This is a genomic window from Erwinia sp. 009765445 (assembly GCF_058137865.1).
This window is the reverse complement of record NZ_JBYUWC010000013.1, coordinates 1-57,671: the sequence shown is the minus strand read 5'-3', so window position 1 is coordinate 57,671 and position 57,671 is coordinate 1. Positions and strand designations below refer to the sequence as shown.

Genomic DNA, 57,671 nt, shown 5'->3' with positions numbered 1-57,671 from the left:
TACTTCAGATACCATTCTGCCGTTCCTGCTGAACCGTGTGACCTCGGTCTATCCAAAGCTGGCTATAGATGTGCGCGTGAAGCGTAATCCGTTCATGATGGAAATGTTAAACCAGGGCGAAGTTGACCTGGTGGTAACAACCTCCAGCCCGATGAACTTTACCTGGCAGGTTTTACGCACTTCTCCAACGCTGTGGTACTGCGCTGCGGACTATATTTTCCAGCGCGGGGAAGCTATTCCTCTGGTGTTGCTGGATGAGCCAAGTCCGTACCGTGACATGGCCATTGACCACCTCAATGAGGCGGGTATTCCATGGCGTATCTCGTATGTTGCTTCCACGCTGGCAGCCGTGCGTGCCGCGGTGAAAGCAGGCCTGGGTGTGACCGCCCGTCCGGTAGAAATGATGAGCCCGGAGCTGCGTGTAATGGGCGCAGCAGAAGGCTTGCCGGTTCTGCCTGATACGGAATACCTGCTGTGCCGCAATCCGGAAAGCGACAATGAGCTGGCGCTGGCCATCTTTAATGCCATGGAGTCGAGTAATGACCCCTACAACCTGACGGTTAACGCTCAGGATGGCACCTCCTTCTCGGATGAAGATGAGTGATTGTTTGCTGAAAACTGTTTGTATTAGTTGTTATATTTCAACTAATAATGAATGAATAGTCTCTGATAAAAAGCCTTTCAACGTTTTCTGCGTTGAGAGGCTTTTTTATTAAGCAACAGAGGCCATTTTCTGCGCCAGATTTTCCTCTTTTATATTCCCATTGTGGTAAAAATCACCACCTACTCTCAGCGGGCAACTTTACCGTGTTTATCGTCCCGCCCTTACGCACGTTGAATTGATTTTGCTCAACCCCTGCTGCTCATTTTTGTCTCATAAAAGACAAAAGTGTGTTCTGGATCAAAAAAATAACCCTGATAAGGGGCAGGAAAAGGGGGCAAATCCTGCGAGAATAGACATTGTTAAAACCGCGATCCATACAGGGAAATACCCGCTACACTTTATTCACAGGGTGAAACTGACTCGATTTAGCTCACTTTCTGCGCATCATATGTTAAATAAATGCTGCGGGTGTAAATTAATGTGTGGATAATTTTGTCAAAGTTGACAAAAGGTTATTGAAAGGAGTAAAAAACCCCATAAAATTGCTGCTTAATCAATAAAGACAGCAAAATTTATAAGGTTTTTTATTTTTCCCTTGAATCGTGTGGTGGGTAACCTGCCGGCTATCAGAGCAGGACGCCAGGCACCACGTTTTGAATTAAGCAGAGTGTATGTCAACAACTACCGAAGTCGTCGCTCATCACTGGGCGTTTGCCGTATTTCTGATCGTCGCCATGGGTCTGTGCTGCGCAATGTTGGCCGGAGCGTGGTTTTTGGGCGGAAAAGCCCGCGGACGTTATACAAATACACCTTTTGAATCGGGTGCCGCTCCTGTCGGGACCGCCAAGCTACGCATGTCTGCGAAGTTTTACCTGGTCGCAATGTTCTTCGTCATCTTCGACGTGGAAGCCCTCTACTTATACGCATGGTCGACCGCAATCCGTGAAAGCGGATGGATCGGTTTTGTCGAAGCCACAATCTTCATTTTGGTACTGCTTGCTGGTCTGGTTTATCTGGTGCGTATCCGCGCTCTGGATTGGGCACCTGCGCCTCGTCGCATTGTGGTCAAGCCAACCACTATTTCGCATTCCAAACGTCATACGCAGTAACAGCGAGGCATAAAGATGGACTATACACTCACCCGCGCAGACCCGAACGGTGAGAATGACCGTTACCCGTTGCAGAAACAGGAGATCGTCACCGATCCTCTGGAAAAGCACGTTAACCAGACCGTATACATGGGCAAGCTCGAACATGCCCTGCACGACATGGTGAACTGGGGACGTAAAAACTCTCTGTGGCCGTTTAACTTCGGTCTTTCCTGTTGTTATGTCGAGATGACCACGTCATTCACTTCGGTGCATGACGTGGCTCGTTTTGGTTCGGAAGTTATCCGTGCCTCGCCGCGTCAGGCTGACTTTATGGTGGTTGCCGGAACCTGCTTTACCAAAATGGCCCCGGTGGTTCAGCGTCTTTATGACCAGATGCTGGAGCCGAAATGGGTGATTTCAATGGGGGCATGTGCGAACTCCGGTGGCATGTACGACATTTATTCCGTGGTGCAGGGTGTGGACAAGTTCCTGCCTGTTGACGTCTATATCCCCGGTTGTCCGCCTCGTCCTGAAGCTTATATGCAGGCGTTGTTGTTGCTGCAGGAATCGATCGGTAAAGAGCGCCGTCCGCTGTCGTGGGTGGTGGGCGATCAGGGCGTCTATCGCGCCAATATGCAATCAGAGCGTGAGAGAAAGCAGGGTGAACGCATTGCCGTCACCAACTTACGCACACCTGACGAAATTTAAAGCTTGTTAATGGATGCGGCCTGACCGAGCCGGCGCATAAAAAACACAACACGCGCCCGGCCCATCCTGACGGCAATACTGAGTCACACACATGGTGAACGACTTATGACAGATTTAACCACGCAAGATCTCGCTCAGCCAGAATGGCAAACCCGTGATCACCAGGATGACCCGGTGATCGGCGAGCTGCGTAACCGTTTTGGGCCAGATGCCTTTACCGTTCAGCCAACCCGTACCGGCGTGCCGGTAGTCTGGGTTAAACGCGAACAGTTACTGGAAATTGTTGAGTTTCTGCGCAAGCTGCCGAAACCGTATGTGATGCTCTACGACCTCCATGGGATGGACGAGCGTCTGCGTACTCACCGCGCCGGGTTACCTGCCGCGGATTTTTCCGTTTTCTACCATTTCATTTCCATTGAACGCAATCGCGACATCATGCTCAAGGTGGCACTGTCTGAAAAAGACCTGCATGTGCCAACCCTGACCAATATGTTCCCAAACTCGAACTGGTACGAGCGCGAAACCTGGGAAATGTTCGGTATTACCTTCGATGGTCACCCACACCTGACGCGCATCATGATGCCGCAGACCTGGGAAGGGCACCCGCTGCGTAAGGACTATCCTGCGCGCGCCACTGAATTCGACCCGTTCGAGCTGACCAAACAGACCGAAGATCTGGCGATGGAGCAGATGACCTTCAAGCCGGAAGAGTGGGGCATGAAGCGCGGCACCGCCAATGAGGACTTTATGTTCCTCAACCTCGGGCCTAACCACCCCTCTGCGCACGGTGCTTTCCGTATCGTTCTGCAGCTGGATGGCGAAGAGATTGTCGACTGCGTGCCGGATGTGGGTTACCACCATCGTGGCGCGGAGAAGATGGGCGAGCGTCAGTCCTGGCACAGCTACATTCCGTACACCGACCGTATCGAATATCTCGGCGGCTGCGTTAACGAAATGCCGTACGTGCTGGCCGTTGAGAAGCTGGCCGGGATCAAAGTCCCTGAGCGCGTTGATGTGATCCGCGTGATGCTTTCAGAGCTGTTCCGTATAAACAGCCACCTGCTGTACATCTCTACTTTTATTCAGGACGTCGGTGCCATGTCTCCGGTGTTCTTTGCCTTTACCGATCGCCAGAAAATTTACGACGTGGTGGAAGCTATCACCGGCTTCCGTATGCATCCGGCCTGGTTCCGCATCGGCGGTGTGGCGCATGACCTGCCGAAAGGCTGGGATCGCCTGCTGCGCGAGTTCCTTGACTGGATGCCAAAACGTCTGAAGGCTTACGAACAAACCGCGCTGAAAAACTCCGTGCTGATTGGTCGTGCCAGGGGCGTTTCCGCTTACGGCATGGACGAAGCACTGGCGTGGGGAACCACCGGTGCCGGCCTGCGTGCCACCGGTCTGGACTTCGACGTGCGTAAATGGCGTCCGTATTCCGGCTATGAAAACTTCGACTTTGAAGTGCCGATTGGCGACGGCGTCAGCTGCGCGTATACCCGCGTGATGCTGAAGATGGAAGAGATGCGTCAGAGTATGCGTATCCTTGAACAGTGCCTGAAGAACATGCCGGAAGGCCCGTTTAAGGCCGACCATCCGCTGACCACGCCGCCGCCGAAAGAGCGCACGCTGCAGCATATCGAAACCCTGATCACTCACTTCCTGCAGGTTTCCTGGGGCCCGGTAATGCCGGCCAACGAATCCTTCCAGATGATTGAGGCGACCAAAGGGATTAACAGCTACTACCTGACCAGCGACGGCAGCACCATGAGCTATCGCACCCGCGTGCGCACGCCAAGCTTCCCGCACCTGCAGCAGATCCCTTCGGTGATCAACGGCAGCCTGGTATCCGATCTAATCGTGTACCTCGGTAGTATCGATTTTGTTATGTCAGACGTGGACCGCTAATTATGCACGATCAAAGAATTGCGATCGAAACGATCGAAGACAACGCGACTTTTGTGCTTAGTACGTTTGAACATGACGCCATTGAGCATGAAAAGCACCATTACGAAGATGCCCGTGCGGCGTCGATCGAAGCGCTGAAAATCGTCCAGAAGCAGCGCGGTTGGGTGCCGGATGGCGCCATCAACGCCATCGCTGAAGTGCTGGGTATCCCGGCCAGCGACGTGGAAGGCGTGGCTACATTCTACAGCCAGATCTTCCGTCAGCCGGTGGGTCGCCATGTGATCCGTTACTGTGACAGCGTGGTGTGCCACATCACCGGTTTCCAGGGCATTCAGGCCGCGCTGGAAGAGAACCTGAAGATCAAACCAGGCCAGACCACGGCAGATGGCCGCTTTACGCTGCTGCCAACCTGCTGCCTCGGTAACTGTGACAAAGGCCCGACGATGATGGTGGATGAAGACACTCATGTACATCTGACGCCGGAAAACATCGTCAATTTACTGGAGCAGTATCAATGACATTCAAACAGATCATTCGTACTGCGGAGATGCATCCGCTGACCTGGCGTCTGCGTGATGACAAACAGCCGGTATTCTTCGACGAATATCGCAGTAAAAACGGCTATGCCGGTGCCGACAAAGCCCTGAAGACCATGTCGCAGGATGAAATCGTGGCGGCGGTGAAAGATTCCGGTCTGAAAGGCCGCGGTGGTGCGGGTTTCTCCACCGGCCTGAAGTGGAGTCTGATGCCGAAAGACGAATCCATGAACATCCGTTACCTGCTGTGTAACGCCGATGAGATGGAGCCGGGCACCTATAAAGACCGTCTGCTGATGGAACAGATGCCGCATCAGCTGGTGGAAGGGATGCTGATCAGCGCCTTTGCCCTGAAAGCTTACCGTGGCTACATCTTCCTGCGTGGCGAATACATTGAAGCCGCCGTTAACCTGCGTCGTGCTATTGCTGAAGCCACTGAAGCGGGCTACCTGGGCAAAAACATCCTCGGAACCGGTTTTGACTTCGAGCTGATTGTTCACACCGGTGCCGGTCGCTATATCTGTGGTGAAGAGACCGCGCTGATCAATTCACTGGAAGGCCGTCGTGCTAACCCTCGTTCCAAGCCGCCATTCCCGGCTTCTGCTGGCGCATGGGGCAAGCCGACCTGCGTGAATAACGTGGAAACCCTGTCGAATGTTCCGGCGATCCTCGCCAACGGCGTTGACTGGTACAAAGGCATCTCCACCAGTGATGACACCGGCACCAAAATGATGGGCTTCTCTGGCCGGGTGAAAAATCCGGGCGTCTGGGAGCTGCCATTTGGCACTACCGCCCGGGAAATTCTGGAAGATTATGCCGGTGGCATGCGTGATGGCCTGAAATTCAAAGCCTGGCAGCCGGGCGGAGCAGGGACCGACTTTCTGACTGAATCGCATCTGGACCTGCCGATGGAGTTCGCCAGCATAGGCAAAGCAGGCAGCCGTCTGGGTACCGCGCTGGCGATGGCGGTTGACCACGAAATCAACATGGTTTCACTGGTGCGCAATCTGGAAGAGTTCTTTGCCCGCGAATCCTGCGGCTGGTGTACGCCATGCCGTGACGGTCTGCCGTGGAGCGTGAAAATCCTGCGTGCGCTGGAGCGTAAAGAGGGCCAGCCGGGCGATATCGAAACCCTGCTGCAGCTGTGCCGTCAACTCGGCCCGGGCAAAACCTTCTGTGCGCACGCGCCAGGTGCAGTAGAGCCACTGCAAAGCGCGATTAAATATTTCCGCGAAGAGTTTGAAGCAGGCATCGCGCCGCAGGTCTACAGCAACGCCCATGCCATTGCTGGTATCCAGGCAAACCTGCTGAAAGCCCGCTGGTAAAAAAAGCTCACGCGCAACAGAAGTGCGAAATAACCGAGCCGGTTATTTAAGAATTGTGTTTAACGCCCGGTTAATCCCGGGCCTTACGGAAGCATGTTCACTATGGCTACAATTCATGTAGACGGTAAAGAATATGACGTCGATGGGGCGGACAACCTGCTACAGGCTTGCCTCTCACTTGGCCTCGATATTCCTTATTTTTGCTGGCATCCGGCGCTCGGTAGCGTCGGTGCCTGCCGCCAGTGTGCGGTAAAGCAATTCCAGAATGCCGAAGATACCCGTGGCCGCCTGGTGATGTCCTGTATGACTCCGGCATCAGACGGCACCTTCATCTCTATTGATGACGGCGAAGCGAAAGAGTTCCGCGAAAGCGTGGTTGAGTGGCTGATGACCAACCACCCCCACGACTGCCCGGTGTGTGAAGAGGGCGGTAACTGTCATCTGCAGGATATGACGGTGATGACTGGCCACAGCTTCCGCCGCTACCGCTTTACCAAGCGTACCCACCGCAATCAGGATCTCGGTCCGTTTATCTCCCATGAGATGAACCGCTGTATCGCCTGTTATCGCTGCGTGCGTTACTACAAAGATTATGCTGACGGCACCGACCTGGGTGTGTACGGCGCGCACGACAACGTCTACTTCGGCCGTCCGGAAGACGGCACGCTGGAAAGCGAGTTCTCCGGTAACCTGGTCGAAATCTGTCCGACCGGCGTGTTCACCGATAAAACGCACTCCGAGCGCTACAACCGTAAGTGGGATATGCAGTATGCCCCGAGCATCTGTCAGCAGTGCAGCATCGGCTGTAACACCAGCCCGGGCGAGCGCTATGGCGAACTGCGTCGTATCGAAAACCGCTACAACGGGACCGTTAACCAGTACTTCCTCTGCGACCGTGGCCGCTTTGGTTATGGTTATGTGAATCTGAAAGATCGTCCACGCCAGCCCATGCAGCGCCGTGGCAACGACTGGATCGCGCTGAATGCCGAACAGGCGATGCAGGGCGCGGCGGATGTGCTGCGTCAGGCGAAGAAAGTGATCGGTATCGGTTCACCACGTGCCAGCGTTGAGAGCAACTTTGCCCTACGCGAACTGGTCGGGGCTGAGAACTTCTCCACCGGTATTGCTGCTGGTGAGCAGGCGCGTCTGGAACTGATGCTGAAAGTGCTGCGTGACAGCGGCGTTCACACGCCTGCGCTGCGTGAAATTGAAAGCTACGATGCGGTGCTGGTGCTGGGTGAAGACCTGACGCAGGTTGGTGCCCGCGTAGCGCTATCCGTGCGTCAGGCAGTAAAAGGTAAAGCGCGCGAAATGGCCGCTGCCCAGAAAGTGGCAGACTGGCAGATCGCCGCGATCATGAACATCGGCCAGCACGCCAAACACCCGCTGTTTGTCACCAATGTTGATGCTACCCGTCTGGATGATATCGCAGCGTGGAGCTATCGCGCCCCGGTGGAAGACCAGGCCCGTGTCGGCTTCGCCATCGCTAACGCGCTGGATGAGACTGCTCCGGCGGTGGAAGGTCTCGATCGTGACCTGAGCAACAAAATTGACGTGGTGGTTCAGGCACTGGCCGGTGCGAAAAAACCGCTGATTATTTCCGGTGTTCACGCCGGGAGCGAAGCGATGATCCAGGCGGCTGCTAACGTTGCCAAAGCGCTGAAAGGACGCGGTGCTGATGTGGGGATCACCCTGCTGGCAGGCAGCTCAAACAGCGTGGGTCTTGGCATGATCGGCGGTCAGCCTCTTGAAGCAGCCCTGAGCGAGTTGGAGAGCGGTTCGGCAGATGCGGTGATCATCATGGAAAACGATCTCTACCGCCATGCGCCGAAGGCCAAAGTCGATGCGGCACTGAGCAACACGCCGAACGTGATCGTTATCGATCACCAGCGCACCGCCACCAGCGAGAAAGCCGGTCTGATCCTCTCCACCGCCAGCTTCGCCGAAAGCGATGGTACGGTGGTGAACCAGGAAGGCCGCGCCCAGCGCTTCTTCCAGGTCTATGACCCGGCTTACTACGACAATCGTGTTGAGATGCTGGAAAGCTGGCGCTGGCTGCACTCGCTGCAGAGCACTATCGACAGCCGTGAAGTTGACTGGACGCAGCTGGACCACGTGATTGACGCCTGCGTGGCGGCGCTGCCGCAGCTGGCCGGGATCAAAGATGCCGCGCCGGATGCGAGCTTCCGTATTCGCGGTCAGAAACTGGCCCGTTCGCCAGCCCGTTCCAGTGGTCGTACTGCAATGCGTGCCAATATCAGCGTGCACGAACCACGTCAGCCGCAGGATACAGACACCATGTTCGCCTTCTCGATGGAAGGGAACAACCAGCCATCTGCGGCCCGTTCGCAGATCCCATTTGCATGGGCACCGGGCTGGAACTCCCCACAGGCCTGGAACAAATTCCAGGACGAAGTGGGCGGGAAACTGCGCAATGGTGACCCGGGCGTGCGTCTGTTTGAAGCAGGTGACTGCCAGCTTGACTGGTTCGATGCGGTTCCCGCTGCATTTACAGGTCAGGAAAACAGCTGGCGCGTGGCACCTTACTTCCAGCTGTTCGGCAGCGAAGAGATGACCCAGCGTTCTCCGGTGATCCAGCAGCGTATGCCTGAGCCATACGTGATGGTCAATCCGGTTGATGCCGCGAAACTGGGCGTCAACGCAGGGACATCGGTTGAGTTCAGCTGTGAAGGTGAAACCCTTCGTCTGCCGGTACGTTTCTCTGAAACGCTGCAGGTGGGGCAGGTGGGTCTGCCGCTGGGGATGCCGGGCATTCCACCGTTCCTGCTGGGTGCCAGTATTGACAATCTGCGGGAGGCGGCACAATGAGCTGGCTGACACCGGAAGTTATCGACGTCATTATTGCCGTCGTTAAAGCCTTAGTGATCCTGTTTGTGGTGGTAGGCTGTGGCGCGTTTATGAGCTTCGGCGAACGTCGCCTGCTCGGCCTGTTCCAGAACCGTTACGGACCAAACCGTGTCGGCTGGGGCGGTTCGCTGCAACTGGTGGCGGACATGATCAAAATGTTCTTCAAAGAGGACTGGACGCCACCGTTTACCGACCGTGTCATCTTCACCCTCGCACCGATGATCGCTTTCACCTCGCTGCTGCTGGCGATGGCCATCGTGCCGGTTACATCCACCTGGATGGGCGCGGATCTGAATATCGGTCTGCTGTTCTTCCTGATGATGGCCGGTCTGGCGGTGTATGCGGTGCTGTTCGCTGGCTGGTCCAGTAACAACAAATACTCCCTGTTAGGGGCGATGCGTGCGTCTGCTCAGACCCTGAGCTACGAAGTGTTCCTCGGTCTGTCGCTGATGGGCGTAGTGGCGCAGGCCGGCTCGTTCAATATGGTCGATATCGTCAACAGCCAGCAGCATATGTGGAATATCATTCCGCAGTTCTTTGGCTTTGTGACCTTCGCCATTGCGGGCGTGGCAGTCTGCCACCGTCATCCTTTTGACCAGCCGGAAGCGGAGCAGGAACTGGCCGACGGTTACCACATTGAATATGCCGGGATGAAGTTCGGTCTGTTCTTTGTCGGTGAATACGTGGGTATCGTTACTGTGTCTTCGCTGATCGTGACGCTGTTCTTCGGCGGCTGGAACGGCCCGTGGCTGCCACCGATCTTCTGGTTCGCCATCAAAACGGCGTTCTTCATGATGATGTTCATTCTGATTCGTGCTGCGTTACCGCGCCCGCGCTATGACCAGGTGATGTCGTTCGGCTGGAAAGTTTGTCTGCCGTTGACGTTGTTGAACCTGCTGGCGACTGCCGCAGTGATTCTGTACAACGCGCAGTAAGGGGTTATAGATCATGACATTAAAAGACATTCTGGTGGGATTTGGCACCACAATACGCAGTATCGTATTGATTGGCTCCAATGCTTTCGCCAAGCGTGAAACCATGATGTACCCGGAGGAGCCGGTTTACCTGCCGCCTCGTTACCGTGGCCGCATCGTGTTAACGCGAGATCCCGACGGTCAGGAGCGCTGCGTTGCCTGTAACCTTTGCGCGGTAGCCTGTCCCGTCGGCTGTATTTCGCTGCAGAAAGCGGAAATGGCGGATGGACGCTGGTACCCCGAGTTCTTCCGTATCAACTTCTCGCGCTGCATTTTCTGTGGCCTGTGTGAAGAGGCTTGCCCGACCACTGCGATTCAGCTTACCCCAGATTTCGAACTGGGTGAGTTCAAGCGTCAGGATCTGGTGTACGAAAAAGAAAACCTGCTGATCTCCGGTCCGGGCAAATACCCGGAATATAACTTCTACCGGATGGCGGGTATGGCGATCGACGGGAAAGACAAGGGCGAAGCTGCTAACGAAGCCAAACCTATCGACGTCAAGGGCTTGTTACCTTAAGGAGCCAGGCATGGAATTTGCGTTTTATCTTTGCGGACTGGTAGCGGTACTCACGACTTTGCGCGTGATCACCCACACCAACCCGGTCCACGCACTGTTATATCTGATCATCTCCCTGCTGGCCGTTGCCGGAGTGTTTTTCTCGCTGGGGGCGTACTTCGCCGGCGCGCTGGAAATCATCGTTTATGCCGGGGCGATCATGGTGCTGTTCGTGTTTGTGGTGATGATGCTGAACCTGGGCGACACCGTTCAGGCGCAGGAGCGTGAGTGGCTGAAGCCGACCGTCTGGCTGGGGCCAGGCCTCTGCTCTCTGGTGCTGCTGGTGGTGATGGTGTATGCCATTCTCTCCGTCAACGATCAGGGCATCGACGGCAACATGATCGACGCGAAAGCGGTGGGCATCAGCCTGTTTGGCCCTTACGTCCTTGCGGTGGAGCTGGCTTCCATGCTGCTGCTCGCCGGTCTGGTCGTGGCTTATCATATCGGCCGCGAACAGCGTCCGGGTGAAGTCTTAAGCAACCGTCCTGCGGATGCAGTGAAAAGCACGAAGGAGGAACACGCATGATCCCTTTGCAACATGGCCTCATTCTGGCGGCCATTCTGTTTGTTCTCGGACTGACAGGCGTGATAATCCGTCGCAACCTGCTGTTTATGTTGATTAGCCTCGAAATCATGATTAACGCCGCTGCACTGGCGTTCGTGGTGGCCGGGAGCTACTGGGGCCAGGCCGACGGACAGGTGATGTATATCCTCGCCATCAGCCTTGCCGCAGCAGAAGCCAGTATTGGCCTGGCGCTGCTGCTGCAGCTGCATCGTCGCAGCCAGAACCTCAACATTGACAAAGTGAGTGAGATGCGCGGATGAACCTTCTCTATTTAACCATTTTGTTCCCGCTGATTGGCTTTGTGCTGCTGGCATTTTCCCGCGGCCGCTGGTCAGAGAATCTGGCCGCCACAGTGGGAATGGGCTCCGTCGGACTGGCGGCACTGACCACTATTTATGTCGGCCTCGACTTCTTTAGTCAGGGCCAGGCAGTCTTTAACCAGGCGCTGTGGACCTGGATGCACGTCGGCAACTTCGACATTAAAGTGAACCTGACGCTGGACGGCCTGTCGCTGACCATGCTGTCAGTAGTCACCGGTGTGGGCTTCTTTATCCACATGTTTGCCTCCTGGTACATGCGTGGAGAAGAGGGCTACTCCCGCTTCTTCGCTTATACCAACCTGTTTATCGCCAGCATGGTCGTTCTGGTACTGGCCGATAACCTGATGCTGATGTATCTGGGCTGGGAAGGCGTGGGTCTCTGCTCCTATCTGCTGATTGGCTTCTATTACACCGATCCGAAAAACGGCGCGGCGGCCATGAAAGCCTTTATCATCACCCGTGTCGGTGACGTGTTCCTGGCGTTTGCGTTGTTCATCCTTTACAACGAGCTGGGTACGCTGAACTTCCGCGAGATGGTCGAACTGGCTCCGGCACACTTTGCCGCTGACAACCATATGCTGCAGTGGGCAACGCTGATGCTGCTGGGTGGTGCGGTCGGTAAATCTGCACAGCTGCCGCTGCAAACGTGGCTGGCCGATGCAATGGCTGGCCCGACGCCGGTTTCTGCGCTGATCCACGCTGCGACCATGGTAACGGCGGGTGTCTACCTGATTGCCCGCAGCCATGGCCTGTTCCTGCTGACGCCGGAAGTGCTGCATCTGGTAGGTATTATTGGTGCGATTACTCTGGTGCTGGCAGGCTTTGCCGCGCTGGTGCAGGCCGACATCAAACGTGTGCTCGCTTACTCAACCATGAGCCAGATTGGGTACATGTTCCTCGCTCTGGGCGTTCAGGCCTGGGACGCGGCCATTTTCCACCTGATGACCCATGCATTCTTTAAAGCGTTGCTGTTCCTCTCTTCCGGTTCGGTGATCCTTGCCTGCCACCATGAGCAGAACATCTTCAAGATGGGTGGCCTGCGTAAGAGCATCCCGCTGGTGTATGTCTGCTTCCTGGTGGGCGGTGCGGCGCTGTCAGCCTTGCCGCTGATTACCGCAGGCTTCTTCAGTAAGGATGAGATCCTTGCCGGTGCGCTGGCAAATGGTCACATCAACCTGATGGTTGCTGGTCTGGTCGGGGCGTTTATGACCTCGCTGTATACCTTCAGGATGATTTTCATCACTTTCCATGGCGAAGAGAAAATTCACGCCCATGCCGGTAAGGGGATTACCCATCATCTTCCGCTGGTTGTGCTGCTGATCCTCTCAACCTTTATTGGCGCAATGATTGTTCCCCCATTGAAAGGTGTTCTGCCGGATACCGCCGAGCTGGCGCACGGTAGCGTGCTGACGTTGGAAATCACCTCTGGCGTGGTCGCCATTGTGGGTATCCTGCTGGCGGCGGCTCTGTGGCTGGGTAAACGCACGCTGGTGACCAGCATTGCCAAAAGCGCGCCGGGTCGCTTCTTCTCGACCTGGTGGTTCGCCGCCTGGGGCTTCGACTGGCTGTACGACAAAGTTTTCGTCAAACCTTATCTGTTCGTCGCCTGGCTGCTGAAAAGCGATCCGCTGAATGCCCTGATGAACATCCCGGCTCTGTTCTCCCGCCTGGCGAACAAAGGGCTGGTGGTCAGCGAAAATGGCTATCTGCGCTGGTATGTTGCTTCCATGAGTGTGGGTGCCGTGGTGGTACTGGCCCTGCTGATGGTGGTTTAAAGTTGAGTTGGCGGGGTGGGGCCAGTTTCCTACCCTCCGATAAAAGATGTTAAAAATTACCTGATGTCGGGCTTCATCGGCCCGCTCAGGTTCAGAAAAGGGAAGCAAATCGCCATGTTATTACCTTGGCTTATCTTAATCCCGTTCATCGGTGGCCTGCTTTGCTGGCAGTTTGAGCGCTTCGGTGCAAAAGTGCCGCGCTGGATTGCGTTAATCGCAATGGGTCTGACGCTGGCGCTGTCACTGCAGCTTTGGTTGCAGGGAGGCTACTCACTGACCCAGGCTGCGGGCGGTCCGAAGTGGCAGTCTGATTTCCTTGTGTCCTGGATCCCGCGTTTTGGGATTAACGTACACCTTGCGCTGGACGGACTGTCGCTGCTGATGGTAGTGCTGACCGGCCTGCTCGGCGTGATGGCGATCCTCTGTTCGTGGAATGAAATTGAAAAGTGGCAGGGTTTCTTCCACCTGAACCTGCTGTGGATCCTCGGTGGCGTAATCGGCGTGTTCCTTGCCATCGACATGTTCCTGTTCTTCTTCTTCTGGGAAATGATGCTGGTGCCGATGTACTTCCTGATCGCGCTCTGGGGTCATAAAGCATCGGACGGCAAAACCCGTATCACCGCAGCGACCAAGTTCTTCATCTATACCCAGGCCAGCGGTCTGATAATGCTGATTGCGATTCTGGCGCTGGTCTTCGTGCACTATAACGCCACCGGCGTGTGGACCTTCAATTACGAAGACCTGCTGAAAACGCCGATGTCGCACACGGTTGAATACCTGCTGATGCTGGGCTTCTTCATTGCCTTCGCGGTAAAAATGCCGGTTGTGCCGCTGCACGGCTGGCTGCCGGACGCGCACAGTCAGGCACCTACTGCTGGTTCCGTTGACCTGGCGGGGATCCTGCTGAAAACGGCAGCCTACGGTCTGCTGCGTTTTGCGCTGCCGCTGTTCCCGAATGCGTCTGCAGAGTTTGCGCCCATCGCGATGTGGCTGGGTATCATCGGTATCTTCTACGGCGCGTGGATGGCTTTCTCGCAGTACGATATCAAGCGTCTGATTGCTTACACCTCTATCTCGCACATGGGCTTTGTGCTGATTGCCATCTACACCGGCAGCCAGCTGGCGTTCCAGGGCGCGGTGGTGCAGATGATTGCTCACGGTCTTTCCGCTGCAGCGCTGTTCATCCTGTGTGGTCAGCTGTATGAGCGTCTGCATACCCGCGATATGCGCCAGATGGGCGGCCTGTGGTCACGCATCAAATGGCTGCCGGGTCTGTCGCTGTTCTTTGCGGTGGCTAACCTCGGGATGCCGGGTACCGGTAACTTCGTTGGCGAATTTATGATCCTGACCGGCAGTTTCCAGACGGTCCCGGTGATCATCGTCATTGCCACATTTGGCCTGGTGTTCGCTTCTGTTTACTCGCTGATCATGATGCAACGTGCTTATTACGGCGCACCAAAATCTGAAACGCCTCTGCGCGGCATGAATGCCCGTGAGTTCCTGATGATTATGGTGCTGGTGGTTCTGCTGCTGCTGCTGGGCTTCTATCCACAGCCGATTCTGGACACCTCACATGCTGCAATGAGCAATATTCAGCAGTGGTATACCGCTTCAATTTCAACTACAAGGCTGTAATTCGCCATGACAATAACTCCTCAACACTTGATCGCGCTTCTGCCGATGCTGATCGTCGGATTGACGGTGGTAGTTGTGATGCTGTCCATTGCGTGGCGACGCAACCACTTCGTCAACGCCACGCTGGCGGTGGTGGGCCTGAACCTGGCGCTGTTCTCGCTCTGGTTTGTTGGCCAGGCTGGCCCAATGGATGTCACTCCGCTGCTGCGGGTCGACGGCTATTCCATGCTGTATACCGGGCTGGTGATCCTTGCCAGCCTGGCAACCTGTACTTTTGCCTATCCGTGGCTGGCGACCTACCCGGATAACCGTGAAGAGTTCTACCTGCTGGTGCTGATTGCAGCGCTGGGCGGCGTGGTGCTGGCGAGTGCCAACCATCTGGCTTCGATGTTTATCGGTATTGAGCTGATTTCCCTGCCGCTGTTTGGACTGGTGGGCTATGCCTTCCAGCAAAAACGCTCGCTGGAAGCCAGTATCAAATACACCATCATGTCAGCGGTTGCCTCGTCCTTCCTGCTGTTCGGTATGGCGCTGCTGTATGCTAACTCCGGCAGCCTGGGCTTTGCGGCGCTGGGCAAGAGCCTGAACGACGGCATGCTGCATGAGCCGCTGCTGATGGCTGGCCTGGGCATGATGATTGTTGGTCTTGGCTTCAAGCTGTCGCTGGTGCCGTTCCACCTGTGGACGCCGGATGTGTATCAGGGGGCGCCTGCGCCGGTTTCAACCTTCCTGGCTACCGCCAGCAAGATTGCAATCTTTGGCGTGGTGATGCGTCTGTTCCTGTACGCGCCGGTTGCGGACAGCGAGTCAGTACGGCTGGTGCTGGCGATTATCGCTTTCGCCTCGATCCTGTTCGGTAACCTGATGGCTATCTCGCAGAGCAACATCAAGCGTCTGCTGGGCTACTCGTCTATCGCTCACCTTGGCTACCTGCTGGTGGCGCTGATTGCGATCCAGACTCATCAGCTGTCGCTGGAGACGGTGGGTGTATACCTTGCCGGTTACCTGTTCAGCAGCCTCGGCGCTTTTGGCGTGGTGAGCCTGATGTCCAGTCCGTACCGTGGCCCGGATGCTGACTCCCTGTACTCTTACCGTGGCCTGTTCTGGCACCGTCCAATCCTGTCAGCGGTAATGACGGTGATGATGCTGTCACTGGCTGGTATCCCGATGACGCTGGGCTTTATCGGTAAGTTCTACGTGATTGCGGTCGGCGTGGGTGCTCACCTGTGGTGGCTGACCGCGGCAGTTGTGGTCGGCAGTGCTATCGGCCTGTACTACTATCTGCGCGTGACCGTCAGTCTGTACCTCAATCCGCCAGAGCTGCTGCAGCGTGATACCCCGGCTAACTGGGCCTTCACTGCCGGTGGTGTGGTGGTGCTGATCTCTGCGATTCTGGTACTGGTGCTGGGTATCTATCCTCAGCCGCTGATTTCGCTGGTGCAGATGGCGCAGCCACTGATGTAACGCCGCTTTCAGTAAGCGATAAACGGGCTCTCAGGAGCCCGTTTTTTTCGCCCGGAGACTGGCAATGCTGACGAGACAACGGCGTTTTTTTCCGGATATGTGTAGAGTAATAAGATTGTTACGATCGGGGGAGAAAAGAAAATGGATGTGAACTGGCAGGACCTGCACCATCGCGAGCTGACTGCGGCTCAGGTTTACCAGATTCTGGCACTGCGCAACGTGGTGTTTATCGTCGAGCAGAACTGCCCTTATCAGGATGTGGATGGCTCTGATCTGGTGGGGGAAAATCGTCACCTGCTGGGCATGCTGGAGAATCAACTGGTGGGTTATGCCCGTATCCTGGCCCCCACAGCGGCTGACAAGCCGGTGAAAATTGGCCGGGTGATCGTCTCCAGTGAGGCGAGGGGACTCAGCCTTGGCAACCGGTTGATGGAACAGGCTATTGCCAGCTGCGAGCATTACTGGCCGCAGCACTCGCTGTTCCTTTCCGCCCAGGCTCATCTGCAGGACTTCTATGGGCGCTTTGGGTTCAAAGCGGTCAGCGAAACCTACCTGGAAGACAATATCCCCCATATTGATATGACAAAACCAGGCTTGATGGTTAGGAATCTGAATCGCATCTTTTGAGAGCTACTGACCATGAATTTAACCGCGACTTATCCCTTTGATGACGCGGTTATTCATCAGTATATGTATGAAAATGCCATCTTTGATGTGTTTTTAACCGGAAAGCCACTTTTCAGGCGCACTTATCCAATTCAGGCATCCGAAGCCATCGCTTTTTCTCCATTCCACGCAGCCTTTCCGACAATAACTCCGTTGCATGGAGGCTGGCCTGGGCGCCGGCAAAACGCAGCCGGTCCCCGCACAGGATACATTTGTATGGATCCGTGCCCAGGAAGCCCTTCATCAGCACGGCGAACCCCGGCTTCTCCGGTTTTTCCCGCGCCCGCATCTGCAGGGCCTCATACACACGGGGCAACAGCGTTCCCCGCTTTCGGTTGGCCAGAAACCCGGAGTAACGCACCATTTTAAAATGGCGCGCCGGAACGTGGCTGATATAGCGCCCGATCATCTCTTCCTGGCTCAGCGTCTGGCGCTTATGCTTACCCGTGCGGTGATCGAGGTAGTGGTGGACCACCGCGCCGCCACCGTAGTGCCGCAGACGGGAGGCTGACACCGGCGGCCGCTTCAGGTACCGGCCCAGATACTTCACGCTGTGCCAGGCCCCCCGGGTCTTCTTCGCGAAGTGTACCTTCCAGTAACGGCCATACTGGGCCTGCAGATAACGGCGCCACTGGCGCTCATCGCGGATGTGGCCCAGTCCCGGCAACATGCCGGGCATGATCCGCTCGTAGCGGCTGCGCAGCAGGCGGATGACCGCATTCCGCCAGATCCTCCACGGCCTTCTTTTTGAAGAAGAGGCTGTGCCATACGCCGTGCTTAACGTCGAGGCCGCCGCGGGTGACGGAGACGTGGACGTGAGGATGCTGATTGAGCTGGCGACCGTAAGTGTGGAGGGCACAGAATATACCCACCTCAATACCCTGCTTACGGGTCCACTTCAGCATGGCGCGGGTGGCGCAGCGGAACAGGTCATTGAGCAGGGGCCAGTTATTGTTAAAGAAGGGCCACAGCAGATGTGGCATGGTGAATGTGATGTGCTGCCACTCGCAGTCGGGCAGAACGTGCTGCTGCTCAGCAATCCACTGCTCGGTGGACTTCATGCCGCAGGCGCTGCAGGCCTTTGACTTGCAGCTCTGGCAGAAGAAGCGTGAGTGGGTGCAGTCAGGAGAGGCACAGCAGTAACGGCGAATGCCCATTACGCAGGTGCCACAGGCGAGCATGCGCTCAACGGCAAGGCGGGTCCACTGGCTGACGCCGTCGCCGTGTTTTTCAAGGTAGCGGTTCCAGCCGTCATCGACGGTGAACAGGAGTTTGGCGGGGCGGGGAATATACATGGAGCTGAGTATAAAGGGGAACCCCGGCTATGCAAGCTCCCGGAACGGCGAAGCCGTGACGCTCGCCCTGTAAGGGCGCTACGTTCCCAGAATAAAAAAGCACCCTGTCAGCTCAGCGCTCACAGGGTGCTTTACTCTCTGACTCAGAGCAATTAACCCGATCTTCTTAACCTGCAGTCATCACGCGGTCATCGGTATATTTACGCTTGTCCGGCGGTGGTGGAAAGTATTGATACAGCCACGTTTCGCTCAGCGTTTCATCTTTGGTGCGCAGGAACAGGCGCATATTTACCGGCTCTACCGAATCGCTGTTCGGATACCAGTCAAACAGGATCCGGTAGCCATCGATCGGCTCGACGTAGAGGATCTCCACCTGCTTAATCGTGCCGGAGGTGACGTTAATCACCGGTTCAATCCCTTTCGGAGCCGCTGCTTTCAGATCGCCGCCAACAAAATCAACCGCGAAGCGACGCGCCCAGACATCCGGGTAGTGTTCGCCCGGTGCCCAGCCTTCCGGGAAACCGCCCATACCGGTACGGGTGGATTTAACCCGCGACAGGCCGCTGCGTACCGGCGGCATTCCGCTCCAGTACAGTTTGTAGCTGAAGCTGTGTTCGCTACCGGCTTTGATCGCATCGGCCGGACGCCAGAAGCAGACGATGTTATCCAGCGTTTCTCCGGTGGTCGGGATCTCCATCAGGTTGATGGCTCCTTTGCCCCATTTGCCTACCGGTTCGACCCACAGGCTTGGACGCTTGTTGTACCAGCCAATCACGTCCTGATAATCCTGGAAGTCGTGATTGAGCTGCAGCATGCCGAAGCCGCGCGGGTTCTCATCCTGATAGGCGTTATAGGTCAGACGCTGCGGGTTGTTCAGCGGACGGCAGATCCACTCGCCGACGCCGGTCCACATTGCCAGACGATCGGAGTCGTGAATTTGCGGGTGGATGGTGTCGCACATGCGGCGTTCGTTGTTGCCGCAGCTGAACATGGTGGTCATCGGGGAAATCCCCATCTGGGCAATATCCTTACGGGCATAGATGTGGTTCTCCACTTCCATCACCACACGTTTTTCTTCGCAGTGGATAATGAATTTGAAGGCACCGGTGCAGCTCGGGCCATCCAGCAGGGTGTAAACGGTGAAGGAAGTATCGTCGGCCTTCGGCGTTTCAAACCAGAATGCGGTGAAGTCCGGGAACTCTTCCTTGCCGTTGCTGAAAGTGTCGATTGCCACGCCACGGGCGGACAGACCGTACTGATAGGTATCATCCACCGCGCGGAAATAGCTGGCACCCAGGAAGGAGACGATATCCTTGCTGGCCAGTTCCGGTTTCTTAAAGGCGCGGAATCCGGCAAAGCCGAGATCGGTTTTTCCTTCCAGCTGTTTGGTATCCACTTTGGCATTGTTGTAGTTAAACAATTCAGGGCGGAAGTGGATTTCACGGGCTTCACGGCTCGACGCATCCACGGAGAACATCCGCAGACGGCATTTGAAGCCCATGCCAACGTGGAAGAACTGGACGTCAAGCTCGCGGTCAGGAATGTCATTCCACAGCGAATGGTTGGCGTCATACTGAATTTCGTTATAGGCCTGCGGTGTCAGCGTCGCCAGCGTCTCCGGCAGGGGAGCTGGAGCACCGCCATAGGGCGTTTTCGCCAGGTCTGCGGCCATTTTTTTTAGCACGTCAAAATCAAATTTCTTCGCGCTGCCGTCGGCAATGTCGGTATCTGCCCAGGCGGCCTGAGCAAACAGTGTTGATAAGCCGGACATACCGCTGACCGCGGCGCAAGCCGTTGCCGCTTTCATAAACATTCTTCGATTCATGCCAGAAGTCATTTCCTTTGCTGAACGGAGTTTGTAAGAGACTGTCGTGCAGTCGCACATAAGGCATCAAGCGCTGTGCCTGCAGTCCTGCTTTACCTGAATTGTGAGCCAGGTCACAGCGAGGTACGACAGCTTATAATGACGATAATTCAGTTCCGGAAAAACTTATCAGATAAATCCAATAAAAGCAGTGTTTTCCTCTGATTAACGGCGTTTTTAAACCAGTTCCTGAAGGTTCTGGCGGGCATGTCGCCGCAGTGCCCCGGTAATAAATTTATGCAGCGGTGCCTGGCGATTAGCATGACGCATTACCACGATCAGTTCGCGATAAAACGTCAGGTCGCCCAGCGGCACAATACGCACGCCGGAAGGACGGTCAACCCACAGCCCTGCCAGTGGCACCAGCGCCACGCCAAGACTCAGCCCGACCATTCTTTCGATCGCATCGATTTCATCAATTTCCAGTGCCAGTTTAGGCTCCAGGTGCTGTTCGCGCAAAAACTGACTGACCAGACGGCCGCCAAAAGAGGTGCGATCGTAACGAATAAAGGGATTGTCGCGGATCAGGCTGAGTACATCGCCACCAGCCACGTCTGGTGGCACAATCAGCACAAAAGGCTCCTGCTGCAGCGTTTCGGCATACAGGTCTTTGGTCAGTGCAAAGCCCGGTTTGACCACCACCGCCAGGTCAATATTCCCGGCGTCAACCTGGGTCAGCAGGTTAAATGAGACGCCAGGGATCAGCCGCGTTTCCAGCTCCGGAGCCTGCTGGCGAAGATTGACCAGCACGGCGGGCAGTATCCCGGTCTGCACTGAGGCAATAGCACCGATTTTAATCTCCCCGCGGTAGTCGTTCAGGCTCTCAGGCTGGGCCATGCGGTTAAAAAGGGTGAGGATCTCCTCCGCTATTGGCAGCACGCGCGTGCCGTTGGCATTCAGCGCTGCAGCACGGCCCGAGCGATCGAACAGCTTCATGCCCAGTGCATCTTCCAGCGCACGCATTTGCGCACTGACTGCCGACTGTGTCAGGCCAATCTGCTGCCCGGCGGCGGCGAAAGTGCCAGCGTGGCTGATAGCGATAAAAGTTTTCAGTTCCCGCAGCATAGTTTCTGACTCATCGAAATAATTATTGAATCATAGTAAAAATATTCGCTTTTCATAAAAAATATTATCGTTAACATCAATGAAACACAACGCACCCGGAGACTACTATGGCCCTCAGTCCGTTTCACCTGGCGATTCCGGTCACTGACCTCGACACTGCCCGTCATTTTTACTGTACCGTCTTTAACCTGTCTGAAGGTCGCTCCAGCGAGACATGGGTGGATTTTGATTTTTACGGGCATCAGCTGGTGATCCATGAACATCCGCAAACGGAGCCGCGGGAGGTGCATAAAAATGCCGTTGACGGACATGGTGTCCCTGTCCCCCATTTTGGCCTGGTACTGAGTTGGGAAGAGTGGGAAGCGCTGGCCGCCCGCCTGCGTGACTTCCAGATCAAGTTTGAAATCGAACCTTATGTGCGGTTCAAAGGGCAGGTGGGTGAACAGGCCACCATGTTCTTTTACGATCCCAGCGGCAACGCACTGGAGTTCAAAGCTTTTAAAGATATCGGCCAGATGTTTGCCAAATAATACGCCGCCATCTTCCTGTGCATCCTGTTAAAGACCTTCTCCGGTCACCGGCTGTCGTGGCCGGTTTTTTTTGCCCGTCACTTTCCCCAGCGCATTATCAGTCGATTCCTGGCCTGCAGAACGGGCAGATCGGTTAATAGTGTCTATAGTTATTGAAGAATATTATTCGCACAAGGAGATGGTAATGGCTAAAACGATTGAACCCCAAGACACGAACCTGGACGATGATCTGGCTTTGCTGACTGAAACGCTGGAAGAAGTGCTTAAATCCTCCGGCGACCCGGCCGATCAGAAATACATCGAGCTGAAAGCCAAAGCAGAAAAATCGCTGAACGACGTGAAGTCGCGCGTCAGCAACGCTTCTGACACCTATTATGTTCGTGCGAAGCAGGCCGTAACCCGTGCCGACGAATACGTTCACGATAAGCCGTGGCAGGGGATTGGCGTCGGTGCCACTCTGGGGCTGGTTGTGGGATTACTGCTGGCGCGTCGCTAAGTCGCTCTGCGGTAACTGGAAACGGGCGCCCTTCGGGTGCCCGTTTTTCATTGCATGGAGCCAGATCAATATGGGCGGTGGGCTGCGACGTAAAATAACCCCATTCTACGCTGAACGGTACTCTTCTTGTGGATCTCACTTCCGTGCTTCACCGGCTGCGACAGCAGCTCCTTTCCCTGACTCAGCCGCTGTCGGGTTTTACTTGTCTTACAACCCCGCTGACCGCTAAAGAAAATGGACTGCCGTGGCTGGCTGCGCAGCCGATCTGGCCACAGTTTTACTGGCAACCGCGCGAAGGTCAAACCCGGCTGCTGGGCTTAGGAGAAATTCAGCGGTGTGAAACGCCGGAAACGGTCACCGAACTGATAAAAAATCTTCCGGCGCAAGGGTGTCTGCTGGGGGCAACGCGCTTTGGGCTGGATGGCTGCTATCTTTTCCTTTCCCGGTTGCTGTGGCGCGGCAATGAATTGCTGCTGTTCCTGAATAACGATGTTCAGCTGGCCCTGCAGTTTCTCGATCGGCTTCAGCCTGTCCGTCCGCTCAGCCCACTACCCGTCGCGCCACAAAACGTCAGCCATTTTCCTGAGCAGGATCAGTGGTCGCGGATGGTTACTCTGGCACTAAAAGCTATTCAGCAGGATGAGATGGAAAAAGTGGTGCTGGCCCGCGCCACGGATTTACGTTTTAACTCGCCGGTTTCTGCGGCCTCGCTGCTGGCAGCCAGCCAGCAAATTAATCATCACTGTTACCACTTTTTGCTGGCGTTCAATGCTGAGCAGACTTTTACCGGTTCCAGCCCGGAACGGTTGTACCGCCGTCAGCAGCTTGTTCTGAGCAGCGAGGCTCTGGCCGGGACCTGTGAAAGTGCAACGGATCCTGACCAGGCGCGGCAGCTGGCAGGGGCTTTGCTGAGGGATGAAAAAAATCGCCGTGAGAATGAGATGGTGGTGGAGGATATCTGTCAGCGACTGCAGCCGGTAGCGAATGACGTTGTCGTTTCTCCTGTGGAAGTGGTGCGGTTGCGGAAAGTTCAGCATCTCCGGCGCAGGTTGCAATGCCGTCTGCTTCAGCCTGACGACTTGCTATGCCTGCAACAGCTGCAGCCAACGGCGGCAGTAGCAGGACTGCCCCGTCAGCCCGCACGCCAGTTTATTGCCCGGCACGAGTCATTCAGCCGCGAATGGTATGCCGGATCTGTCGGCTACCTGTCGGCGACGGAGAGTGAATTCAGCGTTGCGCTTCGTTCAGCGTGGGTGACCGGAGAAACCGTCCGGCTGTATGCCGGTGCCGGGATTGTTGCCGGTTCTGAACCCGCGCTGGAGTGGCGGGAGATAAACCAGAAAGCGGCCTCGCTCGGGGCTTTGGTTGGCTGGAAAGCGCATTGATACTGTCCTGAATCAAGATGGGACGCTGATGGCACTTTTATACTGCTGCCTGCTCGTTTGATCTGGAGTGGGTTATGTCACACAGTATCTTCAACCGCCGCTGGGCAGCCGTGATCCTTGAAGCCTTAACGCGGCACGGCGTTCGTCATCTCTGCATCGCGCCGGGTTCCCGTTCGGCCCCGCTGACGCTGGCGGCGGCGGACAATGCTAAATTTCTCTGCCATACCCATTTTGACGAGCGCGGCCTTGGCCATCTGGCGCTGGGGCTGGCAAAGGCCACCCGGCAGCCAGTGGCGATTATCGTCACTTCTGGCACGGCCGTGGCCAACCTCTATCCTGCGGTGATTGAAGCCCGCCTGACCGGCGAGCGGCTGATTGTCCTGAGTGCCGATCGTCCGCAGCAGTTGATCGATTGTGGCGCTAATCAGGCCATTGAACAGCCGGGGCTGTTTGGCCATCACGTCAGCGGCGCGCTCAATCTTCCCACTCCTTCTCCTGACATTTTCGCCCGCTGGCTGGTTTCAGTGATTGATGCGCTGCTCCAACAGCATCCTGCGGGTGCCGTGCACATCAATTGCCCGTTCGCAGACCCCCTGTACGGCAGCGATCCTGCTGCTTTTCAGGCCTGGCATGAACAGTTGGGAAGCTGGTGGCAGGATGACCGGCCCTGGACTGAGATGGCGGCTTCAGCACCGGTAGCCGTGCAGGCCCGCTGGCCCGAATGGCGGCAAAGAAACGGGCTGGTGATCGTAGGTAAAGTCACGGCGGAAGAAGGCGCGGCGGTGGCGAAATGGGCCGCTGAGCTGGGCTGGCCGCTGATCGCTGACGTGCAGTCACAAACGGGCATTCCTTTCCCCTGTGCTGAACTGTGGTTGCACCAGCCTGCCGCACGGGAGATGCTACACCAGGCTCAACTGGTGGTGCAGTTTGGCAGTCATCTCACCGGCAAGCATCTTAATGCCTGGCTGGCGGCACATCAGCCTGAAGCGTACTGGTTAATCGAGCCGATGACAGGCCTTCGTGACCCTGAACATCACCGCAGCTGCCGGATAGTGGCCGATATCGGTGAGTGGCTGGCAGCCCATCCTGCCATCAGCCGACCGGCCTGGTGCCCTTCGCTGCGGGAGCTGGCAGAAGAGACCTTCAGCGCACAAACGCACAGGCTAAGCCATTTTGGCGAGGCGCAGCTGGCTGCAAGGCTGGCGCAATTGTTGCCAGAGGATGGCTGTGTGTTTCTGGGCAACAGCCTGACCGTGCGGCTGGTGGATGCCTTCGCCAGACTGCCCGCCGGTTATCCGGTTTACGCCAGCCGCGGTGCCAGCGGTATTGACGGGCTGATTGCCACGGCGGCTGGCGTGCAGCGGGGGAGTACGAAGCCGCTGCTGATGGTGGTGGGCGATCTCTCCGCGCTGTATGACATTAACAGTCTGGCCCTGCTGAGGCAGGTGACTGCGCCGCTGGTGCTGGTGGTGGTCAATAATAATGGCGGGCAGATTTTCAGCATGTTGCCTACTCCGGAGGCGGAGCGGGAGCGCTTTTTTGCTATGCCTCAGCACGTTAGTTTTGCTCCGGCCGCAGAGATGTTCGGGCTGCATTATCATCAGCCGCAAAGCTGGGCTGCACTCAGCAATGCTGTCGGACAGGGATGGCAGAGCGGAGGGACAACGCTGATTGAACTGCGTGTCGATCAGGATGAGGGCGCACGAAGCCTGGTCACAGCGGGGAAATCGCTATGATCCTTCACGCGCGCTGGCAGGGTTCACATCACGAAGAACGACCCGTTCTGGTCTGGCTGCACGGCTTTCTGGGCAACGGAGATGACTGGCAGCCTGTACAGGCCCGCCTCGGTGGCTGGCCGCAACTGAGCATCGATCTGCCGGGCCACGGCGGCTCGTGTGGTCAGCAGGTCGTCGGTTTCGACCAGCTTTCTGCATTGCTGACTGCCACGCTGCACAGCCATCAGGTGCAGCGCTACTGGCTGATTGGCTATTCGCTGGGCGGCCGGATCGCGATGTTTTATGCCTGCCGCCATGCAGCATCAGGGCTGCAGGGCGTGATTGTGGAAGGCGCTCATTACGGCCTTGAGTCGGCAACGGCCCGCCGCGAGAGACTGGCCAGTGATCACTGCTGGGCGGAAAAACTTCGCATGCAGCCCCTCGGTCAGACGCTGGACGAATGGTATCGCCAGCCGGTGTTTGCCGATCTCACTGAAGAGCAGCGACGACAACTGATCCTCCTGCGCAGCAACAACCATCCTCAGGCCCTCGCCAGTATGCTGCTGGCAACCTCTCTTGCCCGCCAGCCCAATTTATTGCCCGAGCTTCAGTCTCTGAAACACCTGCACATCCTGTGCGGGGAGCACGACAGCAAATTCCGTCTGCTGGCGCAGCAGGCCTCGCTGCCATTTGATTCTGTTCCCGCCGCGGGCCATAACGCTCACAGGGCTAATCCCCAGGCCTGTGCCGCTTTGCTGGCGCGCAGGCTCAGTTATTTAAGGAGTTAAATTATGATCTACCCCGATGAAGAGATGCTGTATGCCCCGGTGGAATGGCGCGACTGTGGCACCGGTTTCAGCGACATCCGCTTTGACAAATCGGCTGACGGCATTGCCCGCATCACCATTAACCGGCCTGAAGTCCGTAACGCCTTCCGCCCGCAGACGGTGAAGGAGATGCTGCTGGCTCTGAGCGATGCCCGCAACGACGAGCAGATTGGCGTGATAGTGCTGACCGGCGAAGGCGAGAAGGCATTCTGCGCCGGTGGCGACCAGAAAATTCGCGGCGACTACGGCGGTTACCGGGATGAATCCGGCGTTCATCATCTCAACGTGCTGGATTTTCAGCGTCAGATCCGCACCTGTCCCAAGCCGGTGGTGGCGATGGTGGCAGGCTATGCCGTGGGCGGCGGTCATGTGTTGCATATGATGTGTGACCTGACCATCGCCGCCGATAACGCGCAGTTCGGCCAGACCGGGCCAAAGGTGGGTTCTTTTGACGGCGGCTGGGGAGCAGCTTATATGGCACGCATCGTCGGCCAGAAAAAAGCGCGTGAAATCTGGTTCCTGTGCCGCATGTACAATGCGCAGCAGGCGCTGGAGATGGGACTGGTTAACACCGTAGTGCCGCTGGCCGAACTGGAAAGAGAAACGGTGCGCTGGTGCCGCGAGATGCTGCAAAACAGCCCGATGGCGCTGCGCTGTCTGAAAGCGGCGCTGAATGCCGACTGTGACGGTCAGGCCGGTCTGCAGGAGCTGGCGGGCAATGCCACCATGCTGTTCTATATGACCGAAGAAGGGCAGGAAGGACGCAATGCGTTTAACCAGAAGCGCCAGCCAGACTTCAGCAAATTCAAGCGTAATCCGTAATGCGTGGCGCAACGTTATTTTCATACAGCATCCCGCTGGAGCCGGGGACCGTACTGCGTGACCGGCGGGTGAAAGAGCGCAATGGGCTGCTGGTCAGGCTGACGGAGAGTCATCGTGAAGGCTGGGGGGAAATTGCCCCTTTGCCCGGCTTCAGTGCGGAAACGCACTCTGAGGCTCAGTTCGCGGCAGCTGGCTGGCTGGAGAGCTGGTGTCAGGGTGAGCAGCCAGCAGAGAGCCTGTTGCCCTCGGTGGCATTCGGGCTGAGCTGCGCGCTGGCTGAACTGGCCGGAGAGCTGCCCTCCGCCGGGAATTATGACAGCGCCATGCTGTGCACGGGCGATCCGGATGAACTGTTCAACCGTCTGCACGAACAGACCCGGCCGGTGGCGAAAATGAAAGTGGGGAGGTATGAACCGGTGCGCGACGGCATGATGGTCAATCTGCTGCTGGAAGCGCTGCCAGATCTGACCCTGCGACTGGATGCTAATCGTCAGTGGAGCCTGGAGAAAGCCCTGAAGTTCGCCCGCTTTGTTTCCATTGAGCTGCGCCCGCGTATTGCCTTTCTGGAAGAGCCTTGCCGCACGCCACAGGAGTCGCGGGAGTTTGCGCGGGAAACCCGGATTGCGCTTGCCTGGGACGAAAGCGTGCGTGAAGAGAATTATCGGCCGGTCGCTGAACCTTTTTTGCGCACGATAGTGATCAAACCGATGCTGACCGGCAGCCTGACCAGAATCCGGGCGCTGTTGGCACAGGCAGAACAGGCTGGCATTTCAGCGGTTATCAGCTCCTCAGTGGAATCCAGTCTCGGGTTGACCCAGCTGGCGCGTATTGCCGCCTGGCTGACGCCTTCTTCCCTTCCCGGACTGGATACGCTGGATCTGATGCAGCACCAGCTGGAGCGCAGCTGGCCGGGTTGTTCGCTAGCGCTGATCCCTGCCGGAGAGCTGGAGGCAGTATGGCAACGCTGGAGCTGACTGAAATGCAGGAGGCGTTATGGCCCTCTCAACGTTGACCGGAATACGGCAGGCGGCAGGGCCGGCAGTTGAAGGGTCGGTCCGTTTCAGCGACTGGCCATGGCGGCACTGGGCGCGCTTCCGGCCACAGAAGATTGCCGTGGCTGAGGGTTGTCACAACCTGAACTGGTCGCAGCTGGCGCAGCAGATTGATGAACTGGCGATGGGGTTTATCAGTCAGGGAGTGCATGCCGGATGTGGTGTGGTAATGAAGGCCGGTAACAGTGAACAGGCTCTTCTGGCCTACATGGCATTATTGCAGTGTGGCGCGCGTCTGCTACCGCTTAACCCCCGTCTTCCTGAGTCGCAGACCGCCACTCTTTTACCCGTGCTGAATATCGATTTTGCCCTGACGCTGACGGGCGATACCCCGTCCGGAATTCTGGCCCTGAGTATGCAGTATCAGAAAGGCCGGGCAGATCGAAAGTGGGAGCCGGAGGCGCTGGCGACGCTGACGCTCACTTCAGGCTCGGGTGGCCTGCCAAAAGCCGCTGCACACACTTTCCGGGCGCATCTTGCCAGCGCTTATGGTGTGGTGACGACAATGAATTTCACCGCTGAAGACAGCTGGCTGCTCTCCCTGCCACTGTGTCACGTGTCAGGGCAGGGGATTATCTGGCGCTGGCTGCTGGCAGGGTCAAACCTGGTGCTACCCGGCGACGCGCCGCTACATCAGGCGCTGGATCTGTCGACCTTTGCTTCTCTGGTACCCACTCAGCTCTGGCGGCTGTTGCAGCAGCCACGGTTGCCGGAGAATCTGCATAACGTATTGCTGGGCGGCGCAGCGATCCCCGAGACGTTAACGCAGCAGGCAGAGGCCGCAGGGATCGCCTGCTGGTGTGGTTATGGCATGACCGAAACGGCTTCCACCGTGACGGCCAAAAGAGCCGATGGCTGCAACGGTGTCGGCCAGCCTCTGGCCGGTCAGCAGGTTCGTGTTGTGGAGGGTGAAGTGCAGATTCGGTCTCCCGCACTGGCGTGTGGCTACTGGCGACAGGGGTACCTGCTGTCACTGGCCGGCAACGGCGGCTGGTTCACCACCCGCGATGGTGGTTACCTTGATGATGATGGCCTGCACCTGACCGGGCGGCTGGACAATCAGTTTTTCTCTGCCGGGGAAGGCATCCAGCCGGAGCAGGTTGAGGCCGTGCTGCTGACCCATCCGGCGGTGGAGCAGATATTTATTGTGCCAAAAGCGGATGAGGAGTTCGGTCATCGCCCGGTGGCGCTGGTCACCCTGAAAGCTGAGGTGACGTTACCGGAGCTGGAAGCGTGGTCAAAAACGCTGCTGGCGGGCTTTCAGCGGCCGGTAAGATGGTACGTACTGCCGGAGCTGAACAGCGGCGGGATCAAAATCTCGCGGCAGCGGCTGGTGGAGTGGGTGGCCAGGCAGGAAGCGGACTAAACGCACGACGAGCAAAAATGACATTGTGTTTCCCGGATTGGCTTCATACAGTTAACAAACCTGACCGATCCGGAGAACAAAATGATAAGAGTGGAAATGCTCGCCACCGGCGATGAAGTGCTGCATGGACAAATCGTCGATACCAATGCGGCCTGGCTGGCTGAGGTACTGTTCCAGAACGGTCTGCCAATGACCAGTCGCCAGACGGTGGGAGATAATCTGGCCGAACTGGTTAATGTGCTGACCGAACGCAGCAAAGTGGCGGATGTGCTGATTGTGAACGGCGGCCTCGGCCCTACCAGCGATGATTTGAGCGCGCTGGCTGCGGCAAAAGCTGCGGGTGTGGGCCTGGTGCTGCACGAAGAGTGGCTGGCGAAAATGGAAGCCTTCTTCGCCGGACGCGGCCGCAAAATGGCGGACAGCAACCGTAAACAGGCTGAAATCCCGGCTGGTGCCGAAATGCTGGATAACCCGGTCGGCACAGCCTGCGGTTTCGCCATCGAACTGAACCGCTGCTGGATTTTCTTCACGCCTGGCGTTCCCTCCGAATACAAAGTGATGGTTGAGCAGCAAATCCTGCCGCGCCTGAAGACCCGCTTCTCCCTGCCTGAGCCGCCAGTCTGCCTGCGCATGACCACCTTTGGACGTGGCGAGAGCGATCTGGCTTCCGAAATTGAACCGCTGCCGCTGCCGCTGCCGGAAGGCGTGGTAATGGGCTACCGGGCCTCAATGCCGATTATTGAACTCAAGCTTAACGGTCCGGCTTCTAAGCTGGCGGAGATGGAGCAGTTCTGGCAGCAGGTACGCGAAATCGCCGGGGAAAGTACCATTTTTGAGGGAACGGAAGGGCTGCCAGCCCAGATTTCACGCCGCCTGAAGGAGAAGGGGTACAGCCTGGCGGTCAGTGAGCAATTTACTGCCGGGCTGCTGCAGTGGCAGCTGGCCTCTGCCGACGCGCCGCTGAAAGCGGGTAACGTGCTGCCAACCCATGCGGAAACGCTGTCGGAGTTGATCAAACGCAGTCAGCAGCTGGCTGCAGACGGAGACGCCAGTCTGGTGCTGGTGGTCGGTGGCTTGCAGGATGAGCATCTTGGCTTTGCGCTGCATACGCCGGAAGGGAGTTGGGCGCAGAAGGTGAAGTTCAACATTAATCGCCACGGGCTGAAAGCCCGTCAGGACGTGGTGGCGATGATGGCGCTGAATATGCTGCGTCGCTGGCTCAACGGCATGGAAGTGTCAACCGGGCACGGCTGGATTGATGTGGTTGAGACACTGCAGGGATAATTGCCAGGCGAATCAATCCTGAAGGGGGGAGTAAATTCGCCCCTTCAGTGAGGCAGGCACGATTGTTATAGCGGGTGAACCGCTACATCTCGATCTCAATATCACCGTTAGCGGTGCAGCAGCAGGGGAGGATCTCGCCATCCTGCACGAAAGCCAGCGGCCGGGCGGCGTAACAGACTTCCCCTTTCAGTAGCCGGGTACGGCAGGAGCCGCAGTAGCCTTCCCGGCACTGATATTCCACCGGGATGCGGTGGAATTCCAGCGCATCCAGTAGCGAGCGGTGCTCTTCCTGGCAGTGCAGCCGCGTGCCGGAAGCACGCAGCGTAATGATCGAACCTGCCATTTTACAGCTGGAAGTCGTCGAAGTCGTTTTCACCCACTTCGGAGTCAATCTGACCTACCAGGTAAGAGCTCACTTCCACTTCCTGCGGTGCGACCTGCACGTTGTCAGAGACCAGCCACGAGTTGATCCACGGGATTGGGTTCGAGCGGGTTTTGAACGGCAGCTCCAGACCCACCGCCTGCATGCGGATATTGGTGATGTACTCAATGTACTGCCACAGAATGTCTTTGTTCAGGCCAATCATCGAGCCGTCACGGAACAGATAATCTGCCCACTCTTTCTCCTGCTGAGCAGCCAGCACGAACAGGTCGTAGCACTCCTGACGGCACTCACTGGCGATTTCTGCCATCTCCGGATCGTCTTCACCACTGCGCAGCAGGTTCAGCATGTGCTGGGTGCCGGTCAGATGCAGTGCTTCGTCACGGGCAATCAGACGGATGATTTTGGCGTTGCCTTCCATCAGCTCGCGCTCGGCAAAGGCGAAGGAGCAGGCGAAGCTGACATAGAAGCGGATAGCTTCAAGCGCATTAACGCTCATCAGGCAGATATAGAGCTGTTTTTTCAGGCCGCGCAGGCTGACAGTCACGGTTTTACCATTAACCTGATGGGTGCCTTCACCCAGCAGATGCCAGTAGTTGGTCATCTCAATCAGGTCATCGTAGTAGCCAGAGATATCTTTGGCGCGCGACAGGATCTGCTCGTTTGTCACGATATCGTCAAACACGATCGCCGGATCGTTGACGATATTGCGGATGATATGGGTGTAGGAGCGGGAATGGATCGTTTCAGAGAACGCCCAGGTCTCAACCCAGGTTTCCAGCTCCGGGATGGAGATCAGCGGCAGCAGGGCAACGTTCGGGCTGCGTCCCTGAATGGAGTCAAGCAGCGTCTGATACTTCAGGTTGCTGATAAAGATGTGCTTCTCATGGTCCGGCAGACCCTGATAGTCGATACGATCGCGCGAAACGTCCACTTCTTCCGGTCGCCAGAAGAAGGAGAGCTGCTTCTCGATCAGCTTTTCAAAGATGTCATATTTCTGCTGATCGTAGCGGGCGACGTTAACTGGCTGACCGAAGAACATGGGTTCATCCAGCTGGTTGTTTTTATTCTGCGAGAACGTTGTGTAAGCCATGAATAGTGATCCAGTAAGGCCAGGCCGCGAATCTGGCCCGGACAGAGGGTTGGGGGCGACTGAGTTCGTTCAATCAGCCAGTATACCCAAAATAATTCGCGTTGCAGGACAAAAACGTCATCGTTTTTGAACAGCGCCTGCGCTGGCCCCAAAGGGGTGAGGCCATCAGGCCGAATCACGCGGCCAGCGAGCTCATCCCCTGGAGCTTACTCAAGTAAGTGTCTGGGGTGCGCTCGTGCAGCCAACGCACCTGCAACGTGAAGTATGAAGGGTATTTAAATCTTGCAGGCGCCGCTTTCACAGCCATCGTCCTGAATGGACGGTGCCAAATCATCCTGCGCGTCTTCTGCGCCATCACGGGTGTTCTGGTAGTAGAGCGTTTTGACGCCAAATTTATAGGCGGTCAGCAGGTCTTTCAGCAGTTGCTTCATCGGCACACGACCCTTCTCAAAGCGGGTTGGATCGTAGTTAGTGTTGGACGAAATCGCCTGGTCGATAAATTTCTGCATCAGGCCAACCAGCTGCAGATAACCGTCGTTGTTTGGCATTTCCCACAGCAACTCGTAGCTGTCTTTCAGGCGTTCGTACTCAGGCACAACCTGACGCAGGATACCGTCTTTCGACGCTTTGATACTGATGTGGCCGCGTGGTGGCTCAATGCCGTTGGTGGCGTTAGAAATCTGCGAGGAGGTTTCTGACGGCATCAGTGCAGATAGCGTGGAGTTACGCAGGCCGTGCGTTTTGATCTCTTCACGCAGCGTTTCCCAGTCCAGATGCAGCTGTTCGTTGCTGATCGCATCCAGGTCTTTCTTGTAGGTGTCGATCGGCAGGATGCCCTGCGCATAGGTCGTTTCATTAAACCACGGGCAGGCGCCTTGCTCTTTCGCCAGATCGTTAGAGGCTTTCAGCAGGTAATACTGAATGGCTTCGAACGTTTTGTGGGTCAGATTGTTTGCGCTGCCGTCAGAATAACGTACGCCGTGCTTCGCCAGGTAGTAGGCGAAGTTGATCACGCCAATACCCAGCGTACGGCGGCCCATTGCGCCACGCTTCGCGGCAGGAATTGGGTAATCCTGATAATCCAGCAGGGCGTCCAGCGCACGAACGGCGAGCGTGGCCAGCTCCTGCAGGTCGTCCAGGCTTTCAATCGCGCCCAGGTTGAACGCCGACAGCGTACACAGAGCGATTTCACCGTTCTCGTCGTTCACATCCATTAGCGGCTTGGTTGGCAGCGCGATTTCCAGGCACAGGTTAGACTGGCGAACCGGCGCGATAGTCGGGTCAAACGGGCTGTGGGTGTTGCAGTGATCGACGTTCTGGATGTAGATACGGCCGGTTGAGGCGCGTTCCTGCATCATCAGCGAGAACAGGTCAACGGCCTTCACGCGCTGCTTACGGATGCCGTCATCTTTCTCGTATTTGGTGTACAGACGCTCGAACTCTTCCTGATCGGCGAAGAACGCATCGTACAGGCCTGGTACGTCAGACGGGCTGAACAGGGTGATCTCTTCGCCTTTCAACAGGCGGGTATACATCAGCTTGTTGATCTGTACGCCATAGTCCATGTGACGAACGCGGTTGCCTTCCACCCCACGGTTGTTCTTCAGCACCAGCAGGCTTTCCACTTCCAGATGCCACATCGGGTAGAACAGCGTTGCTGCACCGCCACGCACGCCGCCCTGAGAGCAGGACTTCACCGCGGTCTGGAAGTGCTTATAGAAAGGGATACAACCGGTATGGAACGCTTCGCCGCCACGGATCGGGCTGCCCAGCGCACGGATACGACCGGCGTTGATACCGATACCGGCACGCTGAGACACATATTTTACGATAGCGCTGGAAGTGGCGTTGATCGAATCCAGGCTGTCGCCGCACTCGATTAGCACGCAGGAGCTGAACTGACGGGTCGGGGTACGCACGCCGGACATGATTGGCGTCGGCAACGAGATTTTAAAGGTGGAGATCGCATCGTAGAAACGCTTCACGTAGTCCAGACGGGTCTCACGCGGGTAGCCAGAGAACAGGCAGGCCGCGACCAGAATATACAGGAACTGGGCGCTTTCGTAAATTTCGCCGCTGACGCGGTTTTGCGCCAGATATTTGCCTTCCAGCTGCTTAACCGCCGCGTAAGAGAAGTTCATGTCGCGCCAGTGGTCGATAAAGCCGTCCAGCTGTTCGAACTCTTCCGCGCTGTAATCTTCCAGCAGATGGCTGTCGTATTTGCCGAGGTCGACCATACGCTTCACCTGATCGTACAGCTTTGGCGGCTCGAACTGGCCGTAGGCTTTTTTACGCAGGTGGAAAATGGCGAGGCGGGCAGCCATATACTGATAATCCGGTGCGTCGCGGGAGATCAGGTCCGCAGCGGATTTGATAATGGTTTCGTGGATATCAGAGGTTCTGATCCCTTCATAGAACTGGATATGAGAACGCAGTTCAACCTGAGAAACGGAAACGTTCTTCAGGCCCTCTGCAGCCCAGTCAAGCACGCGGTGGATTTTGTCCAGATTAATGCGTTCAGTGCGGCCATCGCGTTTAGTGACAAGCAGGCTTTGATTCATGTCGAGTAATATCCTGTCCGTGAAGTCGAAAGTATCCCCTGTTTATACACAACATACTCAGATGTGAGTAACTCTGTGGATAAACACTATATATAGGGGGTGAAGGAAGTACAGATAACAATATGGTGAGTATTTTAGTAATTTATCTGAGGTTAACAAGGCTTGATTTTCACGAGATTTTGCTGATCGGACCCAGGTTGTTTTCCTAAGTCCGCGTTTCTCAAGGCCCTGTAGCAATGTCAACGGGTTGAGAAAATTTTTAGAAATTTGATCAAGCGCGGGTTTCTTGTTCAGCGCTGAAAATTCATGATTTTATTTGCGCAAAAACTGCCCTTCAGGAACGTTAAACAGCTCCCGTTTTACCCGGAAAATTATTAGCCCTTTCCGGTTTAAAATTATCCTGCCGCAGAACCCCGTCAGCCGTCTAAGAGGAAAAGGATCTGGCAGCGGCGTTAATCTAAGGGATTCTTATGACGGTTACGTGACGAAGAGCGGGAATTTACCCTAAGGATCAATAATGCAGGCACAGCGGCCTGCATCAGTATTTCTGCTACTGGCTATTCAGCCGGGCAGTGGGTGTGGATCATATAGTTGACGTCCACGCCGGGGGCCAGCTTAAATTTGTTGGTCAGCGGGTTGTAGTGCAGGCCAATGATATGACGGTCGCGCAGCGGAGTTTCATCAACCCAGTTCAGCAGCTCTGCCGGACGGATGAACTTTTTAATGTCGTGGGTGCCACGTGGAACCATACGCAGCACGTATTCCGCACCGATAATGGCCATCAGCCAGGACTTGCTGTTGCGATTCAGGGTTGAGAAGAACACTTCGCCACCCGGCTTAACCAGGCGGGCGCAGGCGTGAACCACGGAGCGCGGGTCTGGCACATGCTCCAGCATTTCCATACAGGTCACCACATCGTACTGACCGGCGAACTGCTCCGCATGATCTTCCACGGTCTGCTGGACGTAATCAACTTTCACGCCGCTTTCCAGCGCATGCAGGCGGGCAATTTGCAGCGGCTCGGCACCCATATCCAGTCCAGTGACTTCCGCCCCTTCACGGGCCATGCTTTCCGCCAGAATGCCGCCACCGCAGCCAACGTCCAGCACCTTCTTACCGAACAGGCCATTACTGTGTTGGGCAATGTAACCCAGGCGCAGCGGATTAATGCGGTGCAGAGGCTTGAATTCGCCTTCCAGATCCCACCAGCGGGAAGCTACCGCTTCGAATTTGGCAATTTCATCATGATCGACGTTCACCGGGCCGTTTTGCTCTGCTTTCATTTACTCATACTCCCTGGAAAGTTTGCAGGGAGTATACATCTTTCCTCACCGCAAGGGGCAGTGCTCCGCTTCTGATCCGTTCAGGCGCTATTAAAGCGTGCAAAACGACGCTTTCCATTCACCACCAGGTGTAAAGGTGATATACTTTCGCACCTTTGAATCCGGGTATAACGTAGAGGGATAGCGGCTCAATGAGCGATCTAGCCAGAGAAATCACACCGGTCAATATCGAAGAAGAGTTAAAGAACTCTTACCTCGATTATGCCATGTCGGTCATCGTTGGCCGTGCATTGCCAGATGTTCGCGATGGGCTTAAGCCAGTACACCGTCGTGTACTCTACGCCATGAACGTGCTGGGCAATGACTGGAATAAACCTTATAAAAAGTCTGCCCGTGTTGTCGGCGATGTCATCGGTAAATATCACCCTCACGGTGATACAGCGGTGTACGACACTATTGTTCGTATGGCCCAGCCATTCTCGCTGCGCTACATGCTGGTCGATGGCCAGGGTAACTTCGGTTCCGTTGACGGCGATTCCGCCGCAGCAATGCGTTACACCGAAGTGCGCATGTCCAAAATCGCCCATGAACTGCTGGCGGATCTCGAAAAAGAGACCGTCGACTACGTGCCGAACTACGACGGCACCGAGCAGATCCCGGAAGTCATGCCGACCAAAATCCCCAACCTGCTGGTTAACGGCGCATCGGGGATTGCCGTGGGTATGGCAACCAACATCCCTCCGCACAACCTGACGGAAGTGATCAACGGCTGCCTGGCCTATATCGACGATGAGAATATCAGCATTGAAGGGCTGATGGAGCACATCCCGGGGCCGGACTTCCCGACTGCGGCGATCATCAATGGCCGCCGTGGCATTGAAGAAGCCTACCGTACCGGTCGTGGAAAAATTTATATCCGCGCCCGTGGCGAAGTGGAAGTCGATGCCAAAACCGGTCGCGAAACCATCATCATTCACGAAATCCCTTATCAGGTGAACAAAGCTCGTCTGATTGAGAAGATGGCTGAGTTGGTAAAAGAGAAGCGTCTGGAAGGGATCAGCGCGCTGCGTGATGAATCCGATAAAGACGGCATGCGCATTGTGATTGAGATCAAGCGCGATGCGGTTGGCGAAGTGGTGCTGAATAACCTCTATTCACTCACTCAGCTGCAGACCTCTTTCGGTATCAACATGGTTGCCCTGCATCAGGGTCAGCCGAAGATCATGCCGCTGAAGGATATTCTTGAAGCCTTCGTGCGTCATCGCCGTGAAGTGGTGACCCGCCGTACGATCTTTGAACTGCGTAAAGCTCGCGACCGTGCCCACATCCTGGAAGCGCTGGCGATTGCCCTGGCTAACATCGACCCGATCATTGAACTGATCCGCCGAGCACCAACCCCAGCGGAAGCGAAAGCAGGCCTGGTTGCCCGTCCGTGGGATCTGGGCAACGTTGCCTCAATGCTGGAGCGTGCCGGTGATAACGCCGCGCGTCCAGAGTGGCTGGAAGACGAGTTCGGGATCCGTGATGGTCAGTACCACCTGACTGAACAGCAGGCACAGGCGATTCTGGATCTGCGTCTGCAGAAATTGACCGGTCTTGAGCATGAAAAACTGCTGGACGAGTACAAAGAGCTGTTGGAGCAGATCGCTGAACTGATCTACATCCTCGAAAGCGCAGAACGTCTGATGGAAGTGATCCGCGAAGAGCTGGAACTGATCCGCGATCAGTTCGGCGATGAGCGCCGCACGGAAATCACCGCCAACAGTGCGGATATCAATATTGAAGATTTGATCAACCAGGAAGACGTGGTTGTGACTCTGTCTCACCAGGGCTATGTGAAGTATCAGCCACTGACTGATTACGAAGCACAGCGTCGTGGTGGGAAAGGCAAATCTGCAGCACGTATTAAAGAAGAAGACTTTATCGACCGCCTGCTGGTGGCCAACACCCACGACACTATCCTGTGCTTCTCCAGCCGGGGGCGTCTCTACTGGATGAAGGTCTACCAACTGCCGGAAGCGAGCCGTGGCGCACGTGGACGTCCAATCGTCAACCTGCTGCCGCTGGAAGCGAACGAGCGTATTACGGCGATCCTGCCGGTACGCGAATACGCCGAAGGCTGGAACATCTTTATGGCTACCGCCAGCGGTACCGTGAAGAAAACTGCGCTGACCGAATTCAGCCGCCCACGCAGCGCCGGTATTATTGCCGTCAACCTGCGTGAAGACGACGAGCTGATTGGCGTGGCGCTGACCAACGGTAACGACGAGGCGATGCTGTTCTCCGCCGCCGGTAAGGTTGTTCGCTTCGCTGAGCAGGCTGTGCGTGCCATGGGCCGTACTGCTTCCGGCGTGCGCGGTATTAAGCTGGCCGAAGGCGATCGTGTTGTGTCGCTGATCGTGCCGCGTGATGACGGTGCAATCCTGACCGTGACTCAGAACGGCTACGGCAAGCGTACCGACAACAGCGAGTATCCAACCAAGTCCCGTGCAACGCAGGGCGTTATCTCGATCAAAGTGACCGAGCGTAACGGACCGGTGATTGGCGCTGTACAGGTTGTCGACAGCGATCAGATCATGATGATCACTGATGCCGGTACGCTGGTGCGTACCCGCGTTTCTGAAGTGAGTGTGGTTGGCCGTAACACCCAGGGTGTGATCCTGATTCGCACCGCAGAAGATGAGAACGTGGTCGGTCTGCAGCGTGTTGCTGAGCCGGTAGCGGAAGAAGAGCTGGACGCTATCGACGGCAGCGTGGCGGAAGGGGACGACGATATCGCCCCGGAAGTGGAAAATGAAGATGATGCACCAGAGAGCGACGAAGACGAGTAATCGTCTGCGCTTTTAGTGCCAAAGGCCGGTTCAGTTGAACCGGCCTTTTTTTATGTTTGCGGCGGACATAAAAAAATCTGGAAGCGGTTACGCAGGACTGAACGCTGAAACTGACCGAGCCAGGCACGGCTGATATACAGAGCGGACACAGGGAGGACGTGTCCATGAAAATCAATGTTGAACGCTCTGGAGAAAGAGTGCCGGGAATTAAAAAAACTACCGGGTCAGCGTCAGTAAGGCGGATGGCCGGAACCGAGAGTACCTGGTGGAGAGGGTTCCGCTGCACCGGACGATATGCGAGGTTTTATATTCAAAATGGCCGCAAATTTATGCTGAAAATTTCGCCTGAATGATTATTTTTTGTCCTTATGATGCGGTATTCTCCTTTAATCAGTCCTGGCGTTACAGGCCGGACAGCACTATGAAGTATAGCCAGCCAGCGGGAGCTGGAAATATTCGTGCAGGAGGCTCTCTATGTTATCGAAAAATCAGGTAGCGAACCAGAATTTGCCAGTATCGACCCAGCAGCGTTTGACGCGAGAAGAAGTTATCGCGTTGTCGCTGGAGTACATGAATCAGGCGGCAGATCGTTTTGCGGCGCATGTTATGGAGCAGGGTGGAAAAGTTGAATGGCCCCCTGTGACCAAATCCTTAAAAGCCTGAACCGCCAGTTTTACCCCACTCAACAAGCTGGTTCATTCAACCGGCTTTTTTTATGCCTGTAAGGGAGGGGGTTAACTGGCTTTTTTGCTGTTGTGACGGTACTGTAACGGGATTGAATTTGTCCACGTCCAGCTTGCCTATAGGTTGCGCTTGAAATATTTAGTCTCGTTCAGAACCACGTTAAGGATCTCCCGCTATCTGTTCCGGGCACTGGCACTCATGCTCTGGATGCTGGGTGCGCTGTTGACAACGTTCTACATCATCAATGTGCTGCATGAGAAAGAAGCTCAGGTGCGTCAGGAATTTAATGCCAACGTTGAGCAGGCTCAGTGGTACATTCGCCATTCCGCCGATGTGACCCGCGAACTGAAGTTTATTGCTGAAAACCGCCTGAATTCCTCCGCCAACGGGCTGGACGTCCTGAACGGCGTATTTCCTGGTAAAACCGCACTGCCACAGTTCTTTCCACTCTATTCCGACTCCGACTGCAGTGCCATGAGCAACACCTGGCGTAACTCGCTGGAGTCCCTGAGCTATTTCCTGCACTACTGGAAAGAGAACTTTGCTTCAGCTTATGAGCTGAACAGGGTCTTCTTTATCGGCGGTGAAAGTCTTTGTCTGGCGGACTTTGGTGTGGGCAGTTCTTCGGCCGATCGGGAACATGCGCTGAAATCTCTGCACGAGCGCATCCTGAAGTACCGTAACGGCAACGAGGACGAGCGTAAAAACAGCATGTTCTGGATCGCTCCTTCCAGCCAGCCTGCCGTCGGTTATTACTACATGGTCACGCCGGTGTATGTTGCCAGCAAAATGGCAGCGCTGCTGGGTATTGAGCAGACAATTCGTCTGGAGGATTTCCTCACGCCGGGTGCCTTCCCGGTCAGTGCCACCCTTGTGGATGGCAGTAATCAGCGGCTGATGTCCTCTTCCCGGGCGGGAGCAAGAATTTCGCTGGACGACCTGCCCAATGACAACAGCTGGTTTGGCTATATCAATGGTTACAAGCAGCTGGTGCTGAAACAGACGCTGACACCTTCTTCCCTCACCGTGGTCTATTCAGTGCAGACTAACGAGATGGTTCAGAAGCTGAAGATACTGATCATTAATGCCATTCTGCTTAACGTCATCAGCGCAATTATCCTCTTCACGCTGGCCTGGCTGTTTGAACGCCGCATGTTTTTACCGGCAGAAGACAATGCTCACCGGCTGGAAGAGCACGAGCAGTTCAACCGCAAAATTGTCGCTTCGGCGCCGGTTGGCATCTGTATTTTGCGCACCAGTGACGGGACTAATATCCTCAGTAACGAGCTGGCGCATAACTACCTGAGCATGCTGACTCAGGAGGATCGGCAGCGGCTGACCGAAATTATCTGCGGCCAGCAGGTGAATTTTGTCGACGTGCTGACCGGCAGCAACACCAATCTGCAAATCAGCTTTGTGCATTCACGCTATCGTAATGAAAACGTAGCAATCTGCGTGCTGGTGGATGTGTCAGCCCGCGTGAAGATGGAAGAGTCGCTGCAGGAAATGGCTCAGGCTGCCGAACAGGCCAGCCAGTCCAAGTCGATGTTCCTGGCCACGGTCAGCCACGAGCTGCGCACGCCGCTGTATGGCATTATCGGTAACCTCGATCTGTTGCAGACCAAATCACTGCCGAAAGGGGTGGAATCGCTGGTAACGGCGATGAACAACTCGTCCAGCCTGCTACTGAAAATCATCAGCGATATTCTCGACTTCTCGAAAATTGAGTCTGAGCAACTGAGAATCGAACCGCGTGAATTTTCCCCGCGTGAGGTAATCACCCACATCTCTTCCAACTATCTGGCAATGGTGGTGAAAAAGCGTCTTACGCTGTGGTGCTTTATCGACAGCGACGTACCGGTGACGCTGGACGGCGATCCGCTGCGCCTGCAGCAGGTGATCTCTAACCTGCTGAATAATGCCATCAAATTTACCCATACCGGCGGCATCATCCTGCAGGCGTTTGTGAAGGATGGTTATCTGGCTTTCCGCGTGCGTGATACTGGTGTGGGGATCCCGGCAAAAGAGATCACTCGCCTGTTCGATCCGTTCTTCCAGGTGGGTACCGGCGTGCAGCGTAACTTCCAGGGTACCGGGCTGGGGCTGGCGATCTGTGAAAAGCTGATCAATATGATGGACGGCGACATCGAGGTGGATTCCGAACCGGGGATGGGCAGCCAGTTTGTGGTGCGCATCCCGCTGTATAACAGTCAGGTGATGACGCCGGTGCTGCATGAGGGGTTGCTGGGTAAGAGATGCTGGCTGGAATTGCGCAATGACACGCTGGCCGACTTCCTGGAAAAACTGTTGAGGCAGCATGGCATTACCGTGGAGCACCTGCAGGAAGGCAGCCACTGTGAGCCAGATGATGTGATTGTGGTGGATTACGACTACCAGCACCAGCAGGTGGTACGTGCGCTAATCCGTTTCGATGGTAGTCACAATGATGGCCCGCATGAAGTGAGCTCCGGTCGCTGGGTTTACGGCACTACCACACCGCATGAACTGCCGGTGTTGCTGGGCCGTATCTACCGGGTTGAAGTGGATATGCCTGATACGCTGCCGGGCCTGCCGGAAGCTGATGAGCTGAGTGTCAGCAACGAGGATATTCTGATCCTGGTGGTAGACGATCACCCTATCAACCGTATGCTGCTTTCCGATCAGTTGGGATCTTTAGGCTATCGGGTGAAAACCGCTCAGGACGGTGTGGATGCGCTGAACGTACTGAGCCGCAACGAGATTGATATCGTACTGACCGATGTGAACATGCCGAATATGGACGGTTATCGTCTGACACAGCGTCTGCGTCAGCTGGGGCTGACCTTCCCGGTGGTGGGCGTGACGGCAAATGCACTGGCGGAAGAGAAGCAGCGCTGTATGGAGGCAGGAATGGATAACTGTCTGTCCAAACCGGTGACGCTGGACACGCTGCGGCAGACGCTGGCGTTTTACACCGAGCGCGTGCGTAAGAGCAGGGAAGGGTAATTTCAGACAATAAAAAAGGGCGAATTTGCATTCGCCCTTTTTTTATAGCCTGTGCTGCTTAATCTTTATCAACCGGCATGGTGCTGACGGAAGAGAGATAGTTCAGCAGCGCGATATCGTTATCCACACCCAGCTTCATCATCGCTGATTTCTTCTGGCTGGAGATAGTTTTGATGCTGCGGTTCAGCTTCTTGGCAATCTCGGTCACCAGGAAACCTTCAGCAAACAGACGCAGAACCTCGCTCTCTTTCGGTGAAAGACGCTTGTCGCCGTAGCCACCCGCGCTGATTTTCTCCAGTAATTTCGCCACGCTGTCCGGCGTGTATTTTTTGCCTTTCTGCAGGGCTGCCAGCGCCTTAGGCAGGTCGGTTGGTGCGCCCTGTTTCAGAACAATCCCTTCGATATCCAGATCCAGTACCGCACTCAGGATCGCCGGGTTGTTGTTCATGGTCAGAACAATGATCGACAGGTCAGGATAGTGACGCTTGATGTATTTAATCAGCGTGATGCCGTCACCGTACTTTTCACCCGGCATCGACAGATCGGTAATCAAAACGTTAGCATCCAGCTTGGACAGGCTGTTGATTAAAGCAGTAGAGTCTTCGAACTCACCAACAACGTTGACCCATTCAATTTGTTCAAGCGATTTACGGATGCCGAACAGCACAATTGGATGATCATCGGCAATAATTACGTTCAGGTTATTCATATTATTGGTTACCTTGCTGCAGCAGTTCATTGACGTAGTGGTCAATCTCACTGGTGGTATTTTTAATGTTTGAATCGTCACACTCGGTAATGTGCAGTTCTAACGTTTCACAAAGCTGCTTGCCCGGGTTCAAATTAAGCATGGCAAACACGCCTTTCAGGCGATGTGCAGTCTGAGCAAGCGAACTCAAGTCCCTCTCCGCCGCCTCATTATACAATCTCTTTACATCATCTGGTACTGTCTCTACAAAGAGCTGGAAGTAGCCCGGTGCGAAAAGCTGTGCCAGATCCTGCTCTTCTTCTGTCTCATCCAGGGCCAGCTGCTGTTCAATAAGCTGAAGCAACGCATCCTGCATCGCGCTACTGAGATTAAAGTTGACCCTGAACTGGTTACGTGACAACGCGCTGTAACCTGTTTCATCATCCGTGAGCAGTAACGACCACGGCGTAAGATTTGCCGGCTCGTCGGTGACCAGGACATCATGATCCTGTCCGGAAAAACGCTCATCCGGAGTGATACAGCTGGCACCCCAGTTTTCCAGCTGGTGAACTACAATCTTCCTGACATCATCCACGGTGATATCAATCAGCGCGGTCAGGCCTTCCAGCAGTTTCTCTTCCTGTACCTGCTGATGTTCCTGCGGAGCATGGATCTGGATACTGTATCGGGTGCCGATATCGGGACGCGCCACGATTTCCAGATGGCCGCCCAGCTGCTTACACAGCTGTTTGCACAGGAAGAAGGCCAGTCCGGAAGCCTGGCCAAAACGATCCCGGCTGGTTTCGCCAAGGAACGGGAAGTCGGTATTGCCCATCTCATCCACCGTCAGCCCTGCTCCGGTGTCTACCATTTCAATCGCCAGGCGATCCGGACGATCGGTCGGGTGGCTGACTTCGATGCTGATCCTGCCCCATGTGGTGCTGGTGATGGAGTAGTGCAGCAGGGTGGTGAGGATTTTGTACAGTGCCCGACGGTCGCCGAAGCGGTTCTCCTCGCTGTTAAGGCGGTTGCTGACCAGAAGATTCAGCCCTTTGCGGCGTAGAGAAGGCAGGGCTTCCATCACCAGCTCATCCAGCACGGTCTGCACATTGAACGCGCCAGCGTCCGGCGCCCAGTCATGAGTTTCCAGCCGGTTAAGCAGCACGATATCGTCCACCAGGCGACTCAGCGCGTGGGACTCTTCCAGCGCATCATGGATATCGTCAGCCGGGTGAGTTTCGCTCAGTGTCTGCAGATGATCGATGACGTTGCTAAGCGGCCGGTTCAGCGCATGGCCGAGGTTTTGCAACAGCTGCTGGCGGGTCTGGTGATTTTTGTCCAGTACCTGCTGCGCTTTCTGCAGCTTCTTGTTCACCAGCAGCTCACGATCCTGGTCCCGCATCATAAACAGCTGCGTGTCAGGAGAGAGCACGCTGCGGGCGTGGCGGATTTCATACACTTCGTTATTGACCGTGGCCTGCAGGACGCCCTGATGCTGATCGGACATATTGATGATTTTTTGCAGGTTCAGGTGTGGCAACAGATGTTCAGCAATCTTGTTGCTGATAATGGTGCGGTTATTGGCGAAGTCATACACCAGCAGGCCAACCGGCAGACTGCCGACGATCTCTTCATTCAGTACCCGCAGCGAATCCAGCTCGGCGCTCTGATTTTCACTCGGTCGCAATGATTGCTGGCGCAGCAGCAACAGACCGCCAAGCGAGAGCAGCAGCAGGGCAAAGTTAGCCAGCAGCGGCCACATCAGGTTCTTCAGCGTATCCACCACCAGCCCGACAATCGGCACATGATAGACCAGCTGAAGCGGGGTGCTGGTCAGCGATGCGGCAATTTCCACATTTGGGTTAGTCAGCGTGACTTTAGTGCTGCTGGTGGCATCATCGGCATCCGTGCTGTTGGAGGCGTCGCTGGTGTCCTGTTTCAGTTGGAAGTTTTCCAGCGGCATGTTCAGTGGAATAAGATCGTTAATCGGCAGATCGAACGCCACCACGGTGGCGAGATGGCCCGGCTGATTAAACGTGGTGCGCACGGTGAAATAGTGATCGTTCTGCCAGGTAAAGCGGCGCAGCGGCGAGAAGCTTTCCCGTTCGTCCAGCGCGTTAGCCTGCGTAAGCATTTCAGCCCGGCGCGCATCAACGATATTGCTGATGGCACTCTCTTTATAGCGCGTCGCCATATCTTTCAGCGGCAGCGTTGAAATCAGGATCATGCTGTTATCCTGGCCGTTGAGGAAATACATCGACCAGGTGCTGTTTTCCGCACCCCACAGCGTGTCCAGATAGTTGGACATCCGCTGGGTCATGTCCAGCGTGCTGCTGTCATGGGAGCCGAAAATCAGCGCTTCTGTTTTGCGGCGGGTCTTCTCAAAGTAGTAAACGTCCGGGCGCAGCCGCGTTTCCTGCAGGCTGTTCGGGGTTGACCCTGCCGCACTTGCCGCCAGGTTTTCATAGATTTGCCAGGTGGCGAAACGATAGGTGTCAATGCGCTTCTGCATCGCATGGGCAATATCCGCCATCGCATAGCGTTTATCCGTCAGCCAGGCGTTGACGGTGTTGTGGATCATAAACCCTGATGCAAGCAGCAACACCAGAATAAACATCACAAAAAAGCGCGTGACATTGCCTGAAGTCAGTGGAAATTTGTATGGCAACATAGCGTAGCGTGACACCCCAATTAACGTGTAATCAGCCGGGCGCTGGCGGCCACGGCTAACAGCAATACCGCGATGGCACTAAAGGCCGTCGTCAGGCTGTACCACTGTGAGATAAACCCTATCAGTGCCGGACCAGCCAGAATACCTGCATAACCAATCATTGTCATGGAAGAAATCGCCAGATTCACCGGCATGTTTTTCTGATTTCCTGCGGCACTGAACATAATAGGTACGCTGTTTGACGCACCAAATCCCACCAGCACAAAGCCAGCCAGCGCCACTGCGGTACTGGGGACAAAGATCGCCAGCAGCAGGCCCACTGAAGCACACAGCGTGCCGCAGAACAGGGTCGTCGTCCGGCCAAAATAGTTGACGATACGGTCACCGGTCAGACGACCAAGGGTCATCGCCACAGAGAACAGCGCGTAGCCGAGGCCGGCCTGGGCGTGGGGTAAACCGCGGGTTTGTGCAAGGAACAGCGCCCCCCAGTCGAGAATGGAGCCTTCCGTCAGGAACAGAATGAAACACATCACGCCAAGAAACAGCACCCAGCCATGTGGGACTACAAACAGCGCGGTATCACCTTGCTGAACACGCTGGCTGAGCAGATGGCGCTGCGAGAAACCATACAGAGCAATAATTAGCAGCAGGATAATGCCAGTAGCCTGGAGCGGCGTCAGCCCGAAGGCTAACCCGGCACTCACCAGACCCGCACCGGCGATGCCACCCACGCTGAAAAAACCATGGAAGCCGGACATCATCGCCCGACCGGAAGCTTTTTCCACCTCCACGGCCTGAATATTCATTGCCACGTCCACCAGCCCGACCGCCGCACCAAAGATCATTAACGCTATTGCCAGAGCAAAAGGAGTGGAGAGGGTGGCCAGAAGAGGAAGTGCCAGCAGGATAAACAGACTGCCGCAGGCAATCACATTTTTGCAGCCCGCCCGGCCTACCAGAATACCGGTCAGCGGCATGGTCACCAGCGAACCCAGGCCAAGAAACAGCAGCAGCGTCCCCAGCGAACCATCACTGAGCTGGGTACGGTCTTTTGCATAAGGGACCAATGGAGCCCAGGCAGCCATGCCGATACCGGCAATTAAAAAGACCGCGCGGGTGGCGTGCTGGGTGGCTACGGCGCTGGCGATTGCTTGTCGGGCATCCTGTGTTGTCATAATTTCCGTTGAGAGCCTGTCGCGATTAACGCTAGTTTTTATCACAATTAGCGAATTTAATGAAGTTTGCCCTGCAAACAAGGCACGATTGGCACCGTGTGAAAGCCTTTATGCATCGGGGGTGTCAGTTATTAACCTAGAAAAACGAGCCTGTTAATCAAATTTCTCACCTTAAGGCTATTTTACAGATAACTCCTGGTATAACGATTCATTATCACGCATTAACTCAAATCATTGGTGAAACATGAAAAAGCGTGATTCAGGCTGACCAGCTGCAGGTGCTGACCGGAAAAGAGGACCAACTTACTTGCGCAACGCTTTATTCGCCCGTGCGGGGAATTGTGAAAGATATCCAGGCCACTACTGTCGGTGGAGTGCTGCAGCCAGGGGGCAAGCTGATGGAGAGTGTGCCGCCGGAAGATCAGCTGCTGATTGAGACGCGCATCGGCGGAGCTGACGAACAAAGCCGGACGCAAGTTCCCAAGCGTGCCCGGAATGGTGGCCAATGTCGAGATTAAAATCGGTCAGAAATCGGTCATGGACTATCTGGTTAAACCGTTGAATAAGGTCAAAGAGTCTCGACGCGAGTGTTAAAATTTAACGCCACTGAATAATGAATTCTGGATACTTCCGAAAATTAATTAACATTTAATTCAAGGGCGTTTTTTTGACTATTCGTGCTTATATGTAGAATAAATGTGCAACGTTAGTGGCGGCTTATTTTACACCGAAGATCTATCTTTACTTAAATTGACATAAATAAAAAAATGCCGAACACAAGGTTCGGCGGGAATTAGGGTAAAGCAACTCATTCGGGGTGAATGAAGGTAATAATGAAATAAAATGATGATAGCAGGATTATTGTATAACCTGATGACCCGATCTTTTTATCATTCAGTGCTCATGTACGTAACATCACATAACCTTATGAAATATAACATTTCTCCTATTTTTTTTGACGATAAGTGCGATATTTTTTACCGATACGTGCTGCCTGGAAGTTCCCCGTTATTTACAAAATGAAATATCTGATTTGTATTCTGAAACACATTCGGAAATTTAGTATCATTTTCTTTATAGATTATTACTGCCTGCACACTAGTATGAGGTTGCCGGCTGAATTTTCGACGTTCAGCACGCAGTGGCAAATAAGGCATATAACTAGAGGGTAATAAAATGAAACTTCGTGTTCTCTCCCTGATGATCCCAGCGATGTTGATCGCCGGTACTGCAGGCGCTGCAGAAATTTACAACAAAGACGGCAATAAACTTGACCTCTTTGGTAAAGTAGATGGTCTGCACTATTTTTCCGATAACGACGGCTCTGACGGTGACCAGTCCTACCTGCGCTTCGGTTTTAAAGGCGAAACCCAGGTGACAGATCAGCTGACAGGTTACGGTCAGTGGGAATATCAGGCTGCTCTGAACACCGCAGAATCTGAAGGTACCGCTAACAGCTTTACCCGCGTGGGCTTCGCTGGTCTGAAATTTGGCGATGCCGGTTCAATCGACTACGGTCGTAACTATGGCGTGCTGTATGACATCGGTTCATGGACCGACGTTCTGCCAGAGTTCGGTGGAGATACCTACGGTGCGGATCAGTTCATGTTCCAGCGCTCTAACGGTCTGGTCACTTACCGTAACAACAACTTCTTTGGTCTGGTGGATGGCTGGAACTTCGCCGTTCAGTACCAGGGCAAAAACAGCAGCCCAACAGAATCTGCTAATGGCCGTGATGTTCTGGGTCAGAATGGCGATGGCTGGGGTCTGTCTACTACTTACGATCTGGGTTCTGGCTTCGGTATCGGGGCGGCAATGTTTAACTCTGACCGTACTACCGAGCAGAACGGCGGCGATGCAAGCAGCGCGACCATCCTGGGCCGTGGCGACAAAGCAACCGCTTACACTGGCGGTCTGAAATACGACGCAAACAACATCTACTTGGCCGCGATGTATACCCGTTCTTATAATGCAACCCGCTTTGGTTCAAGCGATGCAACTGCATATGGTTACGCGGATAAAGCGGACAACTGGGAACTGGTTGCTCAGTACCAGTTCGACTTCGGCCTGCGTCCTTCCCTGGCCTTCGTCAGCTCTCGCGGCACCGACATTCAGGGCTACGGTTCGCAGAACCTGAAAAAATATGTTGATGTGGGCGCGACCTACTATTTCAACAAAAACATGTCTACCTATGTTGACTACCAGATCAACCTGCTGGATGACAACAACTTCACCGACAACACCGGCATCAATACTGATGACGTAGTGGCATTGGGTCTGGTTTACCAGTTCTGAGTTCGGTTGGGAGCGCGGCCAGGCTGCGCTCCCGGTTTTCCTTTTCTCCGCTTATCTCTGCCTGTCCCTGTCCCCCGCACTTACTTGCTACTCATCCGGTGTTGATGTCGTGGACGAAAGAGCTGTCTGCGGTTGGTCTTCTTGTATTGCTTGTATCCTGAAAAGATAATAAGGGCGATGCAAACCATCAACAGGGCGAAATAGATCATTCTGGATCTCCTGATATAACTTAACCGGGCAGCCAGATATGGCGTGCTTAAGTGCTCATCCTGAATAGCATTTTTCAGCTGGTCAAGTTACCTATCACCACATTTTATGCCGTGTTTCGCGATTTTCGTACCAATAATTACTACAGGCTGTGATTTTATAATGAAGAAGAATTGGCTGTATTGCGCTGGTTTATCAGTATTTATCATGCTTTCCGGCTGCGATCGGAATAACCAGAGTCCGGCGAATTCGGGGCTGGTGATGGAAGGACGCACAATGGGAACATTCTGGAGGGTTAGCCTGGCTGGCGTGGCGGCAGATCGCAAAGAAGCCCTGCAGAAAGAGATTCAGCAACTGCTTGATAGCGACGATCGGGAGCTGTCGACCTGGAAAAGCGACTCGGTAATCTCCCGCTTTAACCAGTACCGTGGCAGCGATCCTCAGCCGGTCAGCGACAACATGGCCGATATCGTCACGCTCTCACTGCGCATCGGCCAGAAAACCGCCGGAGCGATGGACATTACTGTCGGGCCGCTGGTCAATCTCTGGGGATTTGGTCCGGACAGACAGCCGGTGAAGACGCCGACTCAGGCACAAATCGATGCTGCCAGGGCTCTGACCGGTTTGCAGCACCTGCATGTTATTGAGTGCGTGGAAGGTGCTTATCTGCAGAAAGATCTGTCAGGACTTTACGTTGACCTTTCCACGGTGGGTGAGGGCTTTGCCACCGATCATCTGGCGCGTCTGATGGAGAAAGAGGGGATAAACAGCTACCTTGTTTCCGTTGGCGGTGCGGTGCTGACAAGGGGAATGAGCGCGGAAGGTAAGCCGTGGAAAGTGGCAATCCAGAAGCCAACGGACAAAGAGAACGCGGTGCAGGCGCTGGTTGATCTGCAGGGACACGGCATCAGCACTTCGGGCAGCTATCGCAATTATTATGAACTGGACGGCAAGCGTATCTCCCACGTGATCGATCCGGCGACCGGACGGCCGATTCAGCACAAACTGGTGTCTGCTACGGTCATCGCCACCACGGCGCTGGAGGCAGATGGCTGGGATACCGGTCTGATGGTACTCGGTGAGGAAAAAGCCAAAGCGCTGGCGCTGCGGGAGAAACTTGCGGTGTATCTGATCATGAAGCAGGATGACGGTTTTACGACCTGGATGTCGCCACAATTTAAAGCTTTTATTGTGCAGCAATAAAAGCAGGCCCTGAGGAGGCAGAATGCTGGACTTATTTAGTGAAGAAGCCCCCTGGGCTGAGCCGCTGGCTGACGGCGCGGTGATCCTGCGCAGAAGAGCCCGGGATCAGGCGGAACAACTGATGGCGTTGGTGACCGAAGTTTCAGCTAAAAATCCTTTTCACCATCGCATCACTCCCGGTGGCCACCGGATGTCGGTGGCAATGACCAACTGCGGCGATTTCGGCTGGTCAACGGACTCCCGCGGTTACCAGTACAGCGAGCGCGACAGCGCAACCGGGCATCGCTGGCCATCGATGCCTGAACTTTTCCGTCAGCTGGCGACACGCAGTGCGGCAGAGGCCGGATTTGCTGATTTTAACCCCGATGCCTGCCTGATTAACCGCTACGAACCCGATGCAAAGCTGACCCTGCATCAGGATAAAGATGAGCAGGATCTTAAGCAGCCGATCGTGTCGGTTTCGCTCGGATTACCGGCGGTATTTCAGTTTGGCGGGTTTGAGCGCGGCGACGCCACTCAGCGGGTGCTGCTGGAACACGGTGATATCGTGGTCTGGGGCGGCCCTTCGCGCCTGCGCTATCATGGCATTCTCCCGCTGAAGCCCGGTATCCACGCGCTTATTGGGGCTTTTCGCTATAATCTCACCTTCCGTCGTGCATTTCGCTGACAGATGAGAATTGTTATTGATATCGTCCGGCTTCTCATTAAACTGCATGCTGCGTTAAATCTACCTGGATGGTGTCATGGAGTTGCTTCGTGTTGTTTACCGGCAATATCGCTGGCCTTTTGTATCGGTTATTCTCCTCAGCCTGCTTAGCGCTGCGCTGGGGATTGGGCTGATCGCCTTTATCAACCGTGAGCTGATCGTATCAGTAAACACCTCGTTGATGATCCTGCCAGAGTTTCTGGGCCTGCTGGTGCTGCTGATGGTTGTCACCCTGGCTTCGCAGCTGGCGCTGACCCTGCTGGGCCACCATTTTGTTTACCGGCTGCGTGGTGAGTTTATCAAGCGCATTCTGGATACACAGGTGGAACGTATTGAACAGATTGGCAGCCCACAGCTACTGGCGGCGCTGACCAGCGACGTACGCAATATCACCATCGCTTTTGTCCGCCTGCCGGAGCTGATCCAGGGGATTATTCTCGCCATTGGCTCTGCCGCTTATCTGGCCTGGCTGTCGGCAGAGATGCTGCTGGTTACGGTGGTCTGGCTGGTGATCACTATTGTCGGTGGCTGGCTGCTGGTCTCCAGAGTCTACCGCCATATGGCTAAGCTGCGTGATATTGAAGGCAACCTCTATGCAGACTTCCAGACCATCATTGAAGGGCGCAAAGAGCTGGCACTGAACCGCCAGCGTGCGCAGCTGATCTTCGAAACGGTGTATCAGGAAGATGCACGCTCTTACCGCCACCATATCGTGCGTGCCGATACTTTCCATCTCAGCGCGGTGAACTGGTCAAATATTATGATGCTGGGCGCGATAGGCCTGGTGTTCTTTATGGCTAACAGTCTGGGCTGGGCTGATACTGCCGTGGCGGCAACATATTCCCTGACGCTGTTGTTCCTGCGTACGCCACTGCTGTCGGCGGTAGGGGCTTTGCCGACGCTGCTGACGGCTCAGGTGGCGTTTAACAAGCTTAACTCCTTTAAGCTTGCGGAGTATCAGCCTGAGTTTGCCGCCCCTGTCGCCGCGAAGCACTGGCAGACGCTGGAGCTGCGCGATCTGGTATTCCAGTACGGCGACAGCGGCTTCAAAGTTGGTCCGATTAACATGACGCTGAAGCGCGGCGAGCTGGTGTTTCTGATCGGCGGCAACGGTAGCGGCAAATCCACGCTGGCGATGCTGCTGACCGGGCTGTATCAGCCGGTTTCCGGACAGATCTTGCTGGATGGGGTGGAGATTGACGCGGCAAATGGCGACGGTTATCGCCGGTTGTTCTCCGCAGTCTTTACCGATGTGCATCTGTTTGATCGGCTCATTAACGATCAGGGGCAGCCCGCCGAGCCGGCGAAGGTACAGCAGTGGCTTGAACGCCTGAAGATGCAGGACAAAATTAAGCTTGATGGCAACCGGGTGCTTAACCTCAAGCTGTCGAAAGGGCAGAGCAAGCGACTGGCGCTGCTGCTGGCTACCGCTGAACAGCGCGATATCCTGTTGCTGGACGAATGGGCAGCCGATCAGGATCCGCATTTCCGTCGTATCTTCTACCGCGAACTGCTGCCGTGGCTGAAAGAGATGGGAAAAACCGTCTTTGCCATCAGCCACGATGATCACTACTTCCTGCATGCCGACCGCCTGCTGGAGATGCGTGAAGGCAAACTGACCGAGCTGACCGGGCAGGAAAGAGAGATGGCTACGTTGGATGCGGTGAAGCGTACGGACGTCACAGCCTGATTAGCAGAATGCCGCATATCTACTGCAATTATGTTTATTTGTCAGTCTGATAGTGGAAAGGTAAGGTGGCTTTGACAGTGTTCTTCAGCTGTCCTGGACTTCCCCGTCGTCTTACCAAATTGGTTATGCCGGTCTGAGTATTTCTCAGATCGGCTTTTTTATGCCTGCGGTGTGACTATCCAGCTCAGCACTTCATCCCGCCCAAGCTGAACATGGCCGGTAAACAGTCGCCCGGCCGGGAATTCTCTGGAGAAGGTACGGGTCAGTTTCAATGTAATTGTGCCTGTTGCAGGGCAGTAATCGACGATCTCAGCAGCGTTGAAATCCATAAACTCACGCAGGCGGGGAAAGATCGCTTTATACAGGCTCTCTTTCACTGAAAAGGCCACGGTCAGTGCTGTGGCAAAAGGCAAGCCGCTGCATTGCAGCACAACGTTTTCGTCCGCGTTAATAATCATCTCCTGCATCTCTTTTGCCGTTTCAGAGCGTATCAATTGCTCGCAATCAATCCCCAGCAGTTTGCCGCTGGCCGCAGGAGCGAGTAAAAGGCTGATGCGCTGATGGGTATGAGAGAGTGAGCCGCCGATCCCGGCAGGCCAGATCGGTGCACGATCGGCATCATTTCCCAGCACGTAGTTATCGATGCCCAGCAGGCCGAGTCCGTAGCGAACGCATACCCGGCTGGCCAGATACTCGGCGCGGCGTTTTTTTACCGCTTTTTGCAGATGAACGGGCAGGGGAAGGTCAAAATCTTTAAACAGCGCTTCGGAATAGTTATGCGGATGATAACGGGCCTGCAGAAGCAGTACATCAGGATATTCTGCGGGAGAGGCGAGGGACAGATCGCTAAGAAAACTCAACCCGATAAACGGGACTGGTCCTGATGGCAGACTATATGGCGCTATTTGAGTGGCTTTCGGTGGGGAATTCACGGCTAATCTACCCTGCTTATCTCGTCAGAGAAGGATTTAAGCAGGGTAGATTAATGACAGTAAAAAGTCATTGGTAATCGGGAGAGAGAATTACTCGTTAGGCGGGATGGAGAAGCCTTTCAGTGAGACAACAAAGTGGTCGTTGCCTTTGGAGATTTTCGCACCGCGGTCGCACCAGCGCGTAGCGAAGCGAAAAAAATCATCGCTGTCAATGTCATAGGCCAGTTCAACTTTGCTGATGCCAGATTGCAACATCTCTTCTGCATCCCTGTAATTTTTTGCCTTGATCGTTGCCATTTGGGTCACCCGTAGTAATGGTGTTGGTTTTGCCTCAAAAGTTTAGCAACACCATATGTTATTATTGTGACAGTTTTGTGGCAGTTATACGCATTGAGAGTTTCGCCACCTTTTGCAGGGCCAGCGGGTCACTGTGGAAACAGATGGCGAGTTACCCTCAGTCAGGAACAAGACAACCAAAACCACAGAATTTATTTGTAAACCCCTCTTCTCCGCGGTTACTCTCTGTCAGCTATGGGCTAATCATAAGGACACTCTTCATAATTTTTTTCTTTATCTGTGTGATTAAAACGGTTATAGAGATAGCCGATTAATATATAAACACCCAATGCCAGCAAAATTTTTATTATTAGCATAAAATCCCTTTTATAAACAATTACCCAGATAATTCAGAATGTAGACCAATATTGTTGTTCTGTATTTGTTATGAGTTTCTTACAATTTTGAGAAAACGACGTGTAAAAATCAACCATAATATTCTTTGTAGTTTAATTTTAATGGGTCTTTTTTTCTTGATTTTCTTCCAGATGTTATTTTTTATGTTGGACAGATTTACGCCACTATGAATTGTGGATATTTTATAAAGTGCATCTTTTTCATAAGGCGGGTGAGAGATGACACTGGGTACAATGCACTGGGTGTCGCATATATTGTTTTCTCTGATAAATTGCCATCGGTCACTGACTAACCATACTGGGTAGAGAAAATTTATGAGTTTTTTGGCCGCCTTGTTATTTATAATATATCCATAAGCTCCAGTTCCTTCAATGAAACGATGAACGCAGTAAGTGTTGCCGAGCTGTAGTAATGGTGAAGCAATAAATTGGTCTGTTTGGGTTAAAAGCGTTATAAGCGGCTTGTCATAGGCTCTTTTTTCCAGTTGTTCCAACACACAGGGTAATTCTTGAGATAAAATAGCATCATCTTCAATAATCAGTGCAGAGCTGATGTTCAATGCAACCATTTTTGCATAAACAGACAGATGGCTCAGAGAGCATCCCACCTCGCCGCGTTCAATGGCATAATTGGGTTCTCTGGTAGATAAAATAATTTCACTTTCGGTCAGTGAATGCCCATCAATTGCGTCATAGAACTCGAAACTCAGACCTAATTGATTCAGTCTTTCAGCTATTATCGCTCGCCTTTCCTTCGACTTTTCCATACTTATGACAAATATCTTCATGATTAATTCTCATATAATAAACAATATATCAATAAATTTTCAAGAATGTTCCAGTTTCCCGTGGTGTATGATTTATTGTTAAGTTTACATAACATCTGTGTTCATATTGTGGTTTTGCAATTCTGCACGAAATTTTAGCAAGATTACTATGAGTTCCAGGCACAGGCTTGAATCTTGCGTGAAGCATTCAGACAGACACAATATACGGATATATCCTATTGAATGTTTCCCGTCCTGGTTAATGCATTTATTCTATCACCTTGCCTGTGCTGGTTACAAAGAAAGTTAATTTTCGCTATTAATGAATTATCATGACATTCACAATGATGACCAGAAAACTCACATTTGTGAGCGTGAAAGTAACGGGCAAATGATACCGGGTGTTAGTGAATTATGAAATGTCTTTATCATTTCTGATACCTGCCTGCGTAGGCAAAGACATAATAACGTTCTGCACTAATTAATCAAACTGGTTGTAAAAGATCAATATCTCATAGTGGTTCGTTCAAAGTGATTAACTTTTTTGCTGTGATTATGGATAATTAAAAGTAAATTAAATATAAAGAGGTTTGGTTTTCTAAGTTAATTGATATTGCTAATTCTCAATCTCTGATTCTGTTGTAAGAAACGTTTCCAGTATTGCCAAAGGAATCGCATCAGACCAGCAAAAATTGATGCATCTACAGGATTATATTCGTGTCCATGTAGATACATCAGCGTTACAGGGTAGTCAGGATTCTGTTCAGTAAAGCCACCGACCAGCTTTAGCTGATTCTATAAGCATGCCAATGGTGAAGTCTGGGATATCCAGTACCTGTTTCTTAAATGGATTCCATGAAATTGGTATATCAGGGTAATAAGTTGAAAGGCTGAAATCACATCTTTCCACGTTAAACTTTGAGAAGTATTCCTCCATCAAATCTTCTGCTTCATCGACATCAAGTCTGACGTCAAAATGGATGCTCGATTCTGGTGTATAGGTGTCATACTTCTTCTTTCTGAACATGTAGACTCCACTGTAGGGAGTTACAAGATCTATCACTTGTTGTTCAATATTATCCGTTACCATAATCTGTCATTGCCTCTGGCAATCAGATTGTAATCACGAACAGTACGGTAGACGATTTGTGATACATCTGAAACAAGAATGACTTCACCTACCAATGGAATAGTGCGGCCAACAAATGTGCTGACTTTCCTGACCATTTTTAATTTAACAGTCCATGGTGTGTAGCCACCTATCCATGTTGGCAGCTTAAGACCAAATGGAAACATCTGGTTCTTGAACACTTTTCTCACATTTTTGGATAGTCGTGAAGTACCTTCAATGGCGTCACGTGGTTTGGCGCGTGTAGTCTGGTCATTCATTCCGGCAAGGAGTGCAACGACAGCGCCAAAATCAGCCACGCCAAGACCAAATTGTTCAACGGTCTTCTCACAGAAAATCATGAAGAAAAGTCCAGAAGCGGTCAGGTTAGTTTTCAGGGCGTAAAAGTACGTTCCATTTAGTTGCTCTACGGTATCCATATAGTCCCTTATTTTGTAGCGGGTTAGAGCAATAACTATACAACCATCCGACCAGGAGGTGAATAAAATTCAGGTGACTCAAATGGCATACAGGCACGAAAACAACTTCAGGTGAAAGCTTGATTAACAGGAATGTGGCAAGCCTACGCAGCACTGGTAGCGCACCACGTGAACGCAGTGAACAACAGTCATGGTGTCCAGAGATCAAATCTCCTGGCCGTAGTGGCCTTTTCGGGCAGAAGTCATGGGAATGTATAGGTGAGAGATTGCGTTGCTTAGAATGGCTGATATTGAAGGCACGAACGATGGCATGTGCCATTTTTCGGTCGAAATATGAGCAAAATTTTTGCCACATATTTTTGCACGAGAAGAGTGTAATCATTATTTTATTTTGTTGTTTTTAAAGGTATTTATTAATTTTTGTTTTGTTCCGTATATCCAAACGTATAGCTAAATCAAAAAGCCATTCGTTTTTATGAATGTTTTTTGTTCAGTTGAAAGCTCGCAGTAGACTGGCCCCATAGATCACCAGACACTTCGCCTCTCTTAAAATAAGAGGTAGTCTTAGAACTATGTTTAACACCA

The 57,671-nt window shown here is 54.4% G+C and carries 45 protein-coding genes and 2 pseudogenes (1 of these 47 running past the window's edge); 32 read left to right on the top strand and 15 right to left on the bottom strand.

Annotated elements, in window-relative coordinates; genetic code table 11:
* From lrhA to AC3Y5R_RS15225, 15 genes are all read left to right on the top strand, one after another.
* A protein-coding gene (gene lrhA, locus AC3Y5R_RS15295) for a transcriptional regulator LrhA (RefSeq protein WP_489922058.1) crosses the window boundary here: on the top strand, positions 1–604 show its 3' portion. 323 nt of this gene lie to the left of the window's left edge; 604 of the gene's 927 nt are visible here — the last part of the coding sequence; its start codon lies off the left edge, out of view; it ends in the stop codon at positions 602–604.
* A gap of 671 nt (positions 605–1,275) precedes the next feature.
* Positions 1,276–1,713: an NADH-quinone oxidoreductase subunit A gene (locus tag AC3Y5R_RS15290; RefSeq protein ID WP_158783668.1), complete on the top strand. Its 438-nt coding sequence runs from the start codon at positions 1,276–1,278 to the stop codon at positions 1,711–1,713.
* A gap of 15 nt (positions 1,714–1,728) precedes the next feature.
* Positions 1,729–2,403, top strand: a complete 675-nt coding sequence (locus AC3Y5R_RS15285) for a NuoB/complex I 20 kDa subunit family protein (protein ID WP_034938110.1) — start codon at positions 1,729–1,731, stop codon at positions 2,401–2,403.
* A 105-nt stretch (positions 2,404–2,508) separates the two neighbouring features.
* On the top strand, positions 2,509–4,308 hold the full coding sequence (gene nuoC, locus AC3Y5R_RS15280) for an NADH-quinone oxidoreductase subunit C/D (protein WP_489922057.1): 1,800 nt from the start codon (positions 2,509–2,511) through the stop codon (positions 4,306–4,308).
* A 2-nt stretch (positions 4,309–4,310) separates the two neighbouring features.
* Positions 4,311–4,826 (top strand): NADH-quinone oxidoreductase subunit NuoE, encoded by a 516-nt coding sequence (nuoE, locus tag AC3Y5R_RS15275; RefSeq protein WP_158783666.1) that lies wholly within the window; start codon positions 4,311–4,313, stop codon positions 4,824–4,826.
* A complete protein-coding gene (gene nuoF / locus AC3Y5R_RS15270) occupies positions 4,823–6,169 on the top strand; it encodes an NADH-quinone oxidoreductase subunit NuoF (protein ID WP_489922056.1) in 1,347 nt (448 codons plus the stop codon). The genes nuoE and nuoF overlap by 4 nt, the downstream gene beginning before the upstream one ends.
* Before the next feature lie 102 nt (positions 6,170–6,271).
* Positions 6,272–8,998, top strand: a complete 2,727-nt coding sequence (gene nuoG, locus AC3Y5R_RS15265) for an NADH-quinone oxidoreductase subunit NuoG (protein WP_489922055.1) — start codon at positions 6,272–6,274, stop codon at positions 8,996–8,998.
* Positions 8,995–9,972 (top strand): NADH-quinone oxidoreductase subunit NuoH, encoded by a 978-nt coding sequence (nuoH, locus tag AC3Y5R_RS15260; protein ID WP_158783663.1) that lies wholly within the window; start codon positions 8,995–8,997, stop codon positions 9,970–9,972. The genes nuoG and nuoH overlap by 4 nt, the downstream gene beginning before the upstream one ends.
* 13 nt (positions 9,973–9,985) lie before the next feature.
* Positions 9,986–10,528, top strand: a complete 543-nt coding sequence (gene nuoI / locus AC3Y5R_RS15255) for an NADH-quinone oxidoreductase subunit NuoI (protein ID WP_158783662.1) — start codon at positions 9,986–9,988, stop codon at positions 10,526–10,528.
* 10 nt (positions 10,529–10,538) lie between these two features.
* On the top strand, positions 10,539–11,093 hold the full coding sequence (gene nuoJ, locus AC3Y5R_RS15250) for an NADH-quinone oxidoreductase subunit J (protein ID WP_158783661.1): 555 nt from the start codon (positions 10,539–10,541) through the stop codon (positions 11,091–11,093).
* A complete protein-coding gene (gene nuoK / locus AC3Y5R_RS15245; protein WP_034916091.1) occupies positions 11,090–11,392 on the top strand; it encodes an NADH-quinone oxidoreductase subunit NuoK in 303 nt (100 codons plus the stop codon). The genes nuoJ and nuoK overlap by 4 nt, the downstream gene beginning before the upstream one ends.
* Complete coding sequence (nuoL, locus tag AC3Y5R_RS15240; RefSeq protein WP_489922054.1) at positions 11,389–13,227, top strand: NADH-quinone oxidoreductase subunit L; 1,839 nt, start codon at positions 11,389–11,391, stop codon at positions 13,225–13,227. The genes nuoK and nuoL overlap by 4 nt, the downstream gene beginning before the upstream one ends.
* A 114-nt stretch (positions 13,228–13,341) precedes the next feature.
* Positions 13,342–14,862 (top strand): NADH-quinone oxidoreductase subunit M, encoded by a 1,521-nt coding sequence (nuoM, locus tag AC3Y5R_RS15235; protein WP_489922053.1) that lies wholly within the window; start codon positions 13,342–13,344, stop codon positions 14,860–14,862.
* Positions 14,863–14,868: 6 nt separating this feature from the next.
* The gene (nuoN, locus tag AC3Y5R_RS15230; RefSeq protein ID WP_489922052.1) at positions 14,869–16,326 is read left to right on the top strand and encodes an NADH-quinone oxidoreductase subunit NuoN; all 1,458 of its coding nucleotides are present in this window, start codon (positions 14,869–14,871) and stop codon (positions 16,324–16,326) included.
* Positions 16,327–16,467: 141 nt separating this feature from the next.
* Positions 16,468–16,953 (top strand): GNAT family N-acetyltransferase, encoded by a 486-nt coding sequence (locus AC3Y5R_RS15225; protein ID WP_489922051.1) that lies wholly within the window; start codon positions 16,468–16,470, stop codon positions 16,951–16,953.
* Between the two features lie 112 nt (positions 16,954–17,065).
* On the opposite strand, the pseudogene AC3Y5R_RS15220 reads toward AC3Y5R_RS15225, so the two are convergent.
* The 3 genes and pseudogenes from AC3Y5R_RS15220 to AC3Y5R_RS15210 form a co-directional block, all read right to left on the bottom strand.
* Positions 17,066–18,287 (bottom strand): annotated as a pseudogene (locus AC3Y5R_RS15220) (IS91 family transposase).
* Positions 18,288–18,453: 166 nt separating this feature from the next.
* Positions 18,454–20,112, bottom strand: a complete 1,659-nt coding sequence (locus AC3Y5R_RS15215) for a glucan biosynthesis protein D (RefSeq protein ID WP_489922050.1) — start codon at positions 20,110–20,112, stop codon at positions 18,454–18,456.
* Between the two features lie 216 nt (positions 20,113–20,328).
* On the bottom strand, positions 20,329–21,216 hold the full coding sequence (locus tag AC3Y5R_RS15210; RefSeq protein WP_489922049.1) for a LysR family transcriptional regulator: 888 nt from the start codon (positions 21,214–21,216) through the stop codon (positions 20,329–20,331).
* Positions 21,217–21,323: 107 nt separating this feature from the next.
* Here AC3Y5R_RS15210 and AC3Y5R_RS15205 point away from each other — a divergent pair, with 107 nt between their 5' ends.
* The 9 genes from AC3Y5R_RS15205 (at position 21,324) to AC3Y5R_RS15165 (ending at position 30,693) form a co-directional block, all read left to right on the top strand.
* Entirely contained in the window at positions 21,324–21,746 is a 423-nt protein-coding gene (locus AC3Y5R_RS15205) for a VOC family protein (protein WP_489922048.1), read from the top strand.
* Between the two features lie 184 nt (positions 21,747–21,930).
* Positions 21,931–22,242, top strand: a complete 312-nt coding sequence (gene elaB / locus AC3Y5R_RS15200; RefSeq protein ID WP_158783653.1) for a stress response protein ElaB — start codon at positions 21,931–21,933, stop codon at positions 22,240–22,242.
* Positions 22,243–22,370: 128 nt separating this feature from the next.
* Positions 22,371–23,627: an isochorismate synthase gene (locus tag AC3Y5R_RS15195; RefSeq protein ID WP_489922047.1), complete on the top strand. Its 1,257-nt coding sequence runs from the start codon at positions 22,371–22,373 to the stop codon at positions 23,625–23,627.
* A gap of 74 nt (positions 23,628–23,701) precedes the next feature.
* Positions 23,702–25,363 carry a 2-succinyl-5-enolpyruvyl-6-hydroxy-3-cyclohexene-1-carboxylic-acid synthase gene (gene menD, locus AC3Y5R_RS15190; RefSeq protein ID WP_489922046.1) on the top strand — a complete coding sequence of 554 codons (1,662 nt, stop codon included), beginning with the start codon at positions 23,702–23,704 and terminating at the stop codon, positions 25,361–25,363.
* The gene (menH, locus tag AC3Y5R_RS15185; RefSeq protein ID WP_489922045.1) at positions 25,360–26,130 is read left to right on the top strand and encodes a 2-succinyl-6-hydroxy-2,4-cyclohexadiene-1-carboxylate synthase; all 771 of its coding nucleotides are present in this window, start codon (positions 25,360–25,362) and stop codon (positions 26,128–26,130) included. The genes menD and menH overlap by 4 nt, the downstream gene beginning before the upstream one ends.
* A 3-nt stretch (positions 26,131–26,133) precedes the next feature.
* The gene (gene menB, locus AC3Y5R_RS15180) at positions 26,134–26,991 is read left to right on the top strand and encodes a 1,4-dihydroxy-2-naphthoyl-CoA synthase (RefSeq protein WP_489922044.1); all 858 of its coding nucleotides are present in this window, start codon (positions 26,134–26,136) and stop codon (positions 26,989–26,991) included.
* On the top strand, positions 26,991–27,965 hold the full coding sequence (gene menC, locus AC3Y5R_RS15175; protein ID WP_489922043.1) for an o-succinylbenzoate synthase: 975 nt from the start codon (positions 26,991–26,993) through the stop codon (positions 27,963–27,965). The genes menB and menC overlap by 1 nt, the downstream gene beginning before the upstream one ends.
* A gap of 19 nt (positions 27,966–27,984) precedes the next feature.
* The gene (menE, locus tag AC3Y5R_RS15170) at positions 27,985–29,409 is read left to right on the top strand and encodes an o-succinylbenzoate--CoA ligase (RefSeq protein WP_489922042.1); all 1,425 of its coding nucleotides are present in this window, start codon (positions 27,985–27,987) and stop codon (positions 29,407–29,409) included.
* 81 nt (positions 29,410–29,490) lie between these two features.
* Positions 29,491–30,693 (top strand): nicotinamide mononucleotide deamidase-related protein YfaY, encoded by a 1,203-nt coding sequence (locus tag AC3Y5R_RS15165; RefSeq protein ID WP_489922041.1) that lies wholly within the window; start codon positions 29,491–29,493, stop codon positions 30,691–30,693.
* A gap of 82 nt (positions 30,694–30,775) precedes the next feature.
* Here the strand turns inward: AC3Y5R_RS15165 and yfaE are convergent, their stop codons facing one another.
* The 4 genes from yfaE to ubiG form a co-directional block, all read right to left on the bottom strand.
* Entirely contained in the window at positions 30,776–31,036 is a 261-nt protein-coding gene (gene yfaE / locus AC3Y5R_RS15160; RefSeq protein ID WP_489922040.1) for a class I ribonucleotide reductase maintenance protein YfaE, read from the bottom strand.
* Position 31,037: 1 nt separating this feature from the next.
* A complete protein-coding gene (gene nrdB / locus AC3Y5R_RS15155; protein ID WP_158783644.1) occupies positions 31,038–32,168 on the bottom strand; it encodes a class Ia ribonucleoside-diphosphate reductase subunit beta in 1,131 nt (376 codons plus the stop codon).
* Positions 32,169–32,443: 275 nt separating this feature from the next.
* A complete protein-coding gene (gene nrdA / locus AC3Y5R_RS15150; RefSeq protein WP_489922039.1) occupies positions 32,444–34,729 on the bottom strand; it encodes a class 1a ribonucleoside-diphosphate reductase subunit alpha in 2,286 nt (761 codons plus the stop codon).
* Between the two features lie 557 nt (positions 34,730–35,286).
* Positions 35,287–36,012 (bottom strand): bifunctional 2-polyprenyl-6-hydroxyphenol methylase/3-demethylubiquinol 3-O-methyltransferase UbiG, encoded by a 726-nt coding sequence (gene ubiG / locus AC3Y5R_RS15145; RefSeq protein ID WP_489922038.1) that lies wholly within the window; start codon positions 36,010–36,012, stop codon positions 35,287–35,289.
* A gap of 191 nt (positions 36,013–36,203) precedes the next feature.
* Here ubiG and gyrA point away from each other — a divergent pair, with 191 nt between their 5' ends.
* The 3 genes from gyrA (at position 36,204) to rcsC (ending at position 42,512) form a co-directional block, all read left to right on the top strand.
* Positions 36,204–38,843, top strand: coding sequence for a DNA topoisomerase (ATP-hydrolyzing) subunit A (gyrA, locus tag AC3Y5R_RS15140; protein WP_489922037.1), 2,640 nt, complete (start codon positions 36,204–36,206; stop codon positions 38,841–38,843).
* A gap of 474 nt (positions 38,844–39,317) precedes the next feature.
* Positions 39,318–39,506, top strand: a complete 189-nt coding sequence (locus AC3Y5R_RS15135) for a hypothetical protein (protein ID WP_489922036.1) — start codon at positions 39,318–39,320, stop codon at positions 39,504–39,506.
* Positions 39,507–39,656: 150 nt separating this feature from the next.
* Complete coding sequence (gene rcsC / locus AC3Y5R_RS15130; RefSeq protein ID WP_489922035.1) at positions 39,657–42,512, top strand: two-component system sensor histidine kinase RcsC; 2,856 nt, start codon at positions 39,657–39,659, stop codon at positions 42,510–42,512.
* Positions 42,513–42,570: 58 nt separating this feature from the next.
* Here the strand turns inward: rcsC and rcsB are convergent, their stop codons facing one another.
* Genes rcsB through AC3Y5R_RS15115 form a run of 3 tightly spaced genes read right to left on the bottom strand, consistent with a single transcriptional unit; the run spans position 42,571 to position 47,046 of the window.
* On the bottom strand, positions 42,571–43,221 hold the full coding sequence (rcsB, locus tag AC3Y5R_RS15125) for a response regulator transcription factor RcsB (protein WP_124231344.1): 651 nt from the start codon (positions 43,219–43,221) through the stop codon (positions 42,571–42,573).
* A 1-nt stretch (position 43,222) separates the two neighbouring features.
* Positions 43,223–45,871 (bottom strand): phosphotransferase RcsD, encoded by a 2,649-nt coding sequence (gene rcsD / locus AC3Y5R_RS15120; RefSeq protein ID WP_489922034.1) that lies wholly within the window; start codon positions 45,869–45,871, stop codon positions 43,223–43,225.
* A 20-nt stretch (positions 45,872–45,891) separates the two neighbouring features.
* Positions 45,892–47,046 carry an MFS transporter gene (locus AC3Y5R_RS15115; RefSeq protein WP_489922033.1) on the bottom strand — a complete coding sequence of 385 codons (1,155 nt, stop codon included), beginning with the start codon at positions 47,044–47,046 and terminating at the stop codon, positions 45,892–45,894.
* A gap of 269 nt (positions 47,047–47,315) precedes the next feature.
* On the opposite strand from AC3Y5R_RS15115, the pseudogene AC3Y5R_RS15110 reads away from it, so the two are divergent.
* The 5 genes and pseudogenes from AC3Y5R_RS15110 to AC3Y5R_RS15090 all read left to right on the top strand — a co-directional run.
* Positions 47,316–47,640 (top strand): annotated as a pseudogene (locus tag AC3Y5R_RS15110) (secretion protein HlyD); the annotation flags it as partial.
* Between the two features lie 582 nt (positions 47,641–48,222).
* Entirely contained in the window at positions 48,223–49,341 is a 1,119-nt protein-coding gene (gene ompC / locus AC3Y5R_RS15105; RefSeq protein WP_489922032.1) for a porin OmpC, read from the top strand.
* 369 nt (positions 49,342–49,710) lie between these two features.
* Positions 49,711–50,751: an FAD:protein FMN transferase ApbE gene (gene apbE / locus AC3Y5R_RS15100; protein ID WP_489922031.1), complete on the top strand. Its 1,041-nt coding sequence runs from the start codon at positions 49,711–49,713 to the stop codon at positions 50,749–50,751.
* A 22-nt stretch (positions 50,752–50,773) separates the two neighbouring features.
* The gene (gene alkB, locus AC3Y5R_RS15095) at positions 50,774–51,418 is read left to right on the top strand and encodes a DNA oxidative demethylase AlkB (RefSeq protein ID WP_489922030.1); all 645 of its coding nucleotides are present in this window, start codon (positions 50,774–50,776) and stop codon (positions 51,416–51,418) included.
* A 76-nt stretch (positions 51,419–51,494) separates the two neighbouring features.
* Positions 51,495–53,147: a multidrug ABC transporter permease/ATP-binding protein gene (locus tag AC3Y5R_RS15090; protein WP_489922029.1), complete on the top strand. Its 1,653-nt coding sequence runs from the start codon at positions 51,495–51,497 to the stop codon at positions 53,145–53,147.
* 158 nt (positions 53,148–53,305) lie between these two features.
* Here AC3Y5R_RS15090 and AC3Y5R_RS15085 read toward each other — a convergent pair whose 3' ends face one another.
* The 5 genes from AC3Y5R_RS15085 to AC3Y5R_RS15065 form a co-directional block, all read right to left on the bottom strand.
* Positions 53,306–54,079 (bottom strand): 4'-phosphopantetheinyl transferase family protein, encoded by a 774-nt coding sequence (locus AC3Y5R_RS15085; protein ID WP_489922028.1) that lies wholly within the window; start codon positions 54,077–54,079, stop codon positions 53,306–53,308.
* A 90-nt stretch (positions 54,080–54,169) separates the two neighbouring features.
* Positions 54,170–54,376, bottom strand: a complete 207-nt coding sequence (locus AC3Y5R_RS15080; protein ID WP_489922027.1) for a hypothetical protein — start codon at positions 54,374–54,376, stop codon at positions 54,170–54,172.
* Positions 54,377–54,800: 424 nt separating this feature from the next.
* A complete protein-coding gene (locus AC3Y5R_RS15075) occupies positions 54,801–55,559 on the bottom strand; it encodes a glycosyltransferase family 25 protein (protein ID WP_489922026.1) in 759 nt (252 codons plus the stop codon).
* A gap of 742 nt (positions 55,560–56,301) precedes the next feature.
* Positions 56,302–56,628, bottom strand: coding sequence for a DUF1493 family protein (locus tag AC3Y5R_RS15070; RefSeq protein ID WP_489922025.1), 327 nt, complete (start codon positions 56,626–56,628; stop codon positions 56,302–56,304).
* Positions 56,622–57,086, bottom strand: coding sequence for an STM2901 family protein (locus AC3Y5R_RS15065; RefSeq protein ID WP_489922024.1), 465 nt, complete (start codon positions 57,084–57,086; stop codon positions 56,622–56,624). The genes AC3Y5R_RS15070 and AC3Y5R_RS15065 overlap by 7 nt, the downstream gene beginning before the upstream one ends.
* Positions 57,087–57,671: the final 585 nt, after the last annotated feature.

Bases quoted from the DNA above. Each gene is read 5' to 3' on its own strand.
- AC3Y5R_RS15290 (WP_158783668.1), top strand. From the start codon at position 1,276: ATGTCAACAACTACCGAAGTCGTCGCTCATCACTGGGCGTTTGCCGTA.
- AC3Y5R_RS15285 (WP_034938110.1), top strand. From the start codon at position 1,729: ATGGACTATACACTCACCCGCGCAGACCCGAACGGTGAGAATGACCGT.
- nuoC (WP_489922057.1), top strand. From the start codon at position 2,509: ATGACAGATTTAACCACGCAAGATCTCGCTCAGCCAGAATGGCAAACC.
- nuoE (WP_158783666.1), top strand. From the start codon at position 4,311: ATGCACGATCAAAGAATTGCGATCGAAACGATCGAAGACAACGCGACT.
- nuoF (WP_489922056.1), top strand. From the start codon at position 4,823: ATGACATTCAAACAGATCATTCGTACTGCGGAGATGCATCCGCTGACC.
- nuoG (WP_489922055.1), top strand. From the start codon at position 6,272: ATGGCTACAATTCATGTAGACGGTAAAGAATATGACGTCGATGGGGCG.
- nuoH (WP_158783663.1), top strand. From the start codon at position 8,995: ATGAGCTGGCTGACACCGGAAGTTATCGACGTCATTATTGCCGTCGTT.
- nuoI (WP_158783662.1), top strand. From the start codon at position 9,986: ATGACATTAAAAGACATTCTGGTGGGATTTGGCACCACAATACGCAGT.
- nuoJ (WP_158783661.1), top strand. From the start codon at position 10,539: ATGGAATTTGCGTTTTATCTTTGCGGACTGGTAGCGGTACTCACGACT.
- nuoK (WP_034916091.1), top strand. From the start codon at position 11,090: ATGATCCCTTTGCAACATGGCCTCATTCTGGCGGCCATTCTGTTTGTT.
- nuoL (WP_489922054.1), top strand. From the start codon at position 11,389: ATGAACCTTCTCTATTTAACCATTTTGTTCCCGCTGATTGGCTTTGTG.
- nuoM (WP_489922053.1), top strand. From the start codon at position 13,342: ATGTTATTACCTTGGCTTATCTTAATCCCGTTCATCGGTGGCCTGCTT.
- nuoN (WP_489922052.1), top strand. From the start codon at position 14,869: ATGACAATAACTCCTCAACACTTGATCGCGCTTCTGCCGATGCTGATC.
- AC3Y5R_RS15225 (WP_489922051.1), top strand. From the start codon at position 16,468: ATGGATGTGAACTGGCAGGACCTGCACCATCGCGAGCTGACTGCGGCT.
- AC3Y5R_RS15215 (WP_489922050.1), bottom strand. From the start codon at position 20,112: ATGAATCGAAGAATGTTTATGAAAGCGGCAACGGCTTGCGCCGCGGTC.
- AC3Y5R_RS15210 (WP_489922049.1), bottom strand. From the start codon at position 21,216: ATGCTGCGGGAACTGAAAACTTTTATCGCTATCAGCCACGCTGGCACT.
- AC3Y5R_RS15205 (WP_489922048.1), top strand. From the start codon at position 21,324: ATGGCCCTCAGTCCGTTTCACCTGGCGATTCCGGTCACTGACCTCGAC.
- elaB (WP_158783653.1), top strand. From the start codon at position 21,931: ATGGCTAAAACGATTGAACCCCAAGACACGAACCTGGACGATGATCTG.
- menD (WP_489922046.1), top strand. From the start codon at position 23,702: ATGTCACACAGTATCTTCAACCGCCGCTGGGCAGCCGTGATCCTTGAA.
- menH (WP_489922045.1), top strand. From the start codon at position 25,360: ATGATCCTTCACGCGCGCTGGCAGGGTTCACATCACGAAGAACGACCC.
- menB (WP_489922044.1), top strand. From the start codon at position 26,134: ATGATCTACCCCGATGAAGAGATGCTGTATGCCCCGGTGGAATGGCGC.
- menC (WP_489922043.1), top strand. From the start codon at position 26,991: ATGCGTGGCGCAACGTTATTTTCATACAGCATCCCGCTGGAGCCGGGG.
- menE (WP_489922042.1), top strand. From the start codon at position 27,985: ATGGCCCTCTCAACGTTGACCGGAATACGGCAGGCGGCAGGGCCGGCA.
- AC3Y5R_RS15165 (WP_489922041.1), top strand. From the start codon at position 29,491: ATGATAAGAGTGGAAATGCTCGCCACCGGCGATGAAGTGCTGCATGGA.
- yfaE (WP_489922040.1), bottom strand. From the start codon at position 31,036: ATGGCAGGTTCGATCATTACGCTGCGTGCTTCCGGCACGCGGCTGCAC.
- nrdB (WP_158783644.1), bottom strand. From the start codon at position 32,168: ATGGCTTACACAACGTTCTCGCAGAATAAAAACAACCAGCTGGATGAA.
- nrdA (WP_489922039.1), bottom strand. From the start codon at position 34,729: ATGAATCAAAGCCTGCTTGTCACTAAACGCGATGGCCGCACTGAACGC.
- ubiG (WP_489922038.1), bottom strand. From the start codon at position 36,012: ATGAAAGCAGAGCAAAACGGCCCGGTGAACGTCGATCATGATGAAATT.
- gyrA (WP_489922037.1), top strand. From the start codon at position 36,204: ATGAGCGATCTAGCCAGAGAAATCACACCGGTCAATATCGAAGAAGAG.
- AC3Y5R_RS15135 (WP_489922036.1), top strand. From the start codon at position 39,318: ATGTTATCGAAAAATCAGGTAGCGAACCAGAATTTGCCAGTATCGACC.
- rcsB (WP_124231344.1), bottom strand. From the start codon at position 43,221: ATGAATAACCTGAACGTAATTATTGCCGATGATCATCCAATTGTGCTG.
- rcsD (WP_489922034.1), bottom strand. From the start codon at position 45,871: ATGTTGCCATACAAATTTCCACTGACTTCAGGCAATGTCACGCGCTTT.
- AC3Y5R_RS15115 (WP_489922033.1), bottom strand. From the start codon at position 47,046: ATGACAACACAGGATGCCCGACAAGCAATCGCCAGCGCCGTAGCCACC.
- ompC (WP_489922032.1), top strand. From the start codon at position 48,223: ATGAAACTTCGTGTTCTCTCCCTGATGATCCCAGCGATGTTGATCGCC.
- apbE (WP_489922031.1), top strand. From the start codon at position 49,711: ATGAAGAAGAATTGGCTGTATTGCGCTGGTTTATCAGTATTTATCATG.
- alkB (WP_489922030.1), top strand. From the start codon at position 50,774: ATGCTGGACTTATTTAGTGAAGAAGCCCCCTGGGCTGAGCCGCTGGCT.
- AC3Y5R_RS15090 (WP_489922029.1), top strand. From the start codon at position 51,495: ATGGAGTTGCTTCGTGTTGTTTACCGGCAATATCGCTGGCCTTTTGTA.
- AC3Y5R_RS15080 (WP_489922027.1), bottom strand. From the start codon at position 54,376: ATGGCAACGATCAAGGCAAAAAATTACAGGGATGCAGAAGAGATGTTG.
- AC3Y5R_RS15075 (WP_489922026.1), bottom strand. From the start codon at position 55,559: ATGAAGATATTTGTCATAAGTATGGAAAAGTCGAAGGAAAGGCGAGCG.
- AC3Y5R_RS15070 (WP_489922025.1), bottom strand. From the start codon at position 56,628: ATGGTAACGGATAATATTGAACAACAAGTGATAGATCTTGTAACTCCC.
- AC3Y5R_RS15065 (WP_489922024.1), bottom strand. From the start codon at position 57,086: ATGGATACCGTAGAGCAACTAAATGGAACGTACTTTTACGCCCTGAAA.